The sequence below is a fragment of the Bacillus massilinigeriensis genome, assembly GCF_900117315.1.
Classification (GTDB): Bacteria; Bacillota; Bacilli; order Bacillales; family Cytobacillaceae; genus Bacillus_BE; species Bacillus_BE massilionigeriensis.
The window spans coordinates 1,274,275-1,331,945 of sequence record NZ_LT630337.1 but is presented as its reverse complement, the minus strand read 5'-3'; the positions used below and the strand labels follow the sequence as shown (position 1 = coordinate 1,331,945).

The following is a 57,671-nucleotide window of genomic DNA, read 5'->3' as shown; positions in this document are numbered from 1 at the left end:
AGAATGATGAGAAGGAAGAGAATGGGATTGAGAACGTTTTGAATTCCTTAATAGCTATTCTTCAAACAATTTCTAGTTTACCAGCTGAAGATTTGAAGAAAGTAACTTCAAATGATTTCTCAGTGGTTGTGAAGATGACCAAATTGCTTGAATTAGTTTCAAACCATCAGGATGGCTTTGGCAATAATCAACAAATGAAAGAAATGTTAAAGAAGATTAGTGAAAAAATTGAAATTTTTCTCGAGTCACAGAAACATCCGAGTCGGACAGAATTTCTGCGAAAAACCTTTGCACCGATTGTAACAGAAATGAATCAAAGGGATGAAGCAAAGAAATTAGTGAGTATGGAAGATAATCTTAAGAGTGAAATCTCAAAATTATTAAAACAAACGGATATTCGCTCAAAAGGTACTTCTTCAGGTAATGGTGAATCAGGAATGCAAAATAAATCCGAACTGTTAAATGGGCCAGCCTTTCAATTCCAGCAAATGTCGAAAGTCGAACAAATGACATTAACCCTCGAAAAAAATGGGAAACCAGTCACGACGGAGCAGCTTATCCAGCAGTTTGAATCCATTTTATCAAAGAGCAGCCTGTTGAAATCAGGTGATACTCAAAGGCTCTTGCTGAAATTGAATCCTGAGCATCTAGGATCGCTTCGAATTGAACTTATTCAAAAAGAATCAACCCTTGTTGCTAAAATCATGGCATCAACTGGTGCTGCAAAGGAAGCGTTAGAATCCCAAATCAACCATTTAAAACAAGCTTTCAGTTCTCAAAATATCCAATTTGAAAGAATCGAAGTATCTCAAAGTTGGAATCAAAATGAGAATAATTTAAACCAGGAACATCAGGGACGAGAGCAACAGAGGCAAGAGCAGCGGAAACAGGAAAGTGAAAAGAATCAAGAAGATGGCTTTTATCAATCATTTGAGGATGCACTTCTTCATGCAGAGGTCTAGGTGGTGAAAAAATGACAAATACAATTGATTCATCTTTACTATTAAAAAACTATCAAAACAATCAAAGAAAAACTGGATCTGATGTTCTTGGAAAAGATGACTTTTTGAAGCTGCTCATGACTCAATTACAAAACCAAGATCCATTAAATCCTATGCAGGACAAGGATTTTATTGCACAGATGGCACAGTTTTCTTCCTTGGAGCAAATCACAAATATGACAACTGCCTTTAATAAATTTGCTGAAGCGCAGGAACAAAATAAACTAATTTCTTACAATCAATTTATTGGGAAGGAAATTACATGGCATAAGATTTCTGAAGCAAAAGATGAGAACGGCAATACTGTCATCGAACAGGGGACTGGAAAGGTTAAATCCATCCAATTTAAGGATAATCAAGTTTATTTTCTTTTAGAAGATGGAACAAAACTAGAGCCAGGTAATATTTCTCAAGTAAATGAAATATCAGCTGAAAATAATCTAGTCCAAGCAACTATGCTCATAGGAAAGAAAGTCACTTATTTGAATGATAAAAAAGAAGAGAAACAAGCCGAAGTAAAATCGGTCTCTTTAAAGGATGGGAAAACCTTATTTGAATTAAACGATGAAGCAAAAACAAAAATAACTTCTTCCCAAATCACAAAAATTGAAGGCTAATAAAAGGAAGTGGTTGGATGGATAGGCCGATTTTTCGTCCGATTCAATCACCGAATGTACACTCTCAACAAATTCGTACAAAACCGCAAACATTGAAAACGAATGCATTCTCAGATCAATTACAAACAGCTATTCGTTCGAATGAGAAATTAACGATAAGCAAGCACGCTAAAGAGCGTATTCAGAAAAGAGGAATTCATATCAATGATGCTCGGTGGGAACGGATTGAGGAAAAGGTAAACGAAGCGAAAAAAATGGGTGTCAATGATTCTCTAGTATTGTTACAGGATGCAGCTTTAATCGTAAGTGCCAAAAACAATACGGTGATCACGGCAATGGATCGGAATGAAGTATCCTCACAAATCTTTACCAATATTAACGGAACGATTATATTAGATGAGTAGGCTGGACCAGTAAATGGAGGCCTAGAGCTGTGGAATGATTGAAGCAGCTCAATAAGAAAGGAGAACCAATATGTTACGTTCAATGTATTCCGGTATTAGTGGAATGAAAAACTTTCAAACGAAATTAGACGTAATCGGTAATAACATCGCCAATGTAAATACAGCAGGCTTCAAAAAGGGTCGCGTGACATTTAAAGATACGATGAACCAAACCGTATCAGGGGCAAGTGCTTCTACTGATGCACGTGGAGGAAAAAACCCAACTCAGGTTGGTTTAGGGTCGACTCTTGCAACCATCGATACGATTCATACAGGGTCAAGTCTACAAACAACAAACCGCCCGCTTGATTTAGGGATTGACGGAGACGGATATTTTGTTGTAAAACAAGGGGATTCTGAGTTTTACACGCGTGCGGGAAACTTCTATTTAGATGATAACGGTACGCTTGTTAACGCTGATGGATTGAAGGTACAGGCTTATAAATATCTTGCTGATGGTAAAACTTTGTCAAACACATATGGAGATGTAGCGGTTAACGTGAATGCTGTGTTGCCGGCTACTACTACTAATAAGATTACAATTTCAGGAAATCTAGACCCAAATACAATTGATAATAACAATGATAATATTTTTACCCAACAAGTCAAAGTAGTGGACAGCTCTGGTAATGAACATACAATTGATGTTCACTATAAAAAGATAAGTACTACTTCTGTGGGGACTCCTGCAGTAGCAACAGATACTTGGCATGTGTTTTATGGTAAGACCTTAGATCAGATAAAAGGGAATCCATCTGCAACTCCTCCAGTAGCAGCGATTAACCAGGATGGCGTTTTAAAAATTGATGCAAATAATAATAGTACATTTACACCAGAAGCAGCATTTACGACAGCCGGTATTCCATTACCAACAACGCCTGTAACATATTTAAAAGGTGTAACAATTTCTACAGAAGGAATTACAAGAAATACTGGTGGTTCAACAGTATTATCCAATCCTAATGGTTTTACTGAAGGGAAACTCGAAAGCTTTAGTATCGGTTCCATGGGAGAAATTAATGGTGTTTACTCAAATGGACAAATTTCAACACTTGGTCGAATCGCAATTGCTAAATTCAGTAACAGCTCTGGGTTAAACAAAGCCGGCAACAACCTCTTCCAAGAAACTGTTAACTCAGGAACACCTGATATAAATGTCGCAGGTGAGGGACGTGGTACAATCGCTTCAGGATCCCTAGAAATGTCAAACGTAGACCTTTCCGAGGAATTCACTGAAATGATTACCGCTCAACGTGGTTTCCAGGCAAATACTCGAATCATCACAACATCTGATGAGATTTTACAAGAACTAGTAAACTTAAAACGATAGTCTAAGGGAGGGACAAGGTTGAAGGCTTTAATCCTTCAACCTTGATATAACATTGATTAAGCTCACTCGGTTAAATGGAAAGCCATTTTTTATCAATGCGATTTTTATAGAGACAATAGAATCCTTTCCTGATACAACAATTACCCTAACAAACAACAATAAGTATGTTGTGAGGGAAAAAGAGGAACAGGTCACCCAAATGGTAGAGAAATTCTATAGATCCATCAACCTTCTCGGCAGGCAGTTGGAGGATAATGAAGATGAAGAATAATAAGCTATTAATGATCATGCTAATTTTACTGGTTGCTATCACACTTGTGGGTGCTATAGCAGTAGTGGTTGTACTAAAATTTACCGGACAAGAGGACAAGCCTCCAACAATAGATGAGGTATTAGAGGCTTCTGTTGATGTTCCGGAGATTACCACAAATTTAGCAAGTGATGACTTTATTCGTATTTCTTTTAAAATACAAACAGATAGTAAAAAAGCGAAAGAAGAATTGGAAAAAAGAGATTTTCAAGTGAAGAATATTATCATAGAAGAACTATCGGAAAAAAAGGCAGACGAATTAAAGGGTAAGGAAGGAAAGACGGCTCTCGAAGAAAGTTTAAAAGTAAAAATCAATGAACTGATGCAAGAAGGTAAGGTTGAACAGGTCTATATTACAGAGTCTCTCCTCCAGTAAAGGAAGATCTTAGAAAAGACACGACTTAATATGGAGGTGAGGTACCTTGTCTGGTGAAGTATTATCACAAAGTGAAATAGATGCATTGTTATCTGCTCTGTCAACTGGTGAAATGGATGCGGATGAGCTAAAAAAAGAGCAGTCAGAAAAGAAAGTCAGAGTATATGATTTTAAGAGGGCATTGCGTTTTTCAAAGGATCAAATAAGAAGTTTAACAAGAATCCATGAAAACTTTGCAAGGCTTTTAACCACCTTCTTTTCTGCTCAGTTAAGAACCTACGTTCAAATCACTGTTGCATCAGCAGACCAAATTCCATATGAAGAGTTTATTCGATCCATACCAAAGATGACAGTCTTAAATGTTTTTGAAGTTCCACCTTTAGATGGTCGAATACTAATGGAGGTCAATCCAAATATTGCATATGCCATGATGGATAGACTTCTTGGTGGAAAAGGGACAAGCATAAATAAAGTTGAAAACTTAACAGAAATAGAAACCAAAATAATGTCTAACACTTTTGAACGTGCTTTTGAAAATTTACGGGAAGCATGGGAATCAATTGCTGAAATAGATCCAATTCTTTCAGATTTCGAAGTAAATCCACAGTTTTTACAAATGGTATCTCCAAATGAAACAGTTGTTGTCATCTCTTTAAATACCACGATTGGTGAGACTAGTGGAATGATTAATATATGTATCCCTCATGTAGTTTTAGAGCCGATAATTCCAAAATTATCTGTCCATTATTGGATGCAAACAGATAAAAAGGATAAGGACCCTCAAGAAATTGCTCTACTTGAGAGGAAGATTCAAAAAGCAGATGTCATGATTAATGCAGAGTTAGGGAGTTCAGAAATCTCCATTCAAGATTTTCTTATGCTTGATATTGGGGATGTAATTGAGCTCAATCAACCAATCGATCAGCCGTTAATAATCAAAATCGGCGATATCCCGAAATTTGTCGGACAACCAGGGAAAGTAAACAAAAAAATAGCAATTCAAGTTTTAGATGCTTTGAAGGGGGGAGACGACGATGATGAACGGTGATATGCTTTCTCAAGATGAAATCGATGCTCTACTAAGAGGATCTGATGATGATGATGAAGAAAATGTTAGTGATTCAGTAAATGTTGATGAATTTTTGTCTCCAATGGAAAAAGACGCCTTAGGTGAAATTGGAAACATTTCTTTTGGAAGCTCAGCAACAGCACTTTCAACCTTATTGAATCAAAAAGTGGATATTACTACTCCAACCGTATCCATTGTGATGAAGAATAAAATAACAGATGAATTTCCACATCCCTATGTTGCCATTCAAGTTAAATATACTGAGGGCTTTGCAGGAACAAATTTGCTAATTATAAAGCAATCAGATGCTGCTATTATTGCAGATTTGATGTTAGGCGGAGATGGAAAGAACGCCTCAGAAATGATGGGAGAAATCCAATTAAGTGCTGTACAGGAAGCTATGAACCAAATGATGGGTTCTTCCGCAACTTCCATGTCAACCATCTTTCATAAACGGGTAGATATATCTCCTCCATCTATTGATTTTTTAGATGTCGTTCATGGGGAAGGTACTGAACAACTACCAAACGATGATATGTTAGTGAAGGTATCATTTAGATTAAAAGTAGGAGAGCTTATAGATTCTAGTATCATGCAACTATTACCTTTGAATTTTGCAAAAAGTTTAGTCAATGAATTGCTAAATCCAAGCTCCCCAGAAATGAATGAACCTGATAAAATAGAGGATGACTATCCTTCGAATACTGATTCTTATGATCAACCAGTTCCAAGCCATCAAGCTGATCTTCGTCCAGAATCTTTTTCGAGCGAACCAGCATCAATGGGAGGAAATCCTGCTTCAAGCATGGCGCAAGGGGGATTCCCTAACATGCAGCAGCAAATGGGTGAATACCAAATGCCGCCTCAGCCTAATGCGTATCAAAACGCTCCGCAGCATTTTGGCGGATATCCAGGTGGTACGCCACCTACTGTTCAACCGGCTGTATTCTCGAGCTTTGAGCCAGTTCAGCTTCAGGAATCCGAAACTAAAAATTTAAATATGCTTTTGGATATTCCATTACAAGTGACTGTTGAACTAGGTCGTACAAAAAGATCAGTGAAAGAGATATTAGAATTATCAGCTGGGTCCATTATAGAGTTGGACAAGCTTGCTGGTGAACCAGTTGATATTCTCGTAAACAACCGTCTAATCGCAAAGGGTGAAGTGGTTGTTATAGACGAAAACTTTGGCGTTCGTGTAACAGATATTATCAGTCAAAGTGATCGTATTAAAAAATTAAGATAATCTAGTGGAGGTTAATGGAAATATGGCACATAGGATTTTAATTGTAGATGACGCAGCATTTATGAGGATGATGATTAAGGATATCCTATCCAAGAATGGTTATGAGGTTGTTGGAGAGGCATCTGATGGTGCACAGGCGGTTGAAAAGTATAAGGAAACACAACCTGATTTAGTTACAATGGATATTACAATGCCAGAAATGGATGGAATTACTTCATTAAAAGAAATTAAAAAAATCAATCCTAATGCTAAAGTCATTATGTGCTCAGCAATGGGGCAACAAGCGATGGTAATTGATGCTATTCAAGCAGGTGCTAAGGATTTTATCGTAAAACCTTTCCAAGCGGATCGTGTTTTAGAAGCTATATCAAAAACCTTAGGATAAATAAAAAGATTTAGAGGGTGCAGCGCATTGCGAAAAATAATGTTTTTCATGAGAGTGTTGCTTTTGGTCACTGTTGCTCTGCTAGGTTTAAACAAATTAGCCTATGCAGAGCAGGTTAATAAAAGTGTCAAGGAATGCTTGGAGAATCCGGATGCATGCAATCAAAATCAGCCAACAACTGAAAATGATAACACGAATACTAATACTACTGATAATAATAATGTAGGGTTAACAATATGGGATTTCTTGAAAATGATATTTGCAACCATATTTGTCGTTGCTCTACTTTATTTTATGCTTAAATTTATTAATAAAAAGAATAAATCCTATAAGAGTTCACAAATTATTGAGAATATTGGGGGAGCCTCCCTTGGATCTAATCGTTCTGTTCAAATTATTAAAGTGGGAAATCAATTATTAGTGGTTGGTGTTGGTGAAAGCATCCAGCTTTTAAAGGAAATAAATGATGAGGAAGAATACCGCCAAATTTTATCTAACTATAATGATAAAATGGAACAGCTTGTCCAACCAAGCGATATTGTGACAAAGGTATTAGAAAGAGCAAAAATAAAGAAAAAGAAGAGTACTACAGAAGAGAGCCAGTTCAGCACGATATTAAAGAATCAGCTTCAGGATATGAAGAATAATCGAAAAAAGATATTTGAAGATATGGAAAAGAAGGGGCCAGAAGATCGATGAATGAGTTTATGGAGTTTTTTAATAATAGCTCACCTGAAAATGTTTCAACTTCAGTGAAGCTCCTACTTCTCTTGACTGTTTTATCCATTGCTCCTAGCATACTCATTTTGATGACATGTTTTACACGGATTGTTATTGTTCTTTCCTTTGTCAGAACAGCGCTTGCAACCCAACAAATGCCACCAAATCAAGTAATTATTGGTTTATCGATTTTTTTAACCTTCTTTATCATGGCTCCGACCTTTCAAGAGGTAAACAAAACTTCTCTAACTCCGCTTTTTAACGAGGAAATTAATTTAGAAGAAGCGTATGATCGAGCCGCATTACCATTTAAAGAATTTATGAGTGCCCATACAAGGCAAAAGGATTTGGCATTATTTTTGGATTACGCGAAAGCAGATCGACCGGATTCAATAAAAGATATCCCGTTAACAACTCTCGTTCCTGCTTTTGCCATTAGTGAAATCAAAACTGCCTTTCAAATCGGCTTTATGATTTTTATTCCATTTTTAGTCATTGATATGGTAGTGGCGAGTGTGTTAATGTCGATGGGGATGATGATGCTTCCTCCGGTCATGATCTCTCTACCATTTAAAATCCTTTTATTTGTCCTTGTGGATGGATGGTATTTAGTTGTGAAATCTTTATTAGATAGTTTTTAAAGCAGGTGAAAATATATGACCCCAGAATCAGTTATCACAATTGCTGAACAAGGCATATGGGCCGTAATCATTATTTCGGGACCGTTATTGCTACTTGCTCTCGTTGTTGGATTAATCGTTAGTATCTTTCAAGCAACTACTCAAATTCAAGAGCAAACACTTGCATTTGTGCCAAAGATTGTTGCAGTTTTAGTCGGAATCGTTTTTTTTGGTCCTTTTATGCTGAGTCATATGCTGTCTTATGCAAATGAAATATTCTCAAATTTAACTAGGTTTGTAGGATGAATATTTTAGAATTCCTACCAAACTTTCCTGCTTTTTTATTGGTATTCGTTAGAGTAACATCATTTTTTCTAATGATGCCTTTGTTTTCTTACCGTACGATTCCAACAACTCATAAGATTGGTTTAGGGTTCTTTTTAGCTTGGATTATGTTCTATACAATTGATGCACCGACTCTAGAAATTGACGGTGCTTACTTTTTATTAATATTGAAAGAGGCATTAGTTGGAATTTCCATTGGATTTATTGCGTATTTAATTTTATCTGCGATTCAAATTGCAGGTGGATTTATTGACTTTCAAATGGGGTTTGCTATTGCCAATGTCATTGATCCGCAAACAGGGGCACAGAGCCCTCTAACTGGTCAATTTTTTTATATTGTTAGTCTGATGTTTTTATTAGCGGTTAACGGACATCACCTACTGATTGATGGGGTTTTCTACAGTTATCAATTTATACCGTTAGACCAAGCTTGGCTACCATTTGGTAATCAGGATATCATTGAATACATTATTCGGTCATTTAATTCTATGTTTATTGTTGCTTTTCAAATGTCGATTCCTGTCGTCGGGAGTATTTTCCTTGTTGATATTGCATTAGGTATTGTCGCAAGGACTGTTCCTCAACTAAATATATTTGTTGTTGGGATACCTGTGAAAATTGCTGTTAGTTTTATCGTGTTAATCTCTGTTATGAGTGTGATGATGATGGCTGTGTCCCAGCTATTTGAACTAATGTTTGAAACAATGAGAGGTCTTATGGATCTTTTGGGGGGTTCATAAAGAATGGAATGGTTATCTTTAGATTTACAGTTTTTTGCTGGTGAGAAAACGGAAAAAGCGACACCGAAAAAACGTCAAGATGCTCGGAAAAAAGGGCAGGTTGCGAAAAGTCAAGATATTAATACAGCGGTCGGACTACTTGCAGTGTTTCTGTTTTTATTATTTGCCAGCGGATATTTAAGAGAAAGAATTGTCAATTTATTTAGATACCCTTTTCAAGAATACATGCTTATGGAAATTACGGCGAACAATATTCAAATTGTTTTCCTTGATATATTACAACAACTAGCTTTATTACTTGGACCGATCCTGCTTGTCGCTCTAATAGCAGGAGTAGCCTCGAATTATATGCAGGTCGGTTTTCTATTTTCTGCAGAGGCCATTCAATTTAAGCTTGAAAAAATCAATCCGATTAGCGGATTTAAAAGAATTTTTTCGATGCGGGCGATAGTAGAATTGTTGAAATCAATATTAAAAATTAGTTTTGTAGGATTCGTAACATTTATTGTTTTATGGACTAGGAAAGAAGAAATTCTCATATTGTCTCAAAAATCGATAGGAGACATCATGGCAACCTTGGCCAATTTAACCGTACAAATGGGTTTATTTGCATCTGGTGCCCTGCTTTTTTTATCTCTATTAGACTATCTTTATCAAAAATATGATTTTGAGAAAAATATTAGAATGTCAAAACAAGATATAAAAGACGAGTATAAAAACTCTGAAGGGGATCCTCTCATAAAGTCAAAGATAAAACAAAGACAACGAGAAATGGCCATGAGAAGGATGATGCAGGAAGTACCAAACGCAGATGTGGTTATTACCAATCCAACTCACTATGCCATCGCTTTAAAATATGATGAAAATAAGCTAGAAGCACCTTATGTAGTAGCAAAAGGGGTCGACTTTATGGCTCAGAAAATAAAATTGATTGCCAAAGAAAATGATGTCATGACAGTTGAGAATCGACCACTTGCGCGTGCGTTATACAGTCAAGTTGAGGTAGGAGATGCGATTCCTGAAGAATTCTTCAAGGCAGTTGCAGAAATTCTTGCTTACGTTTATAAAACTAAAAACATTATATAAAGATATATTTTCTAATATAGATTGGGGAGAAAAGAATGGCAGTAAAAGACTTGTCAGTTTTGCTAAGTGTCATATTAATTGTTGCAATGCTGATTATCCCTTTTCCCACATGGTTGTTAAGTATTTTAATCATCATTAATATTTCTTTAGCTTTACTTGTACTGCTTACAACGATGAATATGAGTGAACCATTGCAATTTTCAATATTTCCTTCTTTGTTATTATTGCTTACTCTCTTTCGTCTTGGACTCAATGTATCAACGACACGCTCCATCCTTTCTACAGGGGATGCAGGGGGAGTTGTTCATACCTTTGGAACATTCGTTGTAGGTGGGAATGTTGTAGTTGGTCTTGTTGTATTCTTAATCTTGGTTATTATTCAATTTATAGTTATTACTAAAGGTGCAGAACGTGTATCAGAAGTTGCAGCCCGATTTACATTAGACGCGATGCCAGGTAAACAGATGAGTATTGACGCGGATTTAAACGCAGGAATGATTTCTGAACAAGAAGCGCGCGAACGAAGGGAAAAAGTTAGCCGTGAGGCGGATTTTTATGGAGCTATGGATGGTGCGAGTAAATTCGTTAAGGGGGATGCGATTGCCGGGATTATTATCGTTTTAATCAACTTAATCTTTGGTATCGTTATCGGAATGCTGCAGCAGGGTATGTCAATCCAGGATGCAGCAACCCACTTTTCTCTTCTTTCCGTGGGTGATGGGATTGTCAGTCAAATTCCAGCCTTGTTAATATCAACAGCTACTGGTATCGTTGTAACCCGTGCTGCATCCGACGGAAATCTTGGACAGGATATTACAAAACAATTATTCGCATTTCCAAAAATGCTGTATGTCACAGCTGGAACCATATTTTTATTAGGATTATTCACACCAATTAGTGATATTTTAACTATTCCTGTTGCCGGCCTCTTAACTTTAGGAGCGTATCGATTCACCCGGATTCCAGAGCCTGACGAAAGCCAATTGCAGGAGCTCGAGGAAGTCATTGAGACAGATGAGATGAAGAGCCCTGAGAGTGTTGTAAGTCTATTAAACATTGATCCTATCGAATTCGAGTTTGGCTACGGATTAATTCCGTTAGCAGATGCAAATCAGGGTGGAGACTTGCTAGATAGAATTGTCATGATTCGCAGACAGCTTGCCATTGAGTTAGGGCTTGTTATACCAGTTGTAAGGATAAGAGATAATATTCAACTGCAGCCGAATGAATATCGGTTAAAAATAAAGGGTAATGAGATGGCGAGAGGTGAATTACTGCTTGATCATTATTTAGCAATGAGTCCAGGAGTGGAGGACGACTCGATTGAAGGCATTGACACAGTAGAACCATCCTTTGGTCTACCTGCAAAATGGATTACAGAGGAGATGAAGGAGAGGGCTGAGATATTTGGCTATACTGTCGTTGATCCACCTTCTGTTGTATCTACTCATGTGACAGAAGTCATAAGGGCGAATGCGCATGAATTACTTGGTCGTCAAGAAACGAAGCAGTTAATCGATCACCTTAAGGAGAGCTATCCAATATTAGTCGAAGAAGTAACACCAAATCCATTATCTGTTGGTGAAGTTCAAAAGGTTCTTGCTAAGCTTTTAAAAGAAAATGTATCCATTAGAAATCTTCCTATTATTTTTGAAACTCTTGCAGATTTTGGGAAAATGTCAACTGATACAGATTTATTAACTGAGTATGTGAGACAAGCTCTAGCTAGACAAATTACGAACCAATTTTCTTCCCAGAATGATTCCCTCAAGGTTGTTACGTTATCTGGAAAAGTGGAAAAGCTAGTAGCAGATGCTATTCAACATACTGAACATGGAAATTATTTATCCCTAGATCCAAATAATTCTCAAAATATATTAGAATCGATTGCTCAATCAGTGGAGCAATTATCCTTAATGAATCAAACGCCCATCGTTCTATGTTCACCAGCTGTAAGGATGTATGTGCGTCAATTAACAGAACGTTATTTTCCTCAAATTCCGATTTTATCCTATAATGAATTAGAGGCAAATGTTGAAGTACAAAGCGTAGGGGTGGTGAATATAGAATGAAGATAAAAAAATATATTGCACCAACAATGCCAGAAGCAATGAAGCAAATTCGGGCAGAGCTTGGCAATGAGGCTGTTATTCTAAATTCAAAGGTTATTCATACTGGCGGATTTTTAGGCTTCTTTAAGAAGCGAAGCATTGAGGTTATTGCAGCGATAGACCCAAAACCTAAAATTGAACCAGCCATAAAAATAAAAGAAAAAACCATTCCAATTCAAAAGGAAACTTCAGTTATTCAAAAGGATTATTTAATACCAGCTAATCCAAAAACAAAAAGTCAAGAGAAAACCTCTAATGATTTAATCAAGGAATTAGCTGAGTTAAAGGATATGATTAAGAACCTTCCTTCTCATAATGAAGGAATTAATATTTCCTATCCAGATCCCATAAAGGAAATACAGCAAATGTTGATTTCTATGGAAATTAACCCCAATTATAGGGAAGAATTGCTTAGTACACTTATTGAAAAATGGTACAAGGAGGGGGCAAATTTAACAAAGGATGAGCTCCTTCAATGTGTAAAAGAAATATTATTAAACAAACTTTCAGCTATTCCACATGGTGGGATTTCCTTTAAAAAGAAATTTGTCAATGTCATCGGCCCTACAGGTGTTGGGAAAACAACGACACTGGCAAAGATAGCAGCGGAGTGTGTTCTGAATCACCATAAAAAGGTTGCGTTTATCACAACTGACACCTATAGAATTGCAGCAATTGACCAATTAAAAACCTATGCAAAAATATTAAATGTTCCCATCGAAGTTTGTTACAATGTGGATGATTTCAGAAAGGCTTCAATCAAATTTATTGATTATGATATTGTGTTAGTAGATACTGCTGGCCGTAATTATCGTAACAAGCAGTATGTGGATGATTTATCAGGTAAAATGGACTTTAAGAATAATATTGAAACATTCCTTGTGCTTTCCTTAACAGCAAAACAAAAAGACATGGAAGAGATATTTCAGCAGTTTTCCTCGATTATAATTGATAAGTTTATATTCACAAAAGTAGATGAAACCTCCACATATGGGGCGATGTTGAATCTTACCCAAAAATATAATATAGGAATCGCGTATTTAACAAATGGTCAAAATGTTCCTGAGGACATCCTTGAAGCAAAACCAGAAGTTATTACGAATATTTTACTTGGAGTCGATCCCCATGAATGATCAAGCTCAAGGTTTAAGAAATCAGTTGAAGTCGATGGATTCTAGAAGGAAAACAAAGACACTCGCAGTAATAAGTGGAAAAGGCGGAGTTGGAAAATCGAACTTTTCGTTAAATTTTGCCATTTCCTTGGCTAAGCGTGGAAATGCCGTGTTACTATTTGATATGGATATTGGCATGGGAAATCTTGATATTCTAATGGGGCAGACACCAGATTATTCGATTGTTGATTTTATTAATCAAAATGTCTCATTAAAAGATGTAATAATGAAAGGTTTAAATAACTTAGATGTAATAGCAGGAGGCACAGGACTTTCACAGCTAGTGAAAATGGATAAAGAAGAAACTAGTCGGTTTATGGGGGAATTGTCATTATTGCTTGTCAACTATGACTATATTATCTTTGATATGGGTGCCGGAGCAAGTGATGAGGCACTCAATATTATTCTTTCAGTTGACGAAGTTGTGGTGATAACTACTTCAGAACCAACTTCCATAACAGATGCTTACGCAATGATGAAATATATTCATTTATTAAATCAATCGATACCTTTTTATATTGTTGTCAATCGTGTACAATCTGAAAAAGAGGGAAAAGATACAATGCGACGATTACAAACGGTTGTTAAACAATTTCTTGAAAAAGACACAAGCGCATTTGGATTGATTCCTGAGGATCGTTCTATTCATCAGGCTGTAAAAAGGCAAATTCCATATACATTATTTAATGCTAATTCGCCTGCAACGAAGGCAATACTTGATATTACCGAACGATATGTAAACGATAATTTAAATCAAAGCCAAAGCTCTAGTGCTTTTCGTTTTGTTTCAAAGTTAAAGCAATTTCTCTTTGAAAGGTAGTGCTTCTGTGTGGAAAGAATTAAGGTACTTGTCGTAGACGACTCAGCTTTTATGCGAAAATTAATTCAAGACTTTTTTTCGGAAAATTCACGGTTCCAAGTGGTTGGTACTGCTCGAAATGGGCAGGATGCTATCAAAAAGATTAATGAATTAAAGCCTGATGTTGTAACAATGGATATTGAGATGCCGGTATTAAACGGTTTAGAGGCTTTAAAATTCATTATGAGAGAAAACCCCGTTCCAGTAGTAATGCTATCTAGCACAACGTTTGAGGGAGCGGAAAACACTGTACAGGCTATTCAACTTGGAGCGGTTGACTTTATCGCCAAACCGTCTGGGGCAATATCCTTAGATCTTCACAAGATTAAGGACGAGCTTTATGAAAAAGTAATTTCTGCTAGTAAAGTAAACATGAAGCAACTTGTAAAATTACCTTCTATAGGAAAAAATGGTTCAAAATCTACTAATAACTATAGTAAAATAGAACCAAAAGGAGTATCTAGTAATAAGGAATCGATTTCTATTAACTGGAATCAATCACTACAAAAAGTAATTTGTATAGGTACTTCCACTGGAGGTCCAAGGGCTTTACAACATGTTTTAACCAAGCTACCAAAAAATTTGGATGCACCTGTACTTGTTGTGCAGCATATGCCACCAGGTTTTACAAAAAGCTTGGCAAATAGATTGGACTCACTTTCAGAAATTTCAGTCAAAGAAGCGGAAGATGGTGAAATCCTTAAAAAAGGGACAGCTTATATTGCCCCTGGAGGATACCATCTTAAGGTTCAGAAGGTAGGCACAAGGTTAGCAGTGAAGATTGACCAAACTCCAGCAAGAAATGGTCATCGTCCATCTGTTGATGTGATGTTTGAATCCATTAGCGAAATTAACGACATGGCAAAAATTGCAGTTGTCATGACCGGTATGGGTTCTGATGGTTCTTTGGGATTACAAGCATTGAAAAAAAATGGGATAGTCAAAGCAATTGCAGAATCAAAAGAAACATCCATAGTTTTTGGAATGCCAAAAGCAGCAATATTAACAAACCAGATAGATGAAGTTCAAAATGTAGAGCATATAGCAGAATCGATTTTGAAATATGTTTAATGCCGAGGGGTGTAAGGCGAATGGATATGAATCAGTATTTAGAAGTGTTTATTGAAGAAAGTAAAGAGCATTTACAATCATGTAACGAGCACATTTTAGAGTTAGAAAAAAACCCTGAAGATATGAATATTGTAAATGAAATTTTTCGTTCTGCACATACATTAAAAGGTATGTCAGCGACGATGGGATATGAGGATTTAGCTAATTTGACCCACAAGATGGAGAATGTCCTTGATGCAATAAGAAATCACAAGATTGTGGTCACTCCTGAAGTTTTAGATGTGGTCTTTTTAGCTATTGACGACCTTGAAGCAATGGTTGCTTCTATCGCTGAGGGTGGAGACGGAAAAAGAAATGTAACTGAAGTGGTTGGCAAGCTAGAATTAATTGAAAAAGGTGAAAGTCCAATTGTTCAAAGCACGAAGGAAGAAGTGGCAGTAGCAACTGCTGAACCTGTAAACATAAGTAGTAAATTTGATGAATTCGAGCTTACAGTCATTCAACAATCGAAGGAACAAGGCTTCGAAACATATGAGGTCGATATTAGTTTACGAGAAGATTGCTTGTTAAAAGCAGCAAGAGTTTTCATGGTATTTGAAGTTCTTGAAAAATTAGGTGAAGTCATTAAATCCATACCGACCACTGATCAATTAGAGGAAGAACAATTTGATTATCAATTTACAGTGACACTTATTTCCAAAGAGCCAAAAGAAGATATTGAAAAGAAAATTATGAAAGTATCTGAAGTTGAAAAGGTAGAAGCAAAGGTTCTGTCCCTAGAGGATATTCGTCAAAAGCAAGAGGCGCATAATCAGATGGAGCAAAAGCTTCAAGAAGAGCAAACTTCTGAACCTGTCGTAGCGAAACAAAATGATGATAAGAAGAAAAATACAACCCCTTCACCAAAACAAACAGCTAGTAAAACAATCCGTGTGAACATTGAGCGGTTGGATATTCTAATGAATTTGTTTGAAGAACTTGTTATTGATCGAGGAAGATTGGAACAAATCTCTAAAGAGCTAAATAATCAAGAATTACATGAGACTGTGGAAAGAATGACTCGTACATCTGGGGATTTACAAAATATTATCCTCAATATGAGAATGGTGCCAGTTGAAACGGTATTTAATCGCTTCCCACGTATGGTTAGACAACTGGCTCGTGATCTTGGGAAAAAAGTCAACTTGGATATTATCGGTGCTGAGACAGAGTTGGATCGAACAGTTATTGATGAAATCGGTGATCCACTGGTCCATTTAATCCGTAACGCACTTGATCACGGAGTAGAAACTCCTGAAGCAAGAAAGGCGAAAGGAAAGAATGAGGAAGGGTCTGTCACACTTAAAGCTTATCATAGTGGAAACCATGTCTTTATTGAAATTGAGGATGATGGTGCTGGAATTAGTAGAGAAAAGGTTTTAAAGAAAGCCATTAGTAAAGGAATAGTCAATGAACAAATGGCATCCACGCTTTCAGATAAACAAGTATATGAACTAATTTTAGCTTCAGGATTCTCTACAGCAGAAAAGATATCGGATGTTTCTGGACGTGGAGTCGGTCTAGATGTTGTTAAAAACACGATCGAGTCACTAGGTGGAACAGTTTCAATTGATTCAAAAGAAGGAGCAGGTTCCATATTCTCTATTCAATTACCTCTAACATTATCAATCATTTCTGTAATGTTAGTTGAAATACAGAGGGAAAAATTTGCAATTCCGCTCTCTTCAATTATTGAAACAGCCATTGTTAAAAAGGATGAAATCTTAAACGCTCACAATCAGAGAGTTATTGATTTCCGTGGTAGAGTTGTCCCTCTATTATTCTTAAAAGAAATATTCGAAGTCCCTGTTTTTGAAGAAGAGGATGAGTATTATTCAGTAGTCATCGTTCGAAAAGGTGATAAAATGGCTGGGCTCGTGGTTGACTCCTTTATTGGACAACAAGAGGTCGTCTTGAAATCTCTTGGTAATTATTTAACCAATGTATTTGCAATTTCTGGAGCAACGATTTTAGGTGACGGACAAGTAGCTCTCATAGTGGATTGCAATGCCTTAATTAAATAATGTAAAAGAAACAAATTAAAGGAGTGATTACGATGACTGAGACATTACAACCTACTGATATCAAATTAATTGTTTTTCAAATTAAAGAAAAAGAATATGCGATACCTGTAAGCCAGGTACGTTCCATAGAAAAAGTTGAACATATTACAAGGGTTCCAAGTACTGCTGATTTTGTAAAAGGAGTAATTAATTTACGAGGTGTAGTCACACCAATTATAGACCTAAGAACGCGTTTCGGTTTAGATGAGGTGGAATACTCAGATAATACTCGTGTAATTATAGTTTCTTTAGAGGATATGGATGTAGGTTTAATTGTGGATGCAGCTAATGATGTAATAGATATTCCAACAAACGCAATCGAACCACCGCCAGAAATCGTCGGAGTATCAGAAGCAGAGTATGTTCAGGGCGTTGCCAAAATTGATAAGAGATTACTAATATTAATTGAACTTGAAAAGGTATTAATGCCATTAGAATCAAAAGGAATACCGGGTCATGAGTGATAACAGTAATTTTTTTAATAAGATTTCTACAATTCATTTAGATGTTTTAAAAGAAATCGGAAATATTGGTGCAGGTCATGCTGCGACTGCACTATCCCAATTATTAAATAGAAAAATAGACATGAAGGTTCCTGATGTTCGAATTGTATCATTTGATGAAATGATGGAAATGGCAGGAGGAGCTGAAAATGTTGTGGCTGGGGTTTTCTTGCGAATTGAAGGAGAGGCCCCAGGAAGTATGTTTTTTGTTTTGCCTTTGCATCAGGCAACAAAGTTTATTCAACATATGATCGGCGATTCTACGTTTAGCTTTGAAAACCCACCGTATAGCGAATTAGCTCTCTCTGCATTACAAGAATTAGGGAATATTTTAGCAGGGTCCTATTTAACATCTTTATCCGATTTTACTCATTTGGATTTATATCCTTCCGTTCCAGCATTGAGTATTGACATGGTTGGGGCGATCATCAGTTTCGGATTACTAGAATTATCACAAGTAAGTGATTATGCTATTGTTATTGATACAGCATTAAATGAAGAAGTGGAAAACATCACTGAAAGCGTAAGGGGACATTTCTTCTTACTTCCAGATCCAGATTCATTTCACACCATTTTCCAATCCTTGGGAGTTATGGAAAATGACTGATTGTCTTCAAGTGATTAAAGTAGGCATTGCAGATATGAATATCGTGACCCCCCCTAATTGTATCCGCACTTCAGGACTCGGTTCATGCGTTGGGGTAGTAGTATACGATCAGGGAAAAGAGCTTGCAGGTTTGGCGCATGTTATGCTGCCAGATTCCGCACTTGCCAAAGCAGGATCAATGAATATTGCAAAATATGCGGATACCGCAGTCAAGGAATTAGTCAATACATTGATAAAGAATGGGGCACGTTCAACTGCATTAAGGGCAAAAATTGCCGGTGGGGCGCAAATGTTTCATTTTGCCAGTGGAAATGATATGATGCGAATTGGCCCACGAAATGTTGAGGCTGTAAAAAAAGAATTACAGGCTCTTCGGATTGCAATCATTGCTGAAGATGTCGGTGGAAATAGTGGAAGAACAATAGAATTTAATCCTAAAAGCTGCATGTTAAATATTCGAACTGTAAATAAAGGTGTAAAAGAAATTTAAGATTGGATTAAGCTTTTTCCTTTGAATAGAATCCTGTTTCGCGATTTATTGTTTTTTATGGTAAAACTTTTACTATTAGGTAAACATATAAATACTTCATTGATTTATGATAAATATCAGCCATCGCTTATAGATCGGCTGATTTTTTATGAATAGCTTTGTTCATGTTATTCTGTTTTTGGTATAATGTTGGTAAGGATGGTAACGTTTTAAGGAGGATTACAATGGTACAAGCTTCCACGACAGAAGAACAAAAGATTTGGGAGAATTGGATTCAATCTCGAGATTCCGAAGCAGGAAATCTTTTGGTGAAAAAATATATGCCATTAGTAAACTACCATGTTCAACGAATCTCGGTAACTCTTCCGAAAAACGTTTCAAGAGATGATATTAGAAGTCTCGGCATGATGGGACTATACGACGCATTAGAAAAATTCGATCCAAAGAGAGATCTGAAATTCGATACTTATGCTTCTTTTCGAGTAAGGGGTGCCATTTTAGATGGATTACGAAAAGAAGATTGGCTTCCAAGAGGAACAAGAGAAAAGGCTAAAAAGATTGAGGCAACCATAGAAAAGCTTGAGCAAAGATTTATGAGGAACGTAGAGGTATCAGAAATCGCGACTGAGATGAATTTAAGCGAGGAAGAAGTCTATACCACTATTAATGAATACTATTTTGCGAATTTTGTTTCAATGGATGATCGCACAAATGATCCTGAAGATAAAGAAGGTCATTCCTATCATATCAAAGATGAAAAGGCATTAGACCCTCAGGACAAAGTAGTTCAGGATGAAAATATAAAGGATTTAGCTAGTCATATCTCTCAATTAAATGATAATGAGCAGCTAGTTCTGAGTTTATTTTACAAAGAGGAACTAACATTAACCGAGATAGGACAGGTTTTAAATTTGTCGACCTCAAGAATATCACAAATACATTCAAAGGCCATTTTTAAATTGCGTCAATCGCTTCAAAAAGTAATGAACAAAGTGAACAAATAAAGGTATCAAACAGGGGAGAGGATCACTTTGGAAAAATCTTTTAAAGTTCAAGTATCCAAAGATCGGTTGCAGGCTTATTTAGATATTTTGATTCCAGTAAACAATGCCCCAGATTTTACGTTAGAGGAATTGGATGCCTTTTTAAAAAAACAGAGGATAGTATATGGAATTAATAAGGAGCAATTAATTCATATTTGCTCAAATCCAAAAGCCATCAAATATCCTGTGTGTATAGCAGAAGGCAAACCCGTCATTCATGGGGAAGATGCCTATTTACAAAATGAAATTCAAGTATCGGAGAATGTACAAAAGGAAAAATTAAATTTTCGAGATGTGCTTAATATCCCATCAGTAAAAAATGGTCAGCTTATTGCAACAATTGTTCCCCCTACTCAAGGGGTAGACGGGATAGATGTTTATGGTAGAAGGCTGGTTGCAAGGAATGGAAAGCCATTAAGAATTAGACCAGGGAAAAATGTTACCCTACAAGGGAATCAGTTTTTTTCAACTGACAATGGTCAGCTAAGTGTTACAGAAAATCGAATTTCCGTAAATCCCGTATTTGAGGTTAATGGAGATATTGACCTAAAAACAGGAAACATCAACTTTATTGGAACCGTCATCATCCAAGGAGACGTTCCTTCGGGATATGAAATAAAGGCAGGTGGAGACCTTCAAATACGGGGAATTGTTGAGGGTGCTTATTTGGAGGCAGGAGGAAATATTACAGTAAGAGGTGGGATTACTGGTGGAAAACGGGGAAGAGTAATCGCCGGAGGAAATATTCAAGCAGCCTACTTAAATCAAGCAAATGTTAGAGCTGGACAAAGTGTGATCATCGAGTCTTCCCTTTTACACAGTGAGGTCCAAGCAATGGACTCTATTATATGTCAAAATGGCCCAATTATCGGAGGACGATTGGTTGCAGGAAAAGATATAAAAGCAAAAGAAATTGGAAATCGCCTGTTTACAAAAACAGATTTGTTTATAGGAACGAATCCACTATTAGAAGATAAGGAACAAAGATTATTGGAGGAAAAAAAGAGTATAACTGATAATCTAAAAAAACTAGAAATTCTTGAACACAAGTTAACAGAAACCATTAAGCATGTAGGTAGGATTACTGAGGAACATAAGGTAATGCTTCAAAAACAAAAAGCTACCAAACAGCAGCTTGAAGCAAATTTAAAGGAAATAAATGAACAGTTGATGCTAATAGCAGAGGAAAAAGAGCTTAATGCAACTGCATCAGTAACAGTTACAGATACTGTGTTCCCAAATACAACCATACATTTTGGGAAGTATTCTAGAATTATTCAAAAGAAACATACATTTACTAGATTTAATATACTGAATGGGGATATTCAATTTGAGCCTATAGGGTAATGAACGCTGAAGTAATTATATTATTGGCGGTGTTAAAGAAAAATCAACATTCTAGATTAACAAAGCTATTATATTAAGAGAAGACGGCATTCTTAATAAAGGAAGTGGTCATATGAGTTTAAAAACGATTGAACTACAAATTGCACTTCCAAGAACACTAGAAGCAGGAAAACTGCAAGAACAGTTACAACAACAGGGGACAATCATGCAAGAACATGCTGGTCAAAGTGTGAAAAAGGAAGAAGAAAAACAGAGAACGACTGTTTTAAAATCAGACCTGAAAGAAATAAGACCAACCTTAGAAGATGAAGGTGGAAAGAATAGTTATCATGATGGGAAAAGGCAGAGAAGAAAAAAAGAAGACCATCATAAAAAGGAAAATCATCCATACAAAGGGACAAACATTGACTACAGTGGATAGAGGGATGTTATGACCACGCTTTTATTATTAATTAGTTTTATCTTAAACATTATTTCAATCTTTGCGGTAATTATTCTTTATCTCCGTCAAAATCGTCTAGTTCAAGTTGAACAACGTCAAGTTAAAAACATGAAAGAACTTGAAGAATTAATCTCTACATATATGATGGAGATGAAGGAAGAAAACGAGGAATTTATTCAGAAATTAATTTTGCAAAAGGAAAAACTCTCTAAAAAACCGCAAAATATTGATTCCTCAAAGGAATTAGACCATGAAAAAGAAAAAAAGAGCTCTAACCAAATGATAGATAAGAGCAAAGAGAAAAATAAAATAGTAAAACAGCAAGGCAAAACAGAAATCGATAGGAAGAGCGAACAACCACCTCATTTGGAAAAGACAATGGCCTATCAAGCAGTGAGGGCATATAAACAACAAAACGTATCTCCTCAAACAGAAAAGGATTTATTAGCAAGTGAGCTGGATCTAAAAAATCGATTCTCGAATGAAGAAATTATCGTAGAAATAGATAAGCAAACAGAATTATCACAAGAACAGACTGTTCAGGAAGAGAAGGAAATAACAGAAAATCTCTATATGAAATCCTTGTATAATCAAACCCTGCTATTGAAAAAGCAAGGCTTCAATGAGGAAGATATTGCAAGAAAATTAAACAAGGGTAAGACAGAGATAGAACTATTGTTAAAATTATATCAAATGAAATAAGAAACCCTTGATTTCTATTGCTGCTTTATGCTATATTTACAAATGGTGTTAATACACACGCTTACGGATTTAGTCGAATGGTGCTGGAAAACAGTTTTCGATTAAAAATGAAATAAGCGGAGGAAATCAAACCATTAGGAGGAAAAAACATGTCAGTCATTTCAATGAAACAATTGCTTGAAGCTGGTGTACATTTCGGTCACCAAACTCGCCGTTGGAACCCTAAGATGAAAAAATATATTTTCACTGAGCGTAACGGCATCTACATCATCGACCTTCAAAAAACAGTTAAAAAGGTTGAAGAAGCTTATAACTTCGTTAAGGAACTTGCTGGTAACGGCGGTAAAATTCTTTTCGTAGGTACTAAGAAACAAGCTCAAGATTCTGTTAAAGAAGAAGCAGCTCGTTCTGGTATGTACTATGTGAACCAACGCTGGTTAGGCGGTACATTAACAAACTTTGAAACCATCCAAAAGCGTATTGCACGCCTTAAAAACATCGAAAGAATGTCTGAAGATGGAACTTTTGAAGTACTTCCTAAAAAAGAAGTTGTTCAATTAAAGAAAGAGCAAGATCGTTTAGAAAAATTCCTAGGCGGAATTAAAGATATGAAAGAGCTTCCTGATGCATTATTCATCATCGACCCTCGTAAAGAGCGTATCGCAGTTGCGGAAGCACATAAATTAAATATTCCTATCGTTGGTATTGTTGATACAAACTGTGATCCAGATGAGATCGATGTTGTTATCCCAGCTAACGATGATGCTATTCGCGCTGTTAAACTATTAACTGGCAAAATGGCAGATGCAATCTTAGAAGCAAAACAAGGTGAAGAAACAGCTGTTGAAGCTGAGTAATCATCTCACTGTTCATTTGAACTTTAATCTATGATTTTCTGAAGAAAGGTGATAAGAGGGCTATACCTTTTATCGCCTTTTTTTAAAGAAAAGGTTTAGCAAAACTCTTGCTTGCAAAGTATATTATTACATAGGATTTAAGGAGGAATTACGCGATATGGCAATTACTGCACAAATGGTAAAAGAACTTCGTGAAAAAACTGGCGCAGGAATGATGGATTGTAAAAAGGCTCTAACTGAAACTGGTGGAGATATGGAAAAAGCTGTTGATTTCCTTCGTGAAAAAGGAATCGCAAAGGCAGCAAAAAAATCTGATCGTATTGCAGCTGAAGGAACAACATTTATCCAAGTTGAAGGTAATGAAGCTGTTATTTTAGAGGTTAACTCTGAAACTGACTTTGTTGCAAAGAATGAAGGGTTCCAAGTATTAGTTACAGAACTTGCAGCACATCTTCTTAAGCAAAAGCCAGCAACAGTAGAAGAAGCAAATGCTCAAACAATGGATAATGGAGCTACTGTAGAAGCTCATGTCAATGCGGCTATCTCAAAAATCGGAGAAAAAATCTCCCTTCGCCGTTTTGAAGTAAAAACAAAAACAGATAATGATGCTTTCGGAGCATACCTACATATGGGTGGTCGAATTGGTGTTCTTTCTGTTCTTGAAGGTACTACAGATGCAAATGTCGCAAAAGATGTATCTATGCACATTGCAGCATTAAATCCAAAATATGTTTCACGTGACGAAGTATCTCCAGAAGAAGTTGAACGTGAACGCCAAGTATTAACTCAACAAGCATTAAATGAAGGAAAACCTGAAAATATCGTTGCTAAAATGGTTGAAGGTCGTTTAGGTAAGTACTTCGAAGACGTTTGTGTGAATGATCAAGCTTTTGTTAAAAATCCTGATCAAAAGGTCGGTCAATTTGTCAAAGCAAACGGTGCTACAATTCGTGAATTCGTTCGCTACGAAGTAGGAGAAGGAATGGAAAAACGCGAAGATAACTTTGCTGAAGAAGTTATGAACCAAGTGAAAAAATAATATTTCTTTTGTACACTTATTAAATTTCAGAATAGGGAACACATGGTGTTCCCTATTTTTAAGAGTAAGGTATAAATGAAATTTCACTTAATACATATGGAGGTTCTCATGCTTAGTCCAAAATATAAAAGAATCGTTTTGAAGTTAAGTGGTGAAGCATTAGCAGGAGCGCAGGGATTTGGGATTGACCCAACTGTAATCAAATCAATTGCTACTCAGGTAAAGGAGATAGCTGTTTTAGGTGTTGAAGTTGCTGTTGTTGTAGGCGGCGGTAACATCTGGCGCGGAAAAATCGGTGAAGAGATGGGAATGGATAGAGCGAACGCCGATTATATGGGAATGCTAGCAACTGTCATGAATTCCTTAGCACTTCAGGATAGTCTTGAACAATTAGGGATTGAAACTCGTGTACAAACTTCCATTGAAATGCGTCAAGTTGCTGAACCTTATATACGAAGACGTGCCATTCGCCATTTAGAGAAGAAACGTGTCGTTATTTTCGCAGCTGGGACTGGTAACCCTTATTTCTCTACTGATACGACAGCTGCATTACGCGCAGCTGAAGTGGAAGCAGAAGTCATATTAATGGCAAAGAATAATGTAGATGGAGTTTATTCAGCTGATCCAAGAGTAGATCATAATGCCAAGAAATATGACGAGCTTACATATTTAGATGTATTAAAAGAAGGGCTTGCTGTTATGGATTCAACAGCTTCTTCCTTATGTATGGATAATAATATACCGCTTCTTGTATTTTCCATTATGGAACAAGGTAATATTAAAAGAGCTGTAATGGGTGAAACCATTGGAACTATTGTGAGGGGGAAATAATCATGCCTAAACAAGTACTTGCACATGCAAAGGAAAAAATGACCAAGGCGATTGCGGCTTATTCTCGTGAACTTGCTAGCATTCGTGCAGGAAGAGCAAATGCTTCATTATTGGACAGAATCACCGTGGATTACTATGGTGCTCCAACCCCTATTAACCAATTAGCGGGTGTTTCAGTACCAGAGGCCCGACTTCTTGTTATTCAACCTTATGATAAGTCAATCTTAGGTGATATTGAGAAGGCTATTTTAAAGAGTGATATTGGATTAACTCCAACAAACGATGGAAATCTTATCCGTTTAACTATTCCTCAATTAACTGAGGAAAGAAGAAAAGAACTTGTAAAGATTGTTAAGAAGGAATCAGAAGAAGCAAAAGTAGCCATTCGTAATATTCGAAGAGATGGAAATGATGATTTGAAAAAGCTTGAGAAAAACGGTGAAATTACAGAAGATGATTTACGCGGTTACTCTGAAGATATTCAAAAACTAACAGATGAATACATTTCCAAAGTAGACAACATGACTAAAGAAAAAGAAAAAGAAATCTTGGAAGTGTGAAAAAGAAAAGCGGAAGCTTCTTGCCTTGCAAAAACTTTTATTCTATACAAAAAAGACCCTCTATCAATAGGGGGTTTTTTCACTGTTTTAAGCGTATTCTTTGCACAATTAGAATTCTTTGACTAAATTATTATGTAGGAATGATACTAGTCCTATATTTTTTCTTATACCATTATTCTTATTTTTACTAGGAGTACATAATCTTTTTATATAGATATTTGTATAAAATTTGGTATGATAATAAGAAGTGATATGCTGAAGTCTTTGAATGTAAATATTTTGGTCTTGTAGCATGGATCTCATAGATGGATGTACTTTTGATTATTCTAATTTCGGAGACCGAGATTAATTTCTTTTGGAGGAGCATAATTATGTTAAATAAATTGAGGCTTTGGAAGAAGAAAGAGGATTCTTCCAATCTCCGAGAGCGAATAATAGCTATTCGTAATCAACAAATCCCGTCCCATGTGGCGATAATTATGGATGGAAACGGAAGATGGGCGAAGAAACGCGCTCTACCTAGAGTGGCTGGTCACCATGAGGGTATGAAAGTTGTACGCAAGATTACCAAATTATCAAATGAGCTAGGTATTAAAGTGTTAACCCTATATGCATTTTCAACAGAAAATTGGAAAAGACCTAAAAATGAAGTGGACTATTTAATGAAGTTACCTGAGGAGTTTTTAGGTACATTTCTACCTGAGCTTATTGAAGAAAATGTTCAGGTGCGTATGATTGGTTATAAGGATCAATTACCAGCACATACTTTAAGAGCTATTGAAAAGGCTATGAATGAAACAAAAAATAATTCTGGGTTAATTCTTAATTTTGCCCTTAACTATGGAAGTAGAGCCGAGATCCTTGAGGCAGTAAAACGCGCTGCTTCTGATTGTAAGAATGGTATTATGGATATAAATGAATTAACTGAAGATCAATTCTCAAATTATCTAATGACGAATGGGTTGGATGACCCTGATTTGTTAATTCGAACAAGTGGAGAAATTCGTTTAAGTAATTTTATGCTATGGCAGCTTGCTTATACGGAATTTTGGTTTACCGATGTACTGTGGCCTGATTTTGGAGAAGACCACTTATTAGAAGCAATAGAAACTTATCAAAATCGTCAAAGAAGGTTCGGCGGTGTTTAGACCAATATTTTCCCAGTTATTTAAATAAGACAACCATCAATAGACGTAGCAAAGGTGTTGAAGTAAAAAAATGAAGCAAAGAATTATTACAGCCATTATTGCAGCAGCAATTTTTTTGCCAATTGTAATTTATGGTGGGATTCCAATTATTATCGTATCTTATTTATTAGCTACAGTCGGTTTATATGAATTATTGAAGATGAGAAAGTTGTATCTATTCTCAATACCAGGAATTATATCATTAATTATGTTGTGGATTGTTTTATTCCCATCCCGTTATATGTCACTTTGGGACTCATTCCAATACACAAAGGTGGATATTTTTCTTTTTGCCGTTTTATGTTTTTTAACGTATACAGTTGCTTCAAAGAACCACTTTACATTTGAGGATGTTTCATTTTCTGTTCTCTCCATTTTGTATGTAGGAATCGGTTTTTATTATTTTGCTGAAACTCGAGAGACTGATAATGGTTTACAGTATCTTTTTTATTCATTGTTTATTATGTGGGCAACAGATTCTGGAGCTTACTTTTTTGGAAGAGCCTTTGGAAAGCATAAGCTATGGCCAGAAATTAGTCCTAATAAAACCGTAGAAGGTTCTATCGGTGGAATTTTGTCTGCACTCATTGTTGCTATTCTTTTTTCCATTTTTTCAGATATTGAACACTCACTTATTATTTTATTGATCGTAACAACCATTGCTTCCATATTTGGTCAGATTGGTGATCTAGTCGAATCTGCTTTTAAACGATTCTATAATGTCAAGGATTCCGGGAAAATTCTTCCAGGCCATGGTGGTATTTTAGATCGTTTTGATAGCCTATTATTTGTCTGGCCGTTGCTACATATTTTACATTTTATTTAAATAGTGATTGATTAGAAATGTAATCAATGGATGAAACTTTTGTGTGATAGTATTGAAACGAAAACTAGCTCATCATTTATGCTGCTAGCGTTTTCCTTAATGGAGATGATTATTTTGAAACGGATTAGTTTATTGGGTGCTACAGGCTCGATTGGCACTCAAACCTTAGATATAATCAGGGAACATCCTGAAGAATTCTCATTGGTTGCTATTTCTGTTGGAAGAAATATAGAATTAACCAGAAAAATTATTATGGAGTTCCAGCCCAAGGTTGTATCTTTAATCGAAAAAACAGATTCAGACAAGTTAAAAGCTGAATTTCCTGGGATAAAATTTTATAATGGAATAGAAGGATTATCTGAGGTTGCGGTTTATGATGAAGCAGATATGGTAGTAAATGCAGTAATAGGGAGTGTTGGATTACAACCAACACTACAGGCAATCGATGCAAAAAAAGACATTGCGATTGCTAACAAAGAGACATTAGTAACGGCTGGTCATTTAGTAATGGAATCGGCTAAGAGAAATGGAATCAAATTCCTCCCAATCGATAGCGAACATTCTGCTATTTTCCAAGCCTTGCAAGGAGAAGAAGAGAAGAATATTGAAAGATTAATCATCACCGCTTCTGGTGGGAGCTTTCGAGATCGGACAAGAGCTGAATTAGTAAATGTTACTGTTAATGAAGCATTAAATCATCCTAATTGGTCGATGGGTGCAAAGATTACGATAGATTCAGCAACCATGATGAATAAAGGCTTAGAAGTTATTGAAGCACACTGGCTTTATTCGATTGAATACGATAGAATTGATGTTCTCCTCCATAAGGAAAGTATCATTCATTCGATGATTGAGTTCCATGATAGCAGTATTATTGCACAACTTGGAACTCCTGATATGAGAGTACCTATTCAATATGCCTTATCCTATCCAAATCGGTTGCCACTAAAATCTGCCAAAAGGCTTAATCTTGCAGAGATTGGAAAGCTTCATTTTCAGGAGATGGACTTAGAAAGATTTCGTTGCTTGAAATTTGCTTATGATGTAGGTAAGGCAGGTGGAACACTACCTACTGTACTTAATGCAGCAAATGAAGTGGCTGTTGCAGCATTTCTGGAGGGAAGGATTTCTTTCTTACAAATTGAGGATTTAATTGAAAAGACGATAACTGCTCATAATAATATTTCGAATCCTAATTTTTCAATTATTCAAGAGGTTGATCAACAAACGAGACAGTATGTAAACACACTTCTATAAAAAAGGTGGTTATATTTTGAGTACTATCATTGCCTTTATTGTTATTTTTGGGGCGTTAGTGTTTTTTCATGAGTTAGGGCATTTTATTTTTGCCAAAAGAGCAGGTATACTTTGCCGTGAATTTGCCATAGGAATGGGTCCAAAGGTATTATCTTTTAAAAAAGGTGAGACCGTGTATACTGTTCGCCTGTTACCAATTGGTGGATTTGTAAGAATGGCCGGAGAAGATCCGGAAATGATAGAAATCAAACCTGGCTATAGAGTGGGCTTGATTTTTGATCAAAATGAAAATGTAACGAAAATCATCTTAAACAATAAAGATAAGTACCCAAATGCAAGAGTGATTGAGGTTGAAAAGTCAGATATTGAACATGAATTATTTATTCAGGGCTATGTTGAAGGGGAGGATGAAATCCTAAAAACCTTCACCATTAGTCGTGATGCTGTACTTGTTGAAAATGGAGTAGAATCGTTAATCGCTCCATACGACAGACAATTTGCTTCTAAAACTCTTGGTCAAAGAACAATGGCTATCTTTGCCGGACCGATGATGAATTTTATCTTAGCCATCGTTATTTTTATCCTTATTGCATTATTGCAAGGGATGCCTTCCAATGAGCCGATGTTAGGCAAGCTGACTCCGGATGGCGCAGCTATTGATGCTGGCTTAAAGGAAGGAGATATTGTTCATAGTATTAATAGGGCAGAAATTTCTGAATGGACCGATGTCGTTGAAATGATTCAAAAGAATCCTAATAAAGAATTAAGCTTTTCGATTGATAGAAATGGAAAAGAATTAGTGATTCCTGTAACTCCTGAAGAAAAGCTTGTTGAAAAAGAAAAAATAGGGGTAATCGGAGTCTACAGTCCTATGGAGAAATCTCCTCTTAAAGCCATTGCCTATGGCTTTAGTGAGACATATAACTGGACTAAAGATATCTTCATCATGTTAGGAAAGCTAGTATCTGGCCAGTTTTCAATTGATGCTCTGTCAGGCCCTGTAGGTATCTATGTTTCAACGGATACGGTTGCAAAGTCAGGTATTTATTATTTAATGAAATGGGCAGGGATTTTAAGTATTAACCTTGGGATTATGAACCTCTTGCCTATTCCTGCGCTTGATGGTGGTCGATTAATGTTCTTTGGTATTGAAGCGTTAAGAGGAAAACCAATTGATCGTCAAAAAGAAGGTATGGTTCATTTTATCGGTTTTGCCCTCCTTATGCTGTTGATGTTAGTGGTTACTTGGAACGATATTCAAAGATTCTTTTTATAAGAACATTTTTATGGTTTTCAAAAGCCCCATTTGTAATAGAAATCTTGTAGCATTTGACCTTGGACAAAGAAAAACTTGGTCTAAGGTCAAATGCCACTTTTTATTAAGAATAGACTCTATATGATTCAACTTCTAAATTACATATATTATAATTTAGTACGTATTGATTAATTGACTTTTTTAGATTTAGAATGAGGTGCTAATTTAATGAAACAAAGTTCGATGCTTATACCTACCCTACGTGAAGTTCCAGCAGATGCAGAAATAAAAAGCCATCAATTACTTTTAAGAGCCGGTTTTATCCGTCAAAATGCTAGTGGTGTATATAGCTATTTGCCACTTGCCAATCGGGTATTAAAAAAGATTGAAAAGATTGTAAGGGAAGAAATGGATGCTGCAGGCGCAGTTGAGTTATTAATGCCCTCCTTGATACAAGCTGAGGCTTGGCAAGAATCTGGCCGTTGGTATACATATGGTCCCGAACTAGTTAGGTTAAAAGATCGTCATGATCGTGATTTTGTTCTTGGACCAACGCATGAAGAAGTAATTACACAATTAGTTCGAGACGAAGTCAAATCATATAAACGCCTTCCTCTTACTTTGTATCAAATACAAACAAAGTTCCGGGATGAAAAGCGTCCACGATTTGGCTTACTTCGTGGCAGAGAATTTATTATGAAGGATGCCTATTCTTTTCATTCCTCACCTGAAAGTTTAGATGATGTTTACCAAGCATTATTTAAGGCATATTCCAATATTTTCAGACGTTGCCAGTTGAATTTTAGAGCAGTTATTGCTGATTCTGGCGCAATGGGTGGCAAGGATACCCATGAATTTATGGTATTATCAGATATTGGTGAGGATACCATTGCTTATTCTGATACATCAGATTATGCGGCAAATATCGAAATGGCTCCAGTCACCATGAAATATGAAAAAAGTAATGAACCTGTAAAAGAATTAGAAAAGGTTAAAACGGAAAACCAAAGAACCATTGAGGAGGTTTCTTCCTATCTCAAGGTTGAAGCAAATCAATGTATTAAGTCATTATTATTTAAAATTGATGATCAATATGTCCTTGTTCTAGCACGTGGTGATCACGAGATTAATGATATTAAGCTTAAAAACTTATTCGAAGCAGGTACAGTTGAACTAGCTACACCTGAAGAAACTAAGGAAGTATTAGGCTGTACTGTTGGTTCATTGGGACCTATCGGAGTTGAAAATGTGGAAATCGTTGGTGATTTTGCAGTCGAGTCCATTGTAAATGGTGTATGTGGTGCCAATGAAGAGCATTATCACTATACTCATGTGAATCCCGAACGTGATTTTGTCGTTAAACAATATGCAGATTTACGCTTTATTCAAGAAGGTGACTCTTCTCCGGATGGACAAGGGAACATCCTTTTTGCTAAAGGAATTGAAGTAGGCCATGTCTTTAAATTGGGAACTCGTTATAGTGAAGCAATGAATGCTACTTATTTAGATGAGAATGGGAAGTCAAAACCTATGATTATGGGTTGCTATGGGATAGGGGTATCTCGTACAATGGCGGCTGTTGCTGAACAATTTAATGATGATAAGGGTCTAGTTTGGCCGGCAAATATTGCTCCGTTCCATATTCACCTTGTAGCAATTAACATGAAGGACAATTCACAAGCCTCTTTAGCTGAAGAATTATATTCAAGTCTAATGCAGAACCGTTTTGAAGTGTTATTAGATGATCGGGCAGAAAGACCTGGGGTTAAGTTTGCTGATTCTGATTTAATTGGGTTACCAATTCGCATCACTGTTGGGAAAAAGGCTCAGGATGGAATTGTGGAAGTAAAGGTTCGAAAAACAGGAGAAATGCAAGAAGTTCATAAAGATAATCTTGTAGAAACAGTTACAAAAATATTATCAAATCTAAACTAGTAATAACGGGTTCCGATATCGGGACCCGTTTTTCAAAATTCTAGAATTGGGATGAATTTCTACACTTTGTTTTCATCTTGAAAACGACTCTTGTGATATAATAACCTAGTTCAAATAAAATACAAACTAAATGGATCTATATATAGAAGAGGGGAGAGAGAATAATGAACGATATCGCCGGATCGAAAGAGCGATTTCAACTCTTACTCCAGCAACTGAATTTAACAGATGATTTTTTTGTTCCTCATTTTCAAAATGCTAGAATTCAAAAAGTACTGGTTGAAAAGCAGGCAAGGAAATGGCATTTTCAATTTCTGTTAGAAAAAATATTACCAATTCAAGTTTATGAAAAATTTCATTTGCATCTTAAACAAGCATTTTCTCATATTGCCAAAATTTCTTTCACGATCGACGTGGAAGACAAAGAGCTTTCTGAAAATCTCATATTGGATTATTGGAAGAGCTGTGTTCAAGAAATTGAAGGGATTTCACCTCCTCTCATTAAATTATTTAATGAACAAAAACCAACCATCCATGGGAACAAAATTATTATTCATGTGAATAATGATTTAGAAGCGATGTCGATAAAGAGTAAATATTCGTCCACTATTTTACAAGCCTATCAATCCTTTGGCTTTCCATCGCTCTTGATTGATACCCAATTGAAGGAAGCAAATTCAAGTAATAAGGAATATGAGCGATTTTTAGAAGAGAAGGCAAAAGAGGATCAAGAAAGAGGACTTCAGGCTTTAATGGAATTACAGAAGAAATCGGAAGAGGCTTCTTCAAATGGAGAGGAGACTCAAGGACCATTAACAATAGGTTTAACTATTAAGGATAATTCTGAATTTAGAAGACTAGAGGAAATTGTTGACGAAGAAAGACGTGTAACGGTTGAAGGGTATGTCTTTACTGCTGAGACGAAGGAACTTCGTAGTGGAAGAACGCTTCTTACTTTTAAAATAACCGACTATACAAGCTCTATTATCGTAAAAATGTTCTCTCGCGATAAGGAGGATGCTGCCAACTTTCAACGTGTCAAAAAGGGAATGTGGTTAAAGGTTCGTGGTAGCATTCAAAACGATACCTTTGTTCGTGATTTAGTTATGATTGGCAATGATATCAATGAAATCAAACCAAATGAGAGAAAGGATACCGCACCTGAAGGAGAAAAACGTGTTGAGCTCCATCTTCACACACCTATGAGCCAAATGGACGCAGTCACTCCAGTGAGTACATTAATTGCTCAAGCAAAAAAATGGGGTCATAAAGCGATTGCTGTTACCGACCACGCTGTAGTACAGTCATTCCCTGAAGCATATAATGCCGGGAAAAAGAATGATATCAAAATCATCTATGGTTTAGAAGCAAATCTAGTAGATGATGGAGTACCCATTGCCTATAATGATTCACATCGTCTATTAGCAACTGACACTTATGTAGTATTTGATGTGGAAACAACAGGACTCTCTGCAGTTTATAACACAATTATTGAGTTGGCTGCAGTCAAAATTCAAAATGGTGAAATCATTGATCGATTTGAAAGCTTCGCTAACCCACATCATCGACTTTCAGCAACAACTATTGATTTAACAGGAATTACAGATGAAATGGTTCAAAGTGCTCCAGATGTAGATATCGTTTTAAAGAAATTTGTGAACTGGACCGAGGATGCCATCCTTGTTGCCCATAATGCCTCCTTTGATATGGGGTTTTTAAATGTCGGTTTAAAAAAGATAGGTCTCGAAAAAGCGAACAACCCTGTCATTGATACCCTTGAGCTTGCTCGTTTTCTTTATCCAGAAATGAAAAACCATAGACTCAATACATTGGCAAAGAAATTTGATGTTGAGCTCACCCAGCATCACCGAGCAATTTATGATGCAGAGGCTACCGGGTATTTACTTTTAAAAATGCTGAAGGATTCTGGGGAAAAAGGAATCGAATATCACGATCAATTTAATGAAAACATGGGTAAAGGGAATGCCTATCAAAGGTCCCGTCCTTATCATTGTACGTTACTTGTACAAAATGATGTCGGCTTAAAAAATCTATTCAAGCTTGTCTCTCTAGCTCATATAAATTATTACTATCGTGTTCCTCGAATTCCACGCTCACAATTGCAAAAATACCGAGAAGGAATCATCATTGGTTCAGGCTGCGATAAGGGCGAAGTATTCGAGGGTATGATGCAAAAGGCACCTGAAGAGGTGGAGGAAGCAGCTAATTTTTATGATTATATTGAGGTGCATCCAAAGGAGATTTATGCTCATCTCCTTGAATTAGAATTAGTACGAGACGAAAAAGAATTAGAGGATATCATTGGTAATTTGGTGAAACTTGGGGATAAATTATCAATTCCTGTCGTAGCAACAGGGAATGTTCATTATTTAAATGAAAATGATAAAATCTATCGAAAAATATTAATCAATTCCCAAGGTGGAGCCAATCCACTCAATCGCCATCAACTTCCTGATGTTCATTTTCGAACGACCAATGAAATGCTAGATGCTTTTTCTTTTCTGGGAGAAGAAAAGGCAAAGGAAATCGTGGTTACGAATTCAAATAAGATAGCAGATATGATTGAAAACGTAAAACCGATTAAAGACGACCTCTACACGCCTAAGATTGAAGGGGCGGAAGAGGAAATGCGCAGTATGAGCTACAATATGGCAAGGACCATTTATGGTGACCCATTGCCAGAAATCGTGGAAGCTAGACTTGAAAAAGAATTAAAGAGTATTATTGGACACGGATTCGCCGTTATTTACTTGATTTCTCATAAACTCGTAAAAAAATCATTAGATGACGGTTATCTAGTTGGTTCACGTGGTTCTGTTGGTTCTTCCCTTGTAGCCACGATGACAGAGATTACAGAAGTAAATCCGTTGCCTCCGCATTATATTTGTCCAAATTGTAAGAGTTCAGAGTTCTTTAATGATGGGTCAGTTGGTTCAGGATTTGATTTGCCTGATAAGGATTGCCCTAACTGTGGAACAACCTATAAAAAGGATGGCCATGATATCCCATTTGAAACCTTCCTTGGCTTTAAAGGAGACAAAGTACCAGATATCGATTTAAACTTCTCTGGTGAATACCAACCAAGAGCACATAACTATACAAAGGTCTTGTTCGGAGAAGATTATGTATACCGTGCAGGAACCATTGGTACAGTAGCAGACAAAACTGCCTTTGGATATGTGAAGGCTTATCAGCAGGATAATAATCTTCAAATACGTGGGGCTGAAATTGAAAGACTAGCATCGGGATGTACAGGGGTTAAACGTACGACTGGACAACATCCAGGTGGTATTATCGTTGTTCCTGATTATATGGAAATATACGATTTCTCACCTATTCAATTTCCTGCGGATGATAAAAACTCTGAGTGGAAAACAACCCACTTTGATTTCCACTCCATCCACGATAATATTTTAAAGCTCGATATACTTGGACACGATGATCCGACAGTGATTCGGATGCTTCAGGACCTAAGTGGAATTGACCCTAAGACCATTCCTACTGATGATCCTGAAGTCATGAAGATTTTTAGTGGAACAGAATCAATTGGCGTAACTGAAGATCAAATTATGTGTAAAACAGGTACATTAGGTATTCCTGAATTCGGTACGAGGTTTGTTCGGCAAATGCTTGAAGATACAAAACCAACAACCTTCTCAGAGCTAGTCCAAATATCTGGATTATCCCACGGAACGGATGTATGGCTAGGCAATGCTCAAGAGCTGATTCAAAATCAAACCTGTACTTTAAGTGAGGTAATCGGTTGTCGTGATGATATTATGGTCTACCTCATTTATCAAGGGTTAGAGCCTTCATTTGCCTTCAAAATTATGGAATCCGTCCGTAAGGGTAAGGGTTTATCAGATGAAATGGAAGCGGAAATGAGGAAGAATGAGGTACCTGAATGGTATATTGACTCTTGTAAAAAGATTAAATATATGTTCCCGAAGGCCCATGCTGCAGCCTATGTATTAATGGCCGTTCGGATTGCCTATTTCAAAGTTCATCATCCTCTTTTGTATTATGCAGCTTACTTTACGGTTCGTGCGGAGGATTTTGATATTGATGCGATGGTTAAGGGGTCTGAAGCTATCAAGGCAAAAATTGAAGAAATCAATGCAAAAGGGCTAGACGCATCAACAAAGGAAAAGAACTTATTAACAGTACTTGAACTTGCACTTGAAATGTGTGAAAGAGGTTTTTCCTTTAAAAAGGTGGATTTATACCATTCCAGTGCATCTGAATTTACTATAGATGGAGATTCGTTAATTCCTCCATTTAATTCAATACCTGGTCTTGGAACAAATGCCGCTTTAAATATTGTCAAAGCAAGAGGAGAAGGGGAATTCCTTTCAAAAGAAGATTTACAGCAAAGAGGAAAGATATCCAAAACCATCCTAGAATATTTAGACAATCATGGCTGTTTAGTAGATTTGCCAGAACAGAATCAGCTGTCACTTTTTTAACCCATTATCATCCGAATGGATTTCATGCAACTAAACTGATGAGTTTGCATTAAATATTTGGTTATGGTATAGTTTTATTGGAAATACTAAGAATACTCTCGTATCTAAGAGTGGGGCAACCCGCTCTTTCGTATTTTGTAGGTAATTTTACATATTTAACTCGTTTGATTCAAATGTAATAACTTGGATGCTTTAAAGATGAGATTTAAGGAGGGATAAGATGAGTAAAGTAACGGAAATAGTTGAAGACTTAGTTATTCCTATTTTAAATGAGCTAAATCTGGAATTAGTAAATATTGAATACGTGAAAGAAGGAAAAGACTGGTTCCTTCGCGTATTTATTGATAAAGAAACTGGTATAGATATCGAGGAATGCGGAATCGTTAGTGAAAAATTAAGTGAAAAGCTTGATGAGATGGACCCAATTCCTTACAACTATTTTTTAGAGGTTTCTTCCCCAGGAGCTGAACGTCCTTTAAAGAAGGAAAAAGACTTCGAAAAGGCGATTGGAAAAAATATATTGATAAAATTATATGAACCACTTGATGGTGAAAAAACTTTCGAAGGTATCTTAAAAGAATTTAATGGCGAAACCGTTACAATTGAAATGAAAATCAAAACAAGGAAGAAGCTAATTGAAATTCCTTTTGAAAAAATTGCAAAAGCACGTTTGGCCATTACTTTTTCATAAATCATTTTAGATAAAAATAAAGCAGTGGATAGATAATGAAGGGGGATACAAAAATCATGAGCAGTGAATTATTAGATGCTCTAACTTTGCTTGAAAAAGAGAAAGGCATATCACGTGACGTAATCATTGAAGCAATTGAAGCAGCATTAGTGTCTGCTTATCGTCGTAATTTTAACCAAGCTCAAAATGTTCGCATCGATTTAAATCTTGGTGTCGGAACGATGAGAGTATTTGCTCGTAAAGAGGTTGTTGACGAGGTATTTGACCCTCGCCTTGAAATTTCTTTAGAGGATGCACAGAGAATCAATCCAAACTACCAACTTGAAGATGTAGTTGAACTTGAAGTAACTCCAAAGGATTTTGGTCGAATTGCTGCTCAAACGGCTAAACAAGTCGTTACACAACGTGTACGAGAAGCAGAAAGAGGAATCATTTATTCTGAATTTATTGACCGTGAAGAAGATATCATGACAGGAATCGTTCAACGTCAAGATGCAAAATTTATTTACGTTAGTCTAGGAAAAATAGAAGCCATTCTTCCAGCTAATGAACAAATGCCAAACGAACACTATAAGCCCCATGATCGAATTAAAGTGTTTATTACCAAGGTAGAAAAAACAACGAAGGGCCCACAAATATTTGTTTCAAGAACACATCCAGGATTATTAAAGCGCCTGTTTGAAATAGAAGTTCCAGAAATATATGACGGAACCGTTGAAATAAAGTCTGTAGCACGGGAAGCTGGAGACCGCTCCAAAATTTCTGTTCATTCAGACAATCCTGAGGTAGACCCAGTTGGCTCATGTGTTGGACCAAAAGGAACACGCGTTCAAGCAGTAGTCAATGAACTAAAGGGCGAAAAAATTGACATCGTTAAATGGTCAGAAGACCCAGTGGTATTTGTAGCAAATGCATTAAGTCCTTCAAAAGTGTTGGATGTGATTGTTAATGAAGAAGAAAAGGCAACCACTGTCGTTGTTCCAGATTATCAATTATCATTAGCCATTGGAAAAAGAGGACAAAATGCGAGATTGGCAGCAAAATTAACCGGATGGAAAATTGATATCAAATCAGAAACAGATGCAAGAGAGGCTGGAATCTATCCTCGTGAGGAAGGAATTCTTTCATTTGATGATGAACCTGAGGATGATGCTGACCTTGATTTCAATTTATTAGATGAAACTGAATGAGGATAGGTGAATGATCGTGAACAATCGTAAAAAAGTTCCAATGCGAAAATGCGTTGCCACTGGTGAAATGAAGCCTAAAAAAGAACTCGTTCGCATCGTTCGCTCAAAAGAAGGTACAGTTTCTGTAGATTTAACAGGAAAAAAATCGGGTCGTGGGGCCTATTTAACTAAAGATAAAGAAGTAGTTTTATTAGCCAAGAAGAAAAATATATTATCCAATCACTTACAAGTCCCAATTGAAGATTCGATATATGATGAACTCATTGAGATCATCGAAAAGGAGAAACGACTTCCAAATGAACAATAATCGGTGGATGTCATTGCTTGGCTTAGCGAATCGAGCGCGTAAAATAATTTCAGGAGAAGAGCTTACCATTAAGGAAATACAACGTGGAAAAGCGAAACTCATTTTGTTATCAGCAGATGCTTCTGCTAATACAACTAAAAAAGTGACGGACAAATGCAATTTCTATCAAGTACCTTGTAAGACAGTAGAAGACCGTTTCTTACTTGGGCAAGCGATAGGAAAAGATGCTCGTGTTGTGGTAGCTGTTTTAGACAATGGATTTGCCAAAAAACTTTTAACGTTGCTCGATTAATATTATCGGGGGTGAAAATATGAGTAAAATGCGAGTTTACGAATTTGCCAAAAAAAATAATGTCTCCAGTAAGGACGTAATCGCAAAACTTAAAAGTATGAATGTTGAGGTTTCAAATCATATGACAACAATTGAAGATGATACGATACAAAAATTAGAAGGCTTATATAAAAAGAGTAATAATAAAGAAGTAACACCGAAACAATCAAATGAGAAGAAGCCTGTACAGCAAAAGGTTCAACCAAAAGTTGAATCTAAGTCGAAGGCAAGTACCTTCCTTGAAGAGGATGATCGGAATATAACACCAAGTAAAGAAAAGGTGAAAACAACTCCTAAGAACAAACCAACCCAAGGTTCAGCTCCAAAGGATAATAAAGGATTTAATAAAAATAAATCGAATAAGAACAAGCCGAAGCACAAAGGTAAGCATCAACACCACCAGCAACAACAAGCTCAACCACAAAAGAAAAAAGAAAAAGAGCTTCCAACAAAAATTACGTTTTCTGGTTCATTAACAGTTGCGGAGTTAGCTAAAAAGCTCCATCGTGAGCCATCTGAATTAATCAAAAAGCTATTCATGCTTGGTGTAATGGCAACAATCAACCAGGATCTAGATAAAGACGCTATTGAACTGATTTCATCTGATTATGGAGTAGAGGTTGAAGAGGAGATTCAAATCGATGTAACCGATCTTGAGGCTTATTTTACTGAGGATGATTCAAAGGATTTGGTTGAAAGACCGTCTGTTGTTACGATTATGGGTCACGTTGACCATGGAAAAACAACTTTGCTTGATTCTATTAGAAATACAAAGGTAACTGCTGGTGAAGCTGGCGGAATTACCCAGCATATCGGTGCCTATCAAGTGATTGAAAACGGGAAGAAAATTACGTTCTTAGATACTCCGGGACATGCCGCATTTACTACAATGCGTGCCCGTGGAGCTCAAATTACTGATATTACCATTCTTGTTGTGGCTGCAGATGATGGTGTTATGCCACAAACCATTGAAGCAATTAATCATGCAAAGGCCGCAGAAGTTCCAATTATTGTTGCCGTTAATAAAATTGATAAACCAACAGCAAATCCTGATAGAGTGATGCAGGAATTAACAGAGTATGGACTAATTCCTGAAGCATGGGGTGGAGATACCATTTTTGTTCCACTATCTGCACTAACAGGAGAAGGAATTGATAGCCTACTTGAAATGATTTTGTTAGTTAGTGAAGTGGAAGAATATAAGGCTAACCCAAATCGTAAAGCTATGGGTACAGTAATTGAAGCTCAGTTGGATAAAGGCCGAGGTTCAGTTGCTACGTTACTCGTTCAAAATGGTACCCTTCGTGTAGGTGATCCAATTGTTGTAGGTAATACGCATGGTCGAGTTCGTGCCATGGTTAATGATTTAGGCCGTCGCGTGAAAGAAGCAGGTCCATCTACTCCTGTTGAAATCACCGGCTTAAATGAAGTTCCATTAGCTGGGGATCGCTTCGTTGTGTTTGACGACGAGAAAACAGCCCGCCATATTGGAGAAGTACGTGCAAACTTAGCATTACAAGCTCAAAGAAGTGAAAAAACAAGAATTAGCTTAGATAATTTATTTGAACATATGAAGCAAGGGGAAATTAAGGATTTAAATATTATTATCAAAGCAGACGTTCAAGGTTCTGTTGAGGCATTAGCTTCAGCACTTCAAAAGATAGAAGTTGAAGGTGTAAATGTAAAAATTATTCATACTGGCGTCGGTGCCATTAATGAATCTGATATTACTCTTGCAGCGGCATCGAATGCTATTGTTATTGGATTTAACGTTCGTCCTGATAATAATGCAAAACGTGCAGCTGATGAGGAAAAGGTAGAAATTCGCTTGCATCGAATTATTTATAAAGTCATTGATGAAATCGAGTTGGCAATGAAAGGGATGCTTGACCCAGAATTCGAAGAGAAAATTATTGGTCAAGCGGAGGTTCGTCAAACCTTTAAAGTATCTAAAGTTGGAACGATTGCTGGTTCTTATGTAACCGATGGAAAAATTACTCGCGATAGTGGCATTCGCCTTATTCGTGACGGTGTTGTAATTTTTGAAGGGGAAATTGATGCATTAAAACGCTTTAAAGATGATGCTAAAGAAGTAGCACAAGGCTATGAATGTGGTATCACGATTAAAAAGTTCAATGACATTAAAGAAGGAGATGTTATTGAAGCATATATTATGGAGGAAGTGGAACGTTAATGGTAGTTGGCTTAGCTACCTGTGAATGTGTTATTTATGATGCTCACTCACTTAAAGACAAACGGGCAGTACTTCAAAGGATCTTATCTCGACTGAAGCAGAAGTACAATGTTTCTGTGTCTGAGGTTGATTACCAGGACTTATGGCAACGAACGAAAATAGCCATCGTTGCTGTTACTTCCTCCCAAGTTTCTACTGAAAAAGAATTAATGAGTACTCTAAAGCTAATTGATTCATTTCCAGAAATTGAACGAACGATTACGGAAATAGAATGGCTTTAAGAATCCTTAGATAAAGTAAACTTATTTGAGGGATATGTATGAGCACGGTAAAGAGGTGACTTCGATGAGCCTAAGAGCAAATCGTGTTGGAGAACAAATGAAGAAGGAGCTAGGGGATATTATTGGCAGAAAAATCAAAGACCCCCGCATCGGCTTCGTTACTGTTACGGATGTTCAAGTAACGGGTGATCTTCAACAAGCAAAAGTATTTATTTCTGTTTTAGGTGATGAAGAGCAACGAGAAAATACGTTAAAAGGTCTAGCAAAGGCAAAGGGCTTTATTCGCTCTGAGATAGGACAACGTATTCGATTACGAAAAACACCTGAAATAATTTTCGAATTTGACGAGTCCATCGATTACGGAAACCGAATCGAGACACTTCTTCATCAAATTCAAAAAGATGAGGAACAAAGTTAAGCAATAGCAAACATAGAGACTGACAATTGTTAGTCTCTTTTTTAAGGTTGGAGGATAGATATGGAAGGAATTTTACCGCTATACAAACCTAAAGGAATGACCTCACATGATTGTGTCTTTAAACTAAGAAACATGTTAAGAATAAAAAGAATCGGGCACACAGGTACATTAGATCCCCAAGTGGATGGAGTCTTGCCAATTTGTATTGGGAAAGCAACAAAAGTAGCAGAATACATTACGGATGCAGGTAAGGATTATGAAGGGGAAGTTACAATCGGATTTTCTACGACTACCGAGGATGCAACGGGCGAAATCGTTGAACAAAAAAAGGTAACAGAGATCATTTCAAGGGAAAAAATCCTTTCCGCTTTCACACAATTAACTGGAGAAATATCGCAAACACCACCCATGTTCTCAGCAGTTAAGGTGAATGGAAAAAGATTATATGAATATGCAAGAGAAGGGAAGGTAATAGAGCGCCCAACAAGAGTAGTAACCATTTACTCAATGGAGCTTTTAGATGATCGAGAGCTATTTGATGGCGAGAAGATCTCCTTCCGATTTAAAGTATCCTGCAGTAAGGGGACCTATATACGAACCTTGGCTGTCATGATTGGAGAAGCACTTGGTTATCCAGCTCATATGTCAGCACTCACACGAACACGTTCTGCTGCTTTTACTCTATCTGACTGTTTGACGTTCGAACAAGTAGAGGAAAAATTGGAACAAGGAACCTTTGCAGAGGAATTAAGACCACTAGAAATAGCCTTTACCCAATTGCCGAAATTTCAAATAAATGATAAAGTAGCAGAGAAAGTAAAAAATGGCGCCATCCTTCAAATTCCGGATCATCTGAAAGACATATATGGGCCAATTATCGTTGAAACAGCTGATGGCACTGCCCTGGCAGTCTATGAAAAACATCCGAGTAAAATAGGCTTAATGAAGCCATCAAAAGTACTGCGTAATTAATTAGTTGAACATGATAGTATTTAGAAAAGGTGAGTAGCTTCATGGAAGTAATAACGATACAACATCCTCATGAGTTTAATAGATTTGATTTCCCCCCTCTTTCGATGGCTTTAGGTTATTTTGATGGAGTTCACTTGGGACATCAAAAGGTTATTCTTACAGCTAAGGAAATTGCAGAAACAAAGAGCATAAAAAGTTCTGTCATGACATTTGACCCGCATCCTTCAGTTATTCTTGGTAGGAAGGATAAAGTTGAGTATATCACACCATTAAAGGAAAAAATTGAACGGATTTCTGATTTGGGAATAGATTATTTATTTGTTGTCCGTTTTTCTAGCGATTTCGCAAATTTACTACCTCAAGAGTTTGTTGATCAATATATTATTGGGTTGCACGTCGACCATGTTGTTGCAGGCTTTGATTTTACTTACGGTAGAATGGGAAAAGGAAATATGGAAACGTTGCCCTTCCATTCAAGAAATCAGTTTCAATATACAACCGTTTCAAAGCTTTCATGTGATGATGAAAAGATAAGCTCCACTTTAATTAAAGATCAGATCAAACAAGGAAAAGTGGATAGGATGCCAAGATTATTAGGACATTATTTCACAACATCAGGCGTTGTCATTCATGGGGATCAAAGAGGAAGAACGATTGGCTTTCCTACAGCCAATGTGGATATTTCAGATGAATACATTTATCCACCAGTGGGCGTTTATTCTGTGCGCATTAAGGTAGAGGGGAAATGGTATATAGGAGTATGCAATGTGGGCTATAAACCTACCTTCCATAAAGAGCAATTAGACAAGCCTTCGATAGAAGTACATATCATTGATTTTGAAAATGATATTTACGGATTTGAAGTAACCGTTGAATGGTATAAACATCTACGATCTGAGAAAAAATTCTCAGGAATTGATGAATTAGTGTCTCAAATTAGGAAAGATACACTTCAAACAATCGATTACTTTGAAAAAAACATAGGTTAGCCTTGCTTTTTGTCAAAAAAAGTTGTATTCTAATTAACGTACTAAATGAACCTTTCCTTGGCAAGTCGAGTCTCCGACGCTTGCTCGGGTAATAGGGGATATTTAAATTATAGGAGGTGAACAGGATGGCAATCACACAAGAGCGCAAAAACGAACTTATCAATGAGTACAAAACTCATGAGAACGATACTGGATCTCCAGAAGTTCAAATCGCTGTCCTAACTGAATCAATTAACAATTTGAACGAGCATTTACGTACTCATAAGAAAGACCATCATTCACGTCGCGGTCTTTTAAAAATGGTTGGTAAACGTCGTAACCTACTAACTTACCTACGTAACAAAGACGTTCAACGTTACCGTGTGTTAATTAATAAACTTGGTTTACGTCGATAGTCAGCAAAAGCGGGATTTTTTCCCGCTTTTTTATTAGGATAAAATATCATTTACATAGATAAAAAATGTACATACTAGAAAGAAAACCGTTAATTTGAATTTACTTAAATTTTGACTTTAGTTTAGATAGAGAGGGGTTTTTAAATGGGACAAGAAAAAAGTGTTTATTCAATAGATTGGGCAGGTCGTAAGCTTACTGTTGAAGTCGGTCAGCTTGCAAAGCAGGCCAATGGAGCGGTGCTAGTACGCTATGGTGAAACAGCAATTCTAAGCACAGCTACAGCTTCAAAGGAGCCCAAAAATGTAGACTTTTTCCCATTAACCGTTAATTATGAGGAAAGATTATATGCTGTTGGGAAAATTCCTGGTGGTTTTATTAAAAGAGAAGGGCGTCCGAGTGAAAAGGCAATTTTAGCAAGTCGTCTTATTGACCGTCCAATTCGCCCATTATTTGCTGATGGCTTCCGTAATGATGTTCAAGTTGTTAGTATCGTAATGAGTGTGGACCAAGACTGTTCTTCTGAAATGGCAGCAATGTTTGGTTCCTCTTTGGCACTTTCCGTATCAGATATTCCTTTTATGGGTCCGATTGCCGGCGTTACGGTTGGACGAGTGGATAATGAATTTATTATCAATCCAACAGTTGAGCAAGCTGAAAAAAGCGATATGCATTTGATTGTTGCAGGAACAAAGGATGCCATCAATATGGTTGAAGCAGGTGCAAAGGAAGTACCTGAAGAAATCATGCTTGAAGCAATCATGTATGGCCATGAAGAAATCAAGAAATTAATTGCATTCCAAGAAAGTATCGCTACTGAAATTGGAAAACAAAAAATGGAAGTAGCTTTATACGAGATCGATAAAGATCTTGAGGCAGAAGTTCGCGGTGTTTGTGAAGAGGAAATGATTAAAGCCATTCAAGTTCAAGAAAAACATGCTCGCGAGGATGCGATTAAAGCCGTCAAGGATTCCGTTATTGAAAAATATACAACTGACGAAGCAGAAGAAGATCTTTTAAAACAAATTAAACAAATATTAGATAAGATTGTAAAAGGTGAAGTTCGTCGACTAATTACAGAGGATAAGGTACGCCCAGATGGACGTAAAATTGACGAGATTCGTCCGTTATCATCTGAAATTGGCATTTTGCCTCGTACCCACGGTTCAGGACTATTTACACGTGGACAAACTCAAGCATTAAGTGTATGTACATTGGGTGCTTTAGGAGATGTCCAAATTCTTGATGGACTTGGCATCGAGGAAGAGAAACGCTTTATGCATCATTATAACTTCCCTAACTTTAGCGTAGGTGAAACAGGACCAATGAGAGGCCCTGGCCGTCGTGAAATTGGTCATGGGGCATTAGGGGAGCGCGCTCTTGAACAAGTCATTCCTTCTGAGAAGGATTTCCCATATACGATTCGTCTTGTGTCTGAAGTATTAGAGTCCAATGGTTCTACATCACAAGCGAGCATATGTGCGAGTACACTTGCTATGATGGATGCTGGTGTCCCAATTAAAGCACCAGTTGCTGGGATTGCAATGGGTCTAGTTAAATCAGGGGATTTCTATACGATTTTAACGGACATCCAAGGCATGGAAGACCATCTTGGTGATATGGACTTTAAAGTAGCTGGAACAGCTAAAGGTGTTACAGCCTTACAAATGGATATAAAAATTGAGGGTCTTTCCCGTGAAATTTTAGAAGAAGCACTCCAGCAAGCTAAAAAAGGACGTATGCAAATTCTTGATTCAATGCTTGCTACTATTTCCGCTCCAAGAGAGGAGCTATCTCAGTATGCTCCTAAGATCTTAACGATGAAAATTAATCCAGATAAGATTCGTGACGTCATTGGGCCAAGCGGAAAGCAAATTAATAAGATCATCGAAGAAACAAATGTAAAAATTGATATTGAACAAGATGGCACGATTTTCATCTCATCAACTAATGAAGAAATGAACCAAAAAGCGAAGAAAATTATCGAGGACATTGTCCGTGAAGTAGAAGTAGGTCAAATGTATTTAGGGAAGGTAAAACGAATTGAAAAATTCGGTGCATTTGTCGAAATATTTAGCGGAAAAGATGGACTTGTTCATATTTCTGAATTAGCTGAAGAACGAGTGGGTAAAGTAGAAGACGTTGTTTCCATTGGAGATGAAATTTTAGTTAAAGTAATGGAAATAGATAAACAAGGTCGTGTAAACCTTTCTCGTAAGGCTGTTCTTCGTGAACAAAGAGAACAAAAGGAACACGCTCAAAATTAATATTGGTTTAACTCAAGAAGTCAGGGGAAACCCTGGCTTTTTCTCATAATCATTACTAAAAAATTATGTAATAAGTGTAGATATCCTTGATGGAAACGTTGTTGCTTTATTTCGGGTAATTTCTTTCCCTTGGCTTCTTTATATATGATGTTGAACGTTCTACCTTGTCCTAACCATACATAATTTGTATGGAAGGAGGAGGCTTTATTAATGAAAAAGTTGATCACAATTATTGCATTAGCATTTATTTCTTATGGAATAGTCAGTAATCCAATTTCAGAAGGATATTTAAGAAGTTTGAATAGGGATGCTGTACCTGTAATTAAGTCCAGTAATGACATAAGCTTATATGATGAAATTGAACAGAAAGCTAGTGAATATAACATAAAACCAATTGATGCAAAAATCGATCCTATCTGGAAGGCTATCCCGGGTTTGAATGGATTTGAAGTGGATGTTAAGGCATCATATAAAAAAATGAAGGGCGAACGAAAATTTGATGAAGAAAAACTCATTTTCAAAGAGGTAAAACCTAAAATTCATTTGACGGACTTACCACCAAATCCAATCTACAAAGGGAATCCGAATAAACCAATGGTTGCTTTTATCATTAATGTAGCCTGGGGAAATGAATATTTATCTGAAATCCTCTCCATCTTAAAGAAACATAATGTCCGTGCTAGCTTTTTCCTAGAGGGTCGTTGGACAAAAAATAATCCCGAGTTAGCCAAGATGATTGTTAGTGCTGGTCATGAGGTTGGGAACCATTCCTTCACACATCCAGATATGAAGCGGCTAACCTCTTCAAGAATTCAGGAAGAAATACAAAGAACCAATGATGTCATCATGGCCACAACAGATGTTACACCAAAATGGTTTGCGCCACCAAGTGGAAGTTTTCGTGATGAGGTCGTCAAAATAGCTGCAAATAACCATTTAGGAACAGTCATGTGGAGCGTTGACACCATTGATTGGCAAAAACCAGAGCCTGAAGTATTAATTGAACGCGTACTAGGGAAAATCCATAATGGTGCATTAATTCTGATGCATCCAACAGAATCAACAACAAAAGCCCTAGATCGATTAATTATAGGTATAAAAGAAAAAAATCTTGAGATGAATACCGTCTCAGAAACACTGAGTGAAAACAACTTGAAAAGGTAATACTTCCAAAATGTACTGGTTTATGGTATTTTAAGCGTGGCTCTTTTTTTGTCATATGAACTCATTTTTATGAAAAACAAGAGATAAATTATTCTTTTTGGAAAAAATAATAATGGTACAATATTCTTACTAAGCGTGACTTAAAGGTTTCATCTGGTTGTAGAACAGGAGGAATTTAGTTGATCAAGAAATATACTTGCCAAAATGGAGTAAGAGTGGTTTTAGAAAATATCCCAACCGTCCGTTCAGTTGCCATTGGTGTTTGGATTGGAACGGGTTCAAGGAATGAAACCCCTGTAAATAATGGAATATCTCATTTTTTAGAACATATGTTTTTCAAAGGGACAAAAACAAGATCAGCTCGAGAAATTGCTGAGTCCTTTGATAGCATTGGTGGTCAGGTAAACGCCTTTACCTCAAAGGAATATACTTGCTATTATGCAAAGGTACTTGATACCCATTCACAATTTGCTTTAGAGATACTCGCGGATATGTTTTTTAACTCTACCTTTGTCGATGAGGAATTACAAAAGGAAAAGAAGGTCGTGTATGAGGAAATCAAAATGTATGAGGATACACCGGATGATATTGTTCATGATATTTTAAGTAAAGCCATTTATGAAAATCATCCACTTGGTTACCCAATCTTAGGCACAGAAGAAACTCTGGAGACTTTCACTGGAGATACTTTGAAACAATATATGCATGATACATATACACCTGAAAATGTGGTAATATCTATTGCAGGGAATGTTTCCGAGACATTCATTAAGGAAGTGGAAAAGCTTTTTGGAGGATATGAAGCCGGAAGACTTTCCATTCCTGAAAATAAACCTAGCTTCCATACAAATCAAAAGGCAAGAAAGAAAGATACGGAGCAGGCCCATTTGTGCCTAGGATTTGAAGGTTTACATGTAGGGCATGATGATGTCTACAGTCTAATTACTTTAAACAATATACTAGGTGGCAGCATGAGCAGTCGTCTATTCCAAGAGGTAAGGGAAAAGCGCGGTCTAGCTTATTCAATCTTTTCCTATCATTCTGCCTTTCAGGATAGTGGAATTGTCACTATTTATGGTGGAACAGGTGCTAAGCAGCTTGATGTACTTTATGAAACCATTCAAGAAACGTTAGATACGCTAATAAAAGAAGGCGTTACTGATAAAGAAATTAACAATAGTAAAGAACAACTTAAGGGAAGCTTAATGCTAAGCTTAGAGAGTACGAATAGTCGTATGAGTCGGAATGGAAAAAATGAACTCCTTCTAGGCCGACATCGTTCATTAGATGAAATTGTCGAACAAATTGACCAGGTTACAAAAGAAGGTGTAAACGCAATGGGACAAACGATTTTCTCTGGACCTCATTCCATCGCGCTTGTAAGTCCGAATGGGGAACTTCCTAAATAACCAGTCTACGATTATTACAAAGCCTACATAGTTTGTAGGCTTTTTTTATGAAGAGAAAGAAGGCAGCTTAGAGAACCGTCTTTTTGTAAGCTTATCTGATATAAATAGGCTAAATGTGGTGTAATTTAGCCTATTTTAGAAATAAATTATGTTGAACATAAATCTATCTTTCAAGATGTGCTGAGAAAATGGGTATTTTAAAGCTCAAAAAACAGATATCCGCGATAATTTTAATTTATCCGCGATTTTTCGGTATATATCCGCGATTATTACGATATATCCGCGATTTTTTTAATATATCCGCGATAAATTCGATATATCCGCGATGGTCAAATTTCAGCGAAAAATTCCATATATTCGTGTGATCAAGTTATCTGAGGAAGATCCCATGGATCCGCTGTGATCAAATTTCTGCGGATAACCCCGTATGTCCGCGAAAGTCAAATCTTCTGCGAAAACTCCATAAATCCTTACCCACATGAATAAATAACTCATCCCCTTTTCTCTATTCTAAAAATAGACGACCATAGATACATTAATAGTAGGTGAAAAAGTGGGGGGAGGACAATCTGATGAGATTAAGCGAGCTTAGCGGAAAGGAAATAGTCGATCTAAAAAAGGCGGAAAGACTCGGGGTCTTAGGTCAAACAGATTTAGAAATCAATGAAAGTACCGGCCAAATCCAAGCCTTATTAATTCCATCCTCCGTTAGTTGGTTTGGTTTTAGAAAAAATGGCGGAGAAATTAGAGTACCTTGGAGTCATATTAAGAAGATTGGAAATGATATGGTGATTATAGACATTCCTGAGGATGAATAACCCCTTAACGAACTTCCTAAATGGAAAAGGTGCCTGGCACATTTTTCTTCTTAGGGAGTATTTTTTTTGTAAAAAATCAGCCCTACGATAATAGGCATTTTCACTATTTTTTTCTTTCGGAGCAATCACCGTTTTTTATCTCTCACATAAGATGTTGTAGTCGTCAATCATTTCCTACTAAGGATTTTTTCTAAAAGAAGGTGAATGTTACATGCTAACAGGGATGCAAATTGCCGTCATTGGTGGTGACGCAAGGCAACTCGAAATTATCCGTAAACTTACGGAGCTTGACGCAAAACTCTCTTTAATCGGATTTGAACAATTAGATCATGCCTTCACTGGTGCGGTAAAGGAGAAGATAGATGAAGTAGATTTTAGCAATATGGGCGCCATCATATTACCGGTTCCTGGTACTAGCTTAGACGGACAAATTGAAACCATTTTTTCGAATGAAAAGGTGTTTTTAATCGAGGAAGTACTTATGAAAACACCTGAGCATTGCACGGTCTACTCGGGTATAACGAACACTTATTTAAATACAATCACCAAAAAGGCAAATAGGCGACTCGTTCAGCTATTTTCAAGGGATGATGTAGCTATATATAATTCCATTCCAACCGTAGAAGGAACAATCATGATGGCCATCCAGCATACCGATTTCACGATACATGGATCAAATGTGGCGGTTTTAGGATTAGGGAGAGTGGGCATGAGTGTTGCAAGAACCTTTGCTGCCTTAGGTGCTAATGTAAAGGTGGGCGCAAGGAAGAGTGAACACATTGCTCGAATAACTGAAATGGGATTAACACCTTTTCAATTAATGGATTTAGAAAATCAAGTGAAAGATGTTGATATTTGTATAAATACAATTCCGCATTTAGTCGTTAATGCTTCTGTGATTTCTAGAATGCCATCTCACACATTAATTATCGATCTTGCATCAAAGCCTGGAGGAACGGATTTTCGCTATGCGGAAAAACGTGGAATTAAAGCATTACTCGCGCCCGGTCTACCAGGTATTGTTGCACCTAAAACAGCAGGTCAAATCCTGGCAAACGTTCTTTCTCAACTGCTACATGAAGATTTACAATCAAGGAAGGGGAAAGTCACATGAATTTGAAAGGGAAAAGAATTGGTTTTGGTTTAACAGGGTCTCATTGTACTTATGATGCTGTACTTCCTGAAATAGAGAAATTGGTAAATGCAGGTGCTGAAGTATTGCCTGTCGTAACATTTACTGTAAAAAGTACAGAAACACGCTTTGGAAAGGGAGAGGATTGGATCAATCGAATTGAAGAAATTACAGGAAATAAAGTAATCGACTCCATTGTTAAAGCTGAGCCACTCGGACCAAAAATTCCACTTGATTGCATGGTGATTGCCCCGCTTACAGGTAATTCAATGAGTAAATTAGCAAATGCCCTAACAGATTCCCCAGTGCTAATGGCAGCAAAGGCAACCTTAAGAAATGGGAAGCCTGTCGTATTAGCTATTTCTACTAATGATGCCCTCGGATTAAACGGAGTAAACTTAATGAGATTAATGGCTACTAAAAACATCTATTTTGTTCCATATGGCCAGGATGATCCTATAAATAAACCCAATTCAATGGTCGCCCGTATGACTATGTTACCCAATACAGTAGAAGTTGCTCTTGAAGGGAAGCAAATCCAACCTGTATTAGTAGAAAGATTTCGTGACTAAGTTCCCCATTCTTCTTTTTTTCGGCAATCGTGTAAAAATTTTATTTCTATAGCGATTGAATATGATAAAATAAATTTTAATTATAAGATTCAAAATTTTATCCATTAAAGCTTAAAAGCAAAAAAGGTATCGGAGCATGGCTGACCGAATGAGATCCGCCATGCCTATCATTTCATTATTGATTTGCCGAAAAAAGCTAACCTAATCTATGGGAATTGGAAGGGGAACTTAGACATGACAGAGAAAAAAGGATTTCATGTTGCTGTTGTCGGAGCAACAGGCGCAGTTGGAGGGCAGATGCTAAAAACATTGGAAAGCAGAAACTTTCCAATAAAAAAATTAACCTTACTATCCTCAAGCCGTTCTGCTGGTAAAAAACTAACCTTTAAGGGTGAAGAATATACTGTACAAGAAGCAAAACCTGATAGCTTTGAAGGAGTAGATATTGCCTTATTCAGCGCTGGAGGAAGTGTTTCAAAAGCGTTAGCACCTGAGGCAGCAAAGCGCGGAGCTATTTGTGTTGATAATACTAGCGCTTTTCGTATGGATAAAGATACCCCATTGGTAGTACCTGAAGTGAACGAAACCGATCTTCATAGCCATCATGGTATAATTGCGAACCCAAATTGCTCCACCATTCAAATGGTTGTTGCACTTGAGCCTATTCGTCAAAAGTATGGACTAAACAAAATTATCGTTTCAACCTATCAAGCGGTTTCAGGAAGCGGTGCATCTGCAGTAGAAGAATTGAATCAGCAAACGAAAGCGATAGTATCAGGTGAAAGCTTTGAACCCAAAATTTTACCTGTAAAATCAGATAAAAAACATTATCAAATTGCATTCAATGCCATTCCTCAAATTGATGTATTCCAAGATAACGGATTTACCTATGAGGAAATGAAAATGATTAATGAAACGAAAAAGATTATGCATTTACCTGAAGTACAAGTTGCTGCTACTTGCGTGAGAATTCCTGTAGCAACTGGTCATTCAGAATCTGTCTATTTTGAAATTGATGCAGATGGTGTTACAGCAAATGAATTAAAGGATTTATTGGCAACCGCTCCAGGAGTGGTTCTTCAAGATGATCCTAATAACCAAGTTTATCCAATGCCTGCAGATTGTGTGGGTAAAAATGATGTCTTTGTTGGGCGTATTAGAAAGGATTTAGATGAACCAAAAGGCTTCCATATGTGGGTGGTTTCTGATAACCTTCTAAAAGGAGCGGCATGGAACTCTGTTCAAATTGCAGAAAGCCTAATTAAGTTAGGGTTAGTGAAGGAAAAATAAAAGGGAAGCTAGGGATGTAGCTTTCGACATTCTTCCTCAAGCGGAGCATAATAAATATTAACTACAAATCAATGGGATCTTTTTTGAGGTGTTATAATGAAAATAATTGTTCAAAAATTTGGCGGTACATCAGTCCGTGATGAAGAAGGCAGAGTACACGCTAAAAGGCATATTGAACATGAATTAGCTGCTGGATACAAGGTAGTCGTTGTTGTATCAGCAATGGGAAGAAAAGGGGACCCGTATGCTACGGATACCCTACTTTCATTAATCGGCGGAACAAGGAGCAAAATTAGTAGAAGAGAAAGTGATAGTCTTCTATCTTGTGGAGAGGTCATTTCAAGCGTGGTCTTCTCAAATATGTTATTAGAGAGTGGAATTAACGCAACTTCTTTAACCGGAGCTCAGGCTGGCTTTCGTACGAATAATGAGCATTCTAATGCGAAAATCGTCGAGATGCAGTGTGAGCGTTTAATAGGTGAGCTTCAGGATTATGATGTTGTCGTTGTAGCAGGATTTCAAGGAGCGGCCCCCAATGGGGATACGACAACGATTGGTCGAGGCGGAAGTGATACCTCAGCGGCTGCTTTAGGTGCTGCTCTAAATGCTGAGCGAATCGATATTTTTACAGATGTTGAAGGAATAATGACTGCCGACCCTCGTATAGTAGACAAGGCAAGGCCATTACCTGTCGTGACGTATACGGAAGTGTGCAATTTGGCTTATCAAGGTGCAAAGGTCATTCACCCGCGTGCAGTCGAGATTGCCATGCAAGCAAAAGTACCTTTACGGATACGATCAACCTATTCCGATAATTTGGGAACATTAGTATCTGATTATCCTAATCATCAACGTGGAAGCGATATTTCTGATAGGCTCATCACAGGAATTGCCCATTTATCAAACGTCACACAAATAAAGGTGTTTCCGAAAAAGGATCAATATAATCTACAAACAGAAGTGTTCCAGTCAATGGCTAATGAAAAAATTAGTGTTGACTTTATCAACATTTCACCAAGTACAGTCATCTACACAGTCTCAGATGAGACAACCGATAAAGCAATCAGTGTGTTAAGAAATCTTGGACATGAACCAAGTGTGGAAAGAAATTGCGCGAAGGTATCAGTAGTAGGTGCTGGAATGGCAGGAGTTCCGGGTATTACCTCTAAGATTGTTTCAGCTCTTTCGGAAAATGGAATTCGCATTTTACAATCTGCTGACAGCCATACAACGATTTGGGTTCTTGTTAAACAAGATGATTTAGTCCAAGCGGTGAATGCGTTACATGCTGTTTTCGAGTTAGATTCAGAAATCTAATTTTATAAGCAAAGAATTAAGCAGATAGGAGTGAAAAGAGTGGCATTATTTGGTAGGGTTGCAACAGCGATGGTGACACCATTTGATATTAAAGGACATATTGACTTTTCAAAGGCTACTGATTTAATAAACTATTTAATTAACAATGGTACAGATTCAATTGTCGTGGCAGGTACGACTGGTGAATCTCCTACATTAACAAAGGAAGAAAAAATCGCTCTTTTTCAACATGTTGTGAAAGTGGTTGATAAGAGAGTTCCAGTGATTGCTGGTACTGGAAGTAACAATACTTATGACTCAATCCTTTTAACAAAAAAGGCTGAAGAAATTGGTGCAGATGCAATTATGATTGTTGGTCCTTATTACAACAAACCAAACCAAGAAGGTTTATACCAACACTTTAAAGCAATTGCAGAAAGCACATCCCTTCCAGTCATGGTTTATAATATTCCTGGCAGGTCAGTGGTAAACATTCAGCCTGATACGATTATACGATTATCAAAAATACCAAATATCGTGGCTGTAAAAGAAGCTAGCGGTGATTTAAGCGCCATGACGAAGATAATTGCAGAAACGGATGAGGATTTCCTACTTTATAGTGGAGATGACGCAGTTACACTTCCGGTAATGGCAATTGGTGGCGCAGGCGTTGTGTCAGTGGCCGCTCATATTATCGGTCGTGATATGCAGGCTATGATTCAAGCATTCTTAAATGGTGAGAACGAAAAGGCAGCAAAAATTCACCAAAAAATCTTACCTATCATTGAGGGATTATTTAAAGCACCTAGCCCAACGCCAGTGAAAACAGCGTTGCAATTAAAGGGCCTCGATGTAGGTTCAGTTCGGTTACCTTTAGTTCCGTTATCAGAACAAGAGAGAAGTGCATTGGCTGCTCTATTAAACAAATATCAATAAAGGAATTATCCCTTTGTTCAATGTATAAAGTTAAAAACCAATCAGATTAGTATTTAGTCTGGTTGGTTTTTTATTTTTATATAATAATCACGACCATAAAGAATCAATAATCACTACCTCCCGGATAAATATGGTTGTAAAGGTTTTCGCTCATCAAGTATAATAATCATAACTGATTTCGGTCGGATAGAATCAACATAGGAGGATACGAACATTGAAAAAGAGAAAGAATGAAACCATTAAGTTAGTACCACTTGGAGGAGTAGGGGAAATCGGTAATAATATGAACATCGTTGAGGTCGATGATGATATATTTATCGTGGATGCTGGATTAATGTTTCCTGAAAACGAAATGTTAGGTATCGATATTGTCATTCCTGATTTCACTTACATAATTCAAAATAAAGAAAGACTAAAGGCGGTTTTTTTAACCCATGGTCACGAGGATCATATTGGGGCTCTATCTTATTTGCTAAGACAGGTTAAGGTTCCGGTATATGGGACACGACTTACGATTGCATTAGCAAAAGCAAAGATGAAGGAGCAAGAATTTAAAGGGAACGCCCAGTTTATTGAAGTTCAATCAGATTCAAAAATAACATTTGATTCCGTTGATGTAACCTTCTTCAAAACAAACCACAGCATACCTGATTCAGTTGGCGTTTGCATACATACCTCAGAAGGAATTATTGTCCATACCGGTGATTTTAAATTTGATCAAGCAGCAACAGAATTTTATAAGCCTGAGATCGGAAAAATGGCTCAAATTGGTGAACAGGGAGTTCTTTGTTTATTATCTGAAAGTACGGATGCCGAAAAACCTGGATACTCGATTTCTGAAGGGATTGTTTCAAGGGAAATGGGAGATGCATTTTACAATGCGCCAGGTAGAGTAATCGTTTCTTGTTTTGCTTCTGATTTAATCCGAATACAACACGTTTTTGATGCCGCATACGAGAGTCGACGAAAAGTGGTCATACTAGGAAAAAGCTCACAGCGCATTATGGATATTGCTCTTAATCTTGATTATCTGCATGTTCCAGAAAATCTCATTATTCCTGTAACAGAGATGATTCATTATGCTGATGACGAAATGGTCATATTAATTACAGGCACCCAGGGGGATTTTATTGAAATTCTCCAGAAAATGGCTAAACAAAATAATAAACAAGTGAATATTAAGCAAGGGGATACAGTCCTAATTGCAGGATCTCCGTTATTTGGAAACGAAGTGTTTGTATATAAAACAATAGATATGTTATTCCGTGCAGGGGCAAATGTTTTATCTAAAAAAGTCATGGTAAATAACTCTAGTCATGCTCATCATGAAGAATTGAAATTTATGATTAATTTAATGAAACCAAAATATTTTGTCCCTGTGCATGGTGAATTCAAGATGCTTAAGGCCCATGCGAAAGTTGCTAAGGAATGCGGATTAACCGATGACTCTATTTTTATCTTGGATAAAGGCGATGTTTTAGAATGGAAAAATGATCGCTTGAGATATGGTGGAAAAGTTCAATCTGGAAATGTATTAATCGATGGTAGCGGCGTGGGGGATGTTGGAAATATAGTCTTAAGAGACCGAAGACTCCTTTCTCAAGATGGAATTCTTATTGTCGTTGTTACTTTAAATAAAGCCGATAAAAAAATATCAGCAGGGCCTGAAATCATCTCAAGAGGCTTTGTTTATGTAAGAGAGTCTGAACAGCTGATGGACGAGGCAACGATATTGGTAAGAGAAATCGTTGAAAGAAATATTGGAAAAGAGTCCTTTGACTGGTCAAGTATTAAACAGGATATGAGAGATGAACTTTATCAATTCTTATTTGAAAAAACAAAGCGTCGCCCCATGATTTTACCAATCATTATGGAAGTATAATAATATCTAGCGTGTAATCCTTCTGGGACTGTCCCAACTTGGTGCTATGCACCACCTGTTGGGCAGTCCCACTATTCTTTTTAGCATGAAATCTATTTACTCGTTTCATACTAAACTTATCATGTGTGAAGGGAGTATTAGAATGGACAGAGAGATTCGCCGAAATGA

Annotated in this window: 57 protein-coding genes (2 of these 57 only partly in view); all 57 read left to right on the top strand. The window is 36.9% G+C overall.

Translation table 11 applies throughout. From position 1 onward, the window contains the following. Nucleotides 1-962: the 3' portion of a flagellar hook-length control protein FliK gene (locus BQ6100_RS06670; protein ID WP_075980924.1), read on the top strand. It extends 415 nt beyond the left edge of the window; only the last 962 of its 1,377 coding nucleotides appear in the window; its start codon lies off the left edge, out of view; its stop codon occupies nucleotides 960-962. Nucleotides 963-973: 11 nt separating this feature from the next. Then, on the top strand, nucleotides 974-1,618 hold the full coding sequence (gene flgD / locus BQ6100_RS06665; protein ID WP_075980923.1) for a flagellar hook assembly protein FlgD: 645 nt from the start codon (nucleotides 974-976) through the stop codon (nucleotides 1,616-1,618). A gap of 17 nt (nucleotides 1,619-1,635) precedes the next feature. Next, entirely contained in the window at nucleotides 1,636-2,022 is a 387-nt protein-coding gene (locus BQ6100_RS06660; protein WP_075980922.1) for a TIGR02530 family flagellar biosynthesis protein, read from the top strand. Nucleotides 2,023-2,092: 70 nt separating this feature from the next. Further along, on the top strand, nucleotides 2,093-3,391 hold the full coding sequence (locus BQ6100_RS06655; protein WP_075980921.1) for a flagellar hook protein FlgE: 1,299 nt from the start codon (nucleotides 2,093-2,095) through the stop codon (nucleotides 3,389-3,391). A gap of 52 nt (nucleotides 3,392-3,443) precedes the next feature. Continuing rightward, a complete protein-coding gene (locus BQ6100_RS06650) occupies nucleotides 3,444-3,662 on the top strand; it encodes a flagellar FlbD family protein (protein ID WP_075980920.1) in 219 nt (72 codons plus the stop codon). Beyond that, nucleotides 3,652-4,077, top strand: coding sequence for a flagellar basal body-associated protein FliL (fliL, locus tag BQ6100_RS06645; protein WP_075980919.1), 426 nt, complete (start codon nucleotides 3,652-3,654; stop codon nucleotides 4,075-4,077). Before BQ6100_RS06650 ends, fliL begins: the two co-directional genes overlap by 11 nt. A 46-nt stretch (nucleotides 4,078-4,123) precedes the next feature. Then, the gene (fliM, locus tag BQ6100_RS06640) at nucleotides 4,124-5,125 is read left to right on the top strand and encodes a flagellar motor switch protein FliM (RefSeq protein WP_075980918.1); all 1,002 of its coding nucleotides are present in this window, start codon (nucleotides 4,124-4,126) and stop codon (nucleotides 5,123-5,125) included. Beyond that, on the top strand, nucleotides 5,112-6,392 hold the full coding sequence (fliY, locus tag BQ6100_RS06635) for a flagellar motor switch phosphatase FliY (protein WP_075980917.1): 1,281 nt from the start codon (nucleotides 5,112-5,114) through the stop codon (nucleotides 6,390-6,392). Before fliM ends, fliY begins: the two co-directional genes overlap by 14 nt. Before the next feature lie 22 nt (nucleotides 6,393-6,414). After that, on the top strand, nucleotides 6,415-6,777 hold the full coding sequence (locus BQ6100_RS06630) for a response regulator (protein ID WP_075980916.1): 363 nt from the start codon (nucleotides 6,415-6,417) through the stop codon (nucleotides 6,775-6,777). Nucleotides 6,778-6,804: 27 nt separating this feature from the next. After that, complete coding sequence (locus tag BQ6100_RS06625; RefSeq protein WP_235816497.1) at nucleotides 6,805-7,476, top strand: flagellar biosynthetic protein FliO; 672 nt, start codon at nucleotides 6,805-6,807, stop codon at nucleotides 7,474-7,476. Then, the gene (gene fliP, locus BQ6100_RS06620; RefSeq protein ID WP_075980915.1) at nucleotides 7,473-8,138 is read left to right on the top strand and encodes a flagellar type III secretion system pore protein FliP; all 666 of its coding nucleotides are present in this window, start codon (nucleotides 7,473-7,475) and stop codon (nucleotides 8,136-8,138) included. The genes BQ6100_RS06625 and fliP overlap by 4 nt, the downstream gene beginning before the upstream one ends. A 15-nt stretch (nucleotides 8,139-8,153) precedes the next feature. Next, nucleotides 8,154-8,423 carry a flagellar biosynthesis protein FliQ gene (gene fliQ, locus BQ6100_RS06615; RefSeq protein WP_075980914.1) on the top strand — a complete coding sequence of 90 codons (270 nt, stop codon included), beginning with the start codon at nucleotides 8,154-8,156 and terminating at the stop codon, nucleotides 8,421-8,423. Between the two features lie 2 nt (nucleotides 8,424-8,425). Beyond that, the gene (fliR, locus tag BQ6100_RS06610; RefSeq protein ID WP_075983463.1) at nucleotides 8,426-9,202 is read left to right on the top strand and encodes a flagellar biosynthetic protein FliR; all 777 of its coding nucleotides are present in this window, start codon (nucleotides 8,426-8,428) and stop codon (nucleotides 9,200-9,202) included. Between the two features lie 3 nt (nucleotides 9,203-9,205). Then, a complete protein-coding gene (gene flhB, locus BQ6100_RS06605) occupies nucleotides 9,206-10,288 on the top strand; it encodes a flagellar biosynthesis protein FlhB (RefSeq protein ID WP_075980913.1) in 1,083 nt (360 codons plus the stop codon). A gap of 35 nt (nucleotides 10,289-10,323) precedes the next feature. Next, nucleotides 10,324-12,360 (top strand): flagellar biosynthesis protein FlhA, encoded by a 2,037-nt coding sequence (flhA, locus tag BQ6100_RS06600; RefSeq protein WP_075980912.1) that lies wholly within the window; start codon nucleotides 10,324-10,326, stop codon nucleotides 12,358-12,360. After that, nucleotides 12,357-13,532 carry a flagellar biosynthesis protein FlhF gene (gene flhF, locus BQ6100_RS06595; protein ID WP_075980911.1) on the top strand — a complete coding sequence of 392 codons (1,176 nt, stop codon included), beginning with the start codon at nucleotides 12,357-12,359 and terminating at the stop codon, nucleotides 13,530-13,532. Before flhA ends, flhF begins: the two co-directional genes overlap by 4 nt. Next, nucleotides 13,525-14,391, top strand: a complete 867-nt coding sequence (locus BQ6100_RS06590) for a MinD/ParA family protein (protein WP_075980910.1) — start codon at nucleotides 13,525-13,527, stop codon at nucleotides 14,389-14,391. Before flhF ends, BQ6100_RS06590 begins: the two co-directional genes overlap by 8 nt. A 9-nt stretch (nucleotides 14,392-14,400) precedes the next feature. Then, a complete protein-coding gene (locus BQ6100_RS06585) occupies nucleotides 14,401-15,501 on the top strand; it encodes a protein-glutamate methylesterase/protein-glutamine glutaminase (RefSeq protein WP_075980909.1) in 1,101 nt (366 codons plus the stop codon). A gap of 20 nt (nucleotides 15,502-15,521) precedes the next feature. Continuing rightward, nucleotides 15,522-17,564, top strand: coding sequence for a chemotaxis protein CheA (locus BQ6100_RS06580; RefSeq protein WP_075980908.1), 2,043 nt, complete (start codon nucleotides 15,522-15,524; stop codon nucleotides 17,562-17,564). 32 nt (nucleotides 17,565-17,596) lie between these two features. Beyond that, on the top strand, nucleotides 17,597-18,067 hold the full coding sequence (locus tag BQ6100_RS06575; RefSeq protein ID WP_075980907.1) for a chemotaxis protein CheW: 471 nt from the start codon (nucleotides 17,597-17,599) through the stop codon (nucleotides 18,065-18,067). Further along, nucleotides 18,060-18,713 (top strand): chemotaxis protein CheC, encoded by a 654-nt coding sequence (locus tag BQ6100_RS06570; protein WP_075980906.1) that lies wholly within the window; start codon nucleotides 18,060-18,062, stop codon nucleotides 18,711-18,713. The genes BQ6100_RS06575 and BQ6100_RS06570 overlap by 8 nt, the downstream gene beginning before the upstream one ends. Then, nucleotides 18,706-19,203: a chemotaxis protein CheD gene (locus tag BQ6100_RS06565; protein ID WP_075980905.1), complete on the top strand. Its 498-nt coding sequence runs from the start codon at nucleotides 18,706-18,708 to the stop codon at nucleotides 19,201-19,203. Before BQ6100_RS06570 ends, BQ6100_RS06565 begins: the two co-directional genes overlap by 8 nt. A gap of 224 nt (nucleotides 19,204-19,427) precedes the next feature. After that, nucleotides 19,428-20,207 carry a FliA/WhiG family RNA polymerase sigma factor gene (locus tag BQ6100_RS06560; protein WP_075980904.1) on the top strand — a complete coding sequence of 260 codons (780 nt, stop codon included), beginning with the start codon at nucleotides 19,428-19,430 and terminating at the stop codon, nucleotides 20,205-20,207. 27 nt (nucleotides 20,208-20,234) lie between these two features. Continuing rightward, nucleotides 20,235-21,593, top strand: a complete 1,359-nt coding sequence (locus tag BQ6100_RS06555; protein WP_075980903.1) for a DUF342 domain-containing protein — start codon at nucleotides 20,235-20,237, stop codon at nucleotides 21,591-21,593. A 112-nt stretch (nucleotides 21,594-21,705) separates the two neighbouring features. After that, nucleotides 21,706-22,014: a hypothetical protein gene (locus tag BQ6100_RS06550; RefSeq protein WP_075980902.1), complete on the top strand. Its 309-nt coding sequence runs from the start codon at nucleotides 21,706-21,708 to the stop codon at nucleotides 22,012-22,014. Nucleotides 22,015-22,023: 9 nt separating this feature from the next. Continuing rightward, nucleotides 22,024-22,737 (top strand): hypothetical protein, encoded by a 714-nt coding sequence (locus tag BQ6100_RS06545; RefSeq protein WP_075980901.1) that lies wholly within the window; start codon nucleotides 22,024-22,026, stop codon nucleotides 22,735-22,737. 149 nt (nucleotides 22,738-22,886) lie between these two features. Next, entirely contained in the window at nucleotides 22,887-23,594 is a 708-nt protein-coding gene (gene rpsB, locus BQ6100_RS06540; RefSeq protein WP_075980900.1) for a 30S ribosomal protein S2, read from the top strand. 157 nt (nucleotides 23,595-23,751) lie between these two features. Beyond that, nucleotides 23,752-24,633 carry a translation elongation factor Ts gene (gene tsf / locus BQ6100_RS06535; protein WP_075980899.1) on the top strand — a complete coding sequence of 294 codons (882 nt, stop codon included), beginning with the start codon at nucleotides 23,752-23,754 and terminating at the stop codon, nucleotides 24,631-24,633. A 108-nt stretch (nucleotides 24,634-24,741) separates the two neighbouring features. Next, the gene (gene pyrH / locus BQ6100_RS06530) at nucleotides 24,742-25,464 is read left to right on the top strand and encodes a UMP kinase (RefSeq protein ID WP_075980898.1); all 723 of its coding nucleotides are present in this window, start codon (nucleotides 24,742-24,744) and stop codon (nucleotides 25,462-25,464) included. A gap of 2 nt (nucleotides 25,465-25,466) precedes the next feature. Then, on the top strand, nucleotides 25,467-26,024 hold the full coding sequence (gene frr, locus BQ6100_RS06525) for a ribosome recycling factor (protein WP_075980897.1): 558 nt from the start codon (nucleotides 25,467-25,469) through the stop codon (nucleotides 26,022-26,024). Between the two features lie 371 nt (nucleotides 26,025-26,395). After that, a complete protein-coding gene (locus BQ6100_RS06520) occupies nucleotides 26,396-27,172 on the top strand; it encodes an isoprenyl transferase (protein ID WP_075980896.1) in 777 nt (258 codons plus the stop codon). A 70-nt stretch (nucleotides 27,173-27,242) separates the two neighbouring features. Further along, a complete protein-coding gene (locus BQ6100_RS06515) occupies nucleotides 27,243-28,037 on the top strand; it encodes a phosphatidate cytidylyltransferase (protein WP_075980895.1) in 795 nt (264 codons plus the stop codon). Nucleotides 28,038-28,151: 114 nt separating this feature from the next. Then, a complete protein-coding gene (locus BQ6100_RS06510; protein WP_075983462.1) occupies nucleotides 28,152-29,294 on the top strand; it encodes a 1-deoxy-D-xylulose-5-phosphate reductoisomerase in 1,143 nt (380 codons plus the stop codon). 16 nt (nucleotides 29,295-29,310) lie between these two features. After that, nucleotides 29,311-30,570, top strand: a complete 1,260-nt coding sequence (gene rseP / locus BQ6100_RS06505; protein WP_075980894.1) for an RIP metalloprotease RseP — start codon at nucleotides 29,311-29,313, stop codon at nucleotides 30,568-30,570. A 207-nt stretch (nucleotides 30,571-30,777) separates the two neighbouring features. Next, nucleotides 30,778-32,484, top strand: a complete 1,707-nt coding sequence (locus tag BQ6100_RS06500; RefSeq protein WP_075980893.1) for a proline--tRNA ligase — start codon at nucleotides 30,778-30,780, stop codon at nucleotides 32,482-32,484. A 164-nt stretch (nucleotides 32,485-32,648) separates the two neighbouring features. Further along, on the top strand, nucleotides 32,649-36,971 hold the full coding sequence (locus BQ6100_RS06495) for a PolC-type DNA polymerase III (protein ID WP_075980892.1): 4,323 nt from the start codon (nucleotides 32,649-32,651) through the stop codon (nucleotides 36,969-36,971). A gap of 220 nt (nucleotides 36,972-37,191) precedes the next feature. After that, on the top strand, nucleotides 37,192-37,662 hold the full coding sequence (gene rimP / locus BQ6100_RS06490; protein WP_075980891.1) for a ribosome maturation factor RimP: 471 nt from the start codon (nucleotides 37,192-37,194) through the stop codon (nucleotides 37,660-37,662). A 56-nt stretch (nucleotides 37,663-37,718) separates the two neighbouring features. Continuing rightward, complete coding sequence (gene nusA / locus BQ6100_RS06485) at nucleotides 37,719-38,852, top strand: transcription termination factor NusA (protein WP_075980890.1); 1,134 nt, start codon at nucleotides 37,719-37,721, stop codon at nucleotides 38,850-38,852. A 16-nt stretch (nucleotides 38,853-38,868) separates the two neighbouring features. Next, nucleotides 38,869-39,159: an RNase P modulator RnpM gene (rnpM, locus tag BQ6100_RS06480; protein ID WP_075983461.1), complete on the top strand. Its 291-nt coding sequence runs from the start codon at nucleotides 38,869-38,871 to the stop codon at nucleotides 39,157-39,159. Beyond that, complete coding sequence (locus BQ6100_RS06475) at nucleotides 39,149-39,451, top strand: YlxQ family RNA-binding protein (RefSeq protein WP_075980889.1); 303 nt, start codon at nucleotides 39,149-39,151, stop codon at nucleotides 39,449-39,451. The genes rnpM and BQ6100_RS06475 overlap by 11 nt, the downstream gene beginning before the upstream one ends. Nucleotides 39,452-39,470: 19 nt before the next feature. Beyond that, entirely contained in the window at nucleotides 39,471-41,684 is a 2,214-nt protein-coding gene (gene infB / locus BQ6100_RS06470; protein WP_075980888.1) for a translation initiation factor IF-2, read from the top strand. After that, on the top strand, nucleotides 41,684-41,965 hold the full coding sequence (locus BQ6100_RS06465) for a DUF503 domain-containing protein (RefSeq protein ID WP_075980887.1): 282 nt from the start codon (nucleotides 41,684-41,686) through the stop codon (nucleotides 41,963-41,965). Before infB ends, BQ6100_RS06465 begins: the two co-directional genes overlap by 1 nt. 64 nt (nucleotides 41,966-42,029) lie before the next feature. Then, nucleotides 42,030-42,383 (top strand): 30S ribosome-binding factor RbfA, encoded by a 354-nt coding sequence (rbfA, locus tag BQ6100_RS06460; protein WP_075980886.1) that lies wholly within the window; start codon nucleotides 42,030-42,032, stop codon nucleotides 42,381-42,383. Between the two features lie 60 nt (nucleotides 42,384-42,443). Further along, entirely contained in the window at nucleotides 42,444-43,355 is a 912-nt protein-coding gene (truB, locus tag BQ6100_RS06455; protein WP_075980885.1) for a tRNA pseudouridine(55) synthase TruB, read from the top strand. Between the two features lie 41 nt (nucleotides 43,356-43,396). Next, nucleotides 43,397-44,344 (top strand): bifunctional riboflavin kinase/FAD synthetase, encoded by a 948-nt coding sequence (ribF, locus tag BQ6100_RS06450; RefSeq protein ID WP_075980884.1) that lies wholly within the window; start codon nucleotides 43,397-43,399, stop codon nucleotides 44,342-44,344. A 125-nt stretch (nucleotides 44,345-44,469) separates the two neighbouring features. Continuing rightward, nucleotides 44,470-44,739, top strand: coding sequence for a 30S ribosomal protein S15 (gene rpsO / locus BQ6100_RS06445; RefSeq protein WP_075980883.1), 270 nt, complete (start codon nucleotides 44,470-44,472; stop codon nucleotides 44,737-44,739). A 144-nt stretch (nucleotides 44,740-44,883) separates the two neighbouring features. After that, on the top strand, nucleotides 44,884-47,004 hold the full coding sequence (gene pnp / locus BQ6100_RS06440; protein ID WP_075980882.1) for a polyribonucleotide nucleotidyltransferase: 2,121 nt from the start codon (nucleotides 44,884-44,886) through the stop codon (nucleotides 47,002-47,004). Between the two features lie 210 nt (nucleotides 47,005-47,214). Then, the gene (locus tag BQ6100_RS06435; protein WP_075980881.1) at nucleotides 47,215-48,168 is read left to right on the top strand and encodes a polysaccharide deacetylase family protein; all 954 of its coding nucleotides are present in this window, start codon (nucleotides 47,215-47,217) and stop codon (nucleotides 48,166-48,168) included. Between the two features lie 179 nt (nucleotides 48,169-48,347). Further along, complete coding sequence (locus BQ6100_RS06430; protein ID WP_075980880.1) at nucleotides 48,348-49,577, top strand: M16 family metallopeptidase; 1,230 nt, start codon at nucleotides 48,348-48,350, stop codon at nucleotides 49,575-49,577. A 572-nt stretch (nucleotides 49,578-50,149) separates the two neighbouring features. Continuing rightward, nucleotides 50,150-50,395: a YlmC/YmxH family sporulation protein gene (locus tag BQ6100_RS06425; protein ID WP_075980879.1), complete on the top strand. Its 246-nt coding sequence runs from the start codon at nucleotides 50,150-50,152 to the stop codon at nucleotides 50,393-50,395. A gap of 211 nt (nucleotides 50,396-50,606) precedes the next feature. Then, nucleotides 50,607-51,509 carry a dipicolinic acid synthetase subunit A gene (gene dpaA / locus BQ6100_RS06420; RefSeq protein ID WP_075980878.1) on the top strand — a complete coding sequence of 301 codons (903 nt, stop codon included), beginning with the start codon at nucleotides 50,607-50,609 and terminating at the stop codon, nucleotides 51,507-51,509. Then, nucleotides 51,506-52,099 carry a dipicolinate synthase subunit B gene (locus tag BQ6100_RS06415; RefSeq protein WP_075980877.1) on the top strand — a complete coding sequence of 198 codons (594 nt, stop codon included), beginning with the start codon at nucleotides 51,506-51,508 and terminating at the stop codon, nucleotides 52,097-52,099. The genes dpaA and BQ6100_RS06415 overlap by 4 nt, the downstream gene beginning before the upstream one ends. 234 nt (nucleotides 52,100-52,333) lie before the next feature. Next, on the top strand, nucleotides 52,334-53,389 hold the full coding sequence (gene asd / locus BQ6100_RS06410; protein WP_075980876.1) for an aspartate-semialdehyde dehydrogenase: 1,056 nt from the start codon (nucleotides 52,334-52,336) through the stop codon (nucleotides 53,387-53,389). Nucleotides 53,390-53,485: 96 nt separating this feature from the next. After that, on the top strand, nucleotides 53,486-54,706 hold the full coding sequence (gene dapG, locus BQ6100_RS06405) for an aspartate kinase (protein WP_075980875.1): 1,221 nt from the start codon (nucleotides 53,486-53,488) through the stop codon (nucleotides 54,704-54,706). A 39-nt stretch (nucleotides 54,707-54,745) separates the two neighbouring features. After that, nucleotides 54,746-55,621: a 4-hydroxy-tetrahydrodipicolinate synthase gene (gene dapA, locus BQ6100_RS06400; RefSeq protein WP_075980874.1), complete on the top strand. Its 876-nt coding sequence runs from the start codon at nucleotides 54,746-54,748 to the stop codon at nucleotides 55,619-55,621. Nucleotides 55,622-55,835: 214 nt separating this feature from the next. Further along, a complete protein-coding gene (locus BQ6100_RS06395; protein WP_075980873.1) occupies nucleotides 55,836-57,503 on the top strand; it encodes a ribonuclease J in 1,668 nt (555 codons plus the stop codon). Between the two features lie 142 nt (nucleotides 57,504-57,645). Further along, nucleotides 57,646-57,671 carry the 5' end (the start) of a ClpP family protease gene (locus tag BQ6100_RS06390; RefSeq protein WP_075980872.1) on the top strand. Its footprint extends 727 nt past the window's final position, so 26 of the gene's 753 nt are visible here — the first part of the coding sequence; the start codon lies at nucleotides 57,646-57,648; its stop codon lies off the right edge, out of view.

What these genes read in the sequence shown, in the direction of transcription:
- flgD (WP_075980923.1), top strand. Translation starts at nt 974, where the DNA reads ATGACAAATACAATTGATTCATCTTTACTATTAAAAAACTATCAAAAC.
- BQ6100_RS06660 (WP_075980922.1), top strand. Translation starts at nt 1,636, where the DNA reads ATGGATAGGCCGATTTTTCGTCCGATTCAATCACCGAATGTACACTCT.
- BQ6100_RS06655 (WP_075980921.1), top strand. Translation starts at nt 2,093, where the DNA reads ATGTTACGTTCAATGTATTCCGGTATTAGTGGAATGAAAAACTTTCAA.
- fliL (WP_075980919.1), top strand. Translation starts at nt 3,652, where the DNA reads ATGAAGAATAATAAGCTATTAATGATCATGCTAATTTTACTGGTTGCT.
- fliY (WP_075980917.1), top strand. Translation starts at nt 5,112, where the DNA reads ATGATGAACGGTGATATGCTTTCTCAAGATGAAATCGATGCTCTACTA.
- BQ6100_RS06630 (WP_075980916.1), top strand. Translation starts at nt 6,415, where the DNA reads ATGGCACATAGGATTTTAATTGTAGATGACGCAGCATTTATGAGGATG.
- fliP (WP_075980915.1), top strand. Translation starts at nt 7,473, where the DNA reads ATGAATGAGTTTATGGAGTTTTTTAATAATAGCTCACCTGAAAATGTT.
- fliQ (WP_075980914.1), top strand. Translation starts at nt 8,154, where the DNA reads ATGACCCCAGAATCAGTTATCACAATTGCTGAACAAGGCATATGGGCC.
- flhB (WP_075980913.1), top strand. Translation starts at nt 9,206, where the DNA reads ATGGAATGGTTATCTTTAGATTTACAGTTTTTTGCTGGTGAGAAAACG.
- flhA (WP_075980912.1), top strand. Translation starts at nt 10,324, where the DNA reads ATGGCAGTAAAAGACTTGTCAGTTTTGCTAAGTGTCATATTAATTGTT.
- flhF (WP_075980911.1), top strand. Translation starts at nt 12,357, where the DNA reads ATGAAGATAAAAAAATATATTGCACCAACAATGCCAGAAGCAATGAAG.
- BQ6100_RS06590 (WP_075980910.1), top strand. Translation starts at nt 13,525, where the DNA reads ATGAATGATCAAGCTCAAGGTTTAAGAAATCAGTTGAAGTCGATGGAT.
- BQ6100_RS06580 (WP_075980908.1), top strand. Translation starts at nt 15,522, where the DNA reads ATGGATATGAATCAGTATTTAGAAGTGTTTATTGAAGAAAGTAAAGAG.
- BQ6100_RS06575 (WP_075980907.1), top strand. Translation starts at nt 17,597, where the DNA reads ATGACTGAGACATTACAACCTACTGATATCAAATTAATTGTTTTTCAA.
- BQ6100_RS06570 (WP_075980906.1), top strand. Translation starts at nt 18,060, where the DNA reads ATGAGTGATAACAGTAATTTTTTTAATAAGATTTCTACAATTCATTTA.
- BQ6100_RS06565 (WP_075980905.1), top strand. Translation starts at nt 18,706, where the DNA reads ATGACTGATTGTCTTCAAGTGATTAAAGTAGGCATTGCAGATATGAAT.
- BQ6100_RS06560 (WP_075980904.1), top strand. Translation starts at nt 19,428, where the DNA reads ATGGTACAAGCTTCCACGACAGAAGAACAAAAGATTTGGGAGAATTGG.
- BQ6100_RS06550 (WP_075980902.1), top strand. Translation starts at nt 21,706, where the DNA reads ATGAGTTTAAAAACGATTGAACTACAAATTGCACTTCCAAGAACACTA.
- BQ6100_RS06545 (WP_075980901.1), top strand. Translation starts at nt 22,024, where the DNA reads ATGACCACGCTTTTATTATTAATTAGTTTTATCTTAAACATTATTTCA.
- rpsB (WP_075980900.1), top strand. Translation starts at nt 22,887, where the DNA reads ATGTCAGTCATTTCAATGAAACAATTGCTTGAAGCTGGTGTACATTTC.
- tsf (WP_075980899.1), top strand. Translation starts at nt 23,752, where the DNA reads ATGGCAATTACTGCACAAATGGTAAAAGAACTTCGTGAAAAAACTGGC.
- pyrH (WP_075980898.1), top strand. Translation starts at nt 24,742, where the DNA reads ATGCTTAGTCCAAAATATAAAAGAATCGTTTTGAAGTTAAGTGGTGAA.
- frr (WP_075980897.1), top strand. Translation starts at nt 25,467, where the DNA reads ATGCCTAAACAAGTACTTGCACATGCAAAGGAAAAAATGACCAAGGCG.
- BQ6100_RS06520 (WP_075980896.1), top strand. Translation starts at nt 26,396, where the DNA reads ATGTTAAATAAATTGAGGCTTTGGAAGAAGAAAGAGGATTCTTCCAAT.
- BQ6100_RS06515 (WP_075980895.1), top strand. Translation starts at nt 27,243, where the DNA reads ATGAAGCAAAGAATTATTACAGCCATTATTGCAGCAGCAATTTTTTTG.
- BQ6100_RS06500 (WP_075980893.1), top strand. Translation starts at nt 30,778, where the DNA reads ATGAAACAAAGTTCGATGCTTATACCTACCCTACGTGAAGTTCCAGCA.
- BQ6100_RS06495 (WP_075980892.1), top strand. Translation starts at nt 32,649, where the DNA reads ATGAACGATATCGCCGGATCGAAAGAGCGATTTCAACTCTTACTCCAG.
- rimP (WP_075980891.1), top strand. Translation starts at nt 37,192, where the DNA reads ATGAGTAAAGTAACGGAAATAGTTGAAGACTTAGTTATTCCTATTTTA.
- nusA (WP_075980890.1), top strand. Translation starts at nt 37,719, where the DNA reads ATGAGCAGTGAATTATTAGATGCTCTAACTTTGCTTGAAAAAGAGAAA.
- BQ6100_RS06475 (WP_075980889.1), top strand. Translation starts at nt 39,149, where the DNA reads ATGAACAATAATCGGTGGATGTCATTGCTTGGCTTAGCGAATCGAGCG.
- infB (WP_075980888.1), top strand. Translation starts at nt 39,471, where the DNA reads ATGAGTAAAATGCGAGTTTACGAATTTGCCAAAAAAAATAATGTCTCC.
- BQ6100_RS06465 (WP_075980887.1), top strand. Translation starts at nt 41,684, where the DNA reads ATGGTAGTTGGCTTAGCTACCTGTGAATGTGTTATTTATGATGCTCAC.
- rbfA (WP_075980886.1), top strand. Translation starts at nt 42,030, where the DNA reads ATGAGCCTAAGAGCAAATCGTGTTGGAGAACAAATGAAGAAGGAGCTA.
- truB (WP_075980885.1), top strand. Translation starts at nt 42,444, where the DNA reads ATGGAAGGAATTTTACCGCTATACAAACCTAAAGGAATGACCTCACAT.
- ribF (WP_075980884.1), top strand. Translation starts at nt 43,397, where the DNA reads ATGGAAGTAATAACGATACAACATCCTCATGAGTTTAATAGATTTGAT.
- rpsO (WP_075980883.1), top strand. Translation starts at nt 44,470, where the DNA reads ATGGCAATCACACAAGAGCGCAAAAACGAACTTATCAATGAGTACAAA.
- pnp (WP_075980882.1), top strand. Translation starts at nt 44,884, where the DNA reads ATGGGACAAGAAAAAAGTGTTTATTCAATAGATTGGGCAGGTCGTAAG.
- BQ6100_RS06435 (WP_075980881.1), top strand. Translation starts at nt 47,215, where the DNA reads ATGAAAAAGTTGATCACAATTATTGCATTAGCATTTATTTCTTATGGA.
- BQ6100_RS06425 (WP_075980879.1), top strand. Translation starts at nt 50,150, where the DNA reads ATGAGATTAAGCGAGCTTAGCGGAAAGGAAATAGTCGATCTAAAAAAG.
- dpaA (WP_075980878.1), top strand. Translation starts at nt 50,607, where the DNA reads ATGCTAACAGGGATGCAAATTGCCGTCATTGGTGGTGACGCAAGGCAA.
- BQ6100_RS06415 (WP_075980877.1), top strand. Translation starts at nt 51,506, where the DNA reads ATGAATTTGAAAGGGAAAAGAATTGGTTTTGGTTTAACAGGGTCTCAT.
- asd (WP_075980876.1), top strand. Translation starts at nt 52,334, where the DNA reads ATGACAGAGAAAAAAGGATTTCATGTTGCTGTTGTCGGAGCAACAGGC.
- dapG (WP_075980875.1), top strand. Translation starts at nt 53,486, where the DNA reads ATGAAAATAATTGTTCAAAAATTTGGCGGTACATCAGTCCGTGATGAA.